Here is a 57671-nt window from a genome sequence, read left to right as displayed (position 1 = left end):
TATGCATACACGTAAAGCCCTGCTTATGAATATTCGGAATCAGCTCATGTAGAGGTGCATATGCTACGTCATGCGCTCTAATCCCTATCTGCATTCTCTAAATCTCCTTTAACTCATTCACCAGCTTATCTGCCAGTTTACTTATCGCTGATGCCTCTTCATCGGAAAGCGCTCTTACCCACTTATTTCTTTTGCTGATGTCCAATAAATTCCCATAGGTATCACATGGATTATATTCAGCAAAGAAGGCTTCGCTTTCCTCGCACTCAGCTTCCTTCCATTCGCTAAACCTCAGCGAATTTACGGATTTATCGTATACGCAGTTTAAAAATGCTGCTTTTCCAGTCGGCCTCCAGGGTCTTCCAAGAAAAACCGTTCCCTCCATGGCATCGCCTTCGCCTAAGATCTCACAGTTTCTAAAAACAAATCCAAGGTCTCCTAAGTTTTCAGAGGGTGCGGTAATATATCCGTTAATCTCTTTTTTCCTGTCTATGACGATGATCCTGCAATCGTCAAAAACCGCATCTGCACCGCCAAAAATGAAATCAACATCTCCGCTTATGGTGCAGTTTTTATAGTACTGTCTCGTATTCCTGCGAGGAGACAGCATCCTTGGTCCAAAGAATCCGCCGGGGATTCTTTCTTCCTTTGGAAGAGGTGCAAGAAAAAGCGTATCCTGCCTTGACCTTAGTCTTACGTTTTTCATCACCACTTCATCTGCATCCGCGTACACAGCAAGGGACTGACCTGCGTCATCTCCGCTTCCTGCGACATTTTCAATTGTCATATCCGATACTTCAATGTGCTCTCCTCCAAGAAAAACCGTCTGGCTTCTGAAGGTCCCGCACTTTGTACCGTCATCTAAGACCTTATAAGCGCCGTCATCAAAGCTGATAACGGTCTTATCCATCCCCTGCCCCTTAAGGCAGAGATTACTTTTTTCTATAAAAAGCTTCTCGCGGTACACACCTTCCATGATCAGTATTGTTGCCTTCTCTTTGTAGGGCACGGCACAAACCGCCTCTCCTATGGTGTGATAATCTCCGCTTTCTCCGACTGTTATCGTGAGCATTTTACTTACGCTCCATCACGTGAATTTCAGATTTACGATATCGTAAATGCCTGTATCTTCGATGTCAGCCTTGGTGTCAGCTGAACCCTTTATCGAAACATCCCTTATTACAAGGCTTCTTACATTCCTGACAAAAATGCCTTTGCCACTCATTTTTTCAAGGCCATCCATCATTACAGGAACTTCAGGAGTTCTGTCCTTTACAGGTTTAAACTCTGCCTTGATATTTTCAAAAATTATCTCCGCAACCTTGGATTCCGGAAGACCGTAAACCGCAAGGAGGCTAACGTCCACATCTTTGCATTCGATGTTCCTCGCTCTGATGGATCTGATAGAAGGAGTCATCTCGTTTACTTCCATCTCTTCCTTACTCTGGCAATATTCGCTGTGTCCGTCAGGATCGCAGAAGTAAAACATGTTTACTGTGAAAGGCATCCTTACGCCTCTCATTGAAATGTGCTCAAAAAGAATGTTTTTAACCACCGACTTTGTGCCTCTGCCACGTCTTGTCTTTATGCGAAGTCCTCTGTCAGTTGAATCAAAAATGCATCTGCTGACCTTCACATCACTGACGCCGCCCGAGCACTCACTTCCCACAGTCACACTTCCATGACCGCGATTAAGTCTGCAGTTTCTTACGACAACTCCCGATGTAGGCTTGTAGTGATTTTGCGCCATGTAATATTTTCCTGACTTGATTGCTATACAATCATCTCCCACGGAAATATTCACGCCTATGATATTTACATCAGTGCAGCTCTCGGGATCTATTCCGTCTGTATTCGGAGAGTCATCCGGATTCAAAATCTTCACTCCCAGAATTTTTATTCCATCGGAATAGTACGGATGAATCGCCCACGCCGGCGAGTTTACAGCAGTTATTCCCTGAAGCGTGATATTCTTACAGCCCTTCAAAAATACCAGGTTAGGTCTCCATGCTATCCTTTTCTTCTTGGGATCAACCCACCAGTCGCTGTTTCCGGCATTTCCATCTATCATGCCTCTTCCGAAGATGCTTACGTTCTCTACTTCAATTCCTGTGATAAGTGAAGCAAAACATGACAAAGGATTTCCTTCCCAGGTTCCAAGATTGTACTCTGACTTCTCATCAGTTGACAGCGTCATTCCGGATAATATCGGGTAGTGTGTCCTGTCGGGATCTCCCACAAGCACGGCCCCATCATCAAGCCAGATTCTCATATTACTTTTTAGGAAAACCGGACCTGTCAGGTATGTTCCCCGTCTGAAATATACTGTCCCATTAACCGGACAGGAACTAATTGCCGCCTGAATTGCAGCAGTATCATTTTTTATTCCATCGCCTGCTGCCCCGAAATCCTTTACATCAAAAAGTACGGATTCCGGCTTGGTCACTACCTTGTCCGAGGAATCAAAATTGTCGGCATCGATAAGCTTTATCTCGTATTCCTTGTCAGGCAAAAGTCCGTCAACACAGATGACATTTTGCTTTGAAGAGCCAAACTTTTCTCCGTTCACAAAAATGTGAACCTCTTCCTTCATTTCAAAAGCATCTGCATTCTGAAGTTCAATTGTTATGTTCCTTGGTTGAACATCAATGATCTTAAATTCCACTTAATACTCCTTTTTTCTCGAGGCCCAATAGCTCGGTGTATGCCATAAGTAGTGGCGCCGTTCCCTTAGCGTCATTCTCGACTACAGGTTCCCCAAAATAATATTCAAGCGAACCATCTCTGTGCTGTGCTCCTCCTAAACCTGCAACCAGGCATATTCCACCGAGCCTCGGAAGCCCCTCTTCATTCTTGGAGAGATATTTATCTGTAATTCCGTAAAAGATATCTTCAGCAACTTTTGCAAATCTTTCAGGAAGGAATTTTAATCTCACTCCCTTTAGAAGTGCGTAGGCAACCAGTGCAGAACCGGAGGTTTCAAGGTAGTTGCCTTCCTCCTTACCTTTATTGATAACCTGATAAAACATCTTCGAATCACTATCCATGTATTTCAAAATACTGTCAGCAAGCTCTTTTAGGGTGTTCTGAAGAGTTCTGTACTCGTAGTAGGTCTCTTCGCCCATGGCTTCAGCCGTATCAACAAGTGCCGCCATATACCAGCCCGTTGCCCTCAACCAGAAATTGGGGCTACAGCCAGTTGTCTTATCTGCCCAGTACATTTCTCTCGACTCATCGTATCCGTGATAGTAAAGTCCTGTTTCCCCATCTCTCATCAGTCTCTTAACATTCTCAAACTGCTTGAAGGAATCAAGACATCCGTTTCTCTTGCAATATCTCTTTTCATATTCCATGTAAAAAGGCTGTGCCATGTAAAGTCCATCAAGCCAGACCTGGTTCGGATAAATCTTCTTGTGCCAGAAGTTTCCTTCCTTTGTTCTTGGCATTGTCTCAAGCTGGCTCCTTACAGTGTCCATTGCCTTTCTGTATTTCTCTTTTCCTGTGAGATCATAGAGTGCAAAAAGGTTGCAGGCCGGTCTCACATTATCAAGATTGTATTCAAATACATCATAGGTCTTAATTGTTCCATCCTCATTTACATAGTAGGAAACAAAGCTGTCAGCAAAATCCAGATACTTCTTCTCACCTGTGAGCTCATGAAGCCTTAAAAGTGCTGTGATCATGCATCCATCGATGTAATTCCATTTATTTTCTTTTCCGCTTCTGACCTTCTCAATATTCCACATCGGGCGCTCGGCATCTGAGTTATCCATCAGATACTGCACATATTCTGTCAGAAGTTTTCTGGTTTCTTCCTTAGTCATGCAAAGCTTTCCTCCATATAATAGAAATAGCCCTTGTTTCCGATCAGTTCCTCGTAGGAACCCTGCTCCACAACCCGGCCGTTATTAAGAACTATTATCCTGTCGGCTTTTCTTACTGTCGCAAGCTTATGTGCAACAATAAAGGTTGTTCTCTCATTCGACATGCTATCAAGAGCACTTGAAACCTCCCTCTCTGATATTGCATCAAGTGCGGAAGTTGCCTCATCAAGAATGATCACCTTCGGATTTCTTATGAGTGCTCTTGCGATTGAAATTCTCTGCTTCTGTCCGCCTGATAGTCTGTCTCCATGCTCCCCGACTTTTGTATCCACTCCGTCAGGAAGCTTTTCAATAACTCCTAAAAGTCCTGATTCCTTCAATACTCTTTCAAATACTTCCTCCGAAACATTGTCTGTTCCATAGAGGATGTTATCCCTTACGCTTCCCGAAAACAGCGCTGTATTCTGGGGAACAACCGCCAGGAATCTTCTATAGCTTCTTAGGTCTATCTCATCCAAAGGTTTATCATCCACTAATATCCTGCCCTCAGTCGGCATCATGAAGCCTATAATCATGTTAAGGATTGTGGACTTGCCGCCTCCGGATTCCCCGACAAACGCTATGGTCTGTCCCTCTTTTACTTCAAAATCAAGATTATCTACAGCATTCTTCTCGTTTCCGGGATATGAATACTTAACATGCTCGAATCTGTAGCGGCCCTTAAGGTCGTCCAGCTTCTGCTTACCTTCGTTGTCCTCAACATCCTCCACGGATAAGATCTCGCCTACGCTGTTTACCGACTCAAGACCCTTGGAAATCGTAGGCAGAAGGTTTAGCATGCTTGTAACCTGTCCCACTATTGTTGTGAAATAGCTCTGATACAGAACCACATCACCGGTGGGAATCTTTTTATTAAGTGCAAGAAAAGCAGTAAATGTCAGACACAATACCTGGAACAGTTGGAAAAACGCCCAACTGACCGCTCCAAAATTGGTCTGCACCATATCAAGCTGATAGCCCTCAGCGGCTATCTGATACATCTGCTCGTCCATCCTGCTGATTTCATTTCCCTCAAGAGCATGTGCTCTCGTGACAGGAATCAGCTCTATCATCTCGGAGACCTTAGCGGAAGTGGATTCAACCTCCTTCCTGAATCTCCTGTTGTGTTCTTTTATCGGCTTTTTAAAAATATAAACAAGTACAGCTGCCAGCGGCACCATCAAAAGAAAAAACACAAATACCACTCTGCTTCTGGACACCGTTACAACAAGTGCTACCGCAACGTTGATAATGATGTTCATAAAGTTCACGAAAATCTGATCCGACAGAGTCTCTATAGCCTCTACATCTCTTATGATCTTCGACTGTATTCTTCCCGATTGTATGTCCTTTTCAGATAGAATGGACATGGTCTGCACCTTATGAACAAGTGCGCTCCTAAGTCCCGCCTCAACTTTTCTCACTGCAGATGCTCTAAAGTGCATATGCAGGTAATTTATCGGAACATTTAATATCAAAAGAAACGCCACAATGCTAACATTCAGGATTATAAGTCCTGCCGCGTCCGTAACTCCCTGCGTGACATAATTTATGATGTTCGCTGTCACGATGGGCATTATCCACACAGGAGAATGCTTTATTGCGTAGAACAAAACCGCGAGCAGGAAGTTGTGATAAAACCCTTTATAAAATGAAATCAGTGCTACAAGTGGTCTGTCCTTATGTTTCAGATAAAGTTCTTCAAATCTGTTTCGATCAATTTCGCTTTTAATATTCATCAGCTACACCTTCATCCAAAAGGTTGCTCTCATAAACAGTATCAAGTTCTTTTAAAACTTCCTCATCCACCAGGGATGCGAAGGGTTCTCCAACCTTGATCAGTTCCCTTGCCACAAGCTCTCCGAACTTTATCGCACCTTCATATTTAAGATGCGTATCATCGGTTGAAAGCCCCTGTGGAAGCCAGGAAACCTCTCCCGGCCTGATATACATAAAGTATTTTTTTGTTGCCTCGTCGCCTTCTTTTTCAAGTAGTTCTCTACTCATCTTGAACAGATCAACTATCGGAACATCGTATTTCTCAGCAGCCTTGAAATATGCTCTTACATATGGCAAATGCTGAGACTCCTCAAGATGTATGCGATCCTTCGCGAATTTTCTTCTCTCAAGAGGTGTGATGAAAAGCGGAATCGCTCCCTTTTTCCTTGCCACTTCAGCATATTTTCCAAGATTCTCAATGAATTCTCCATCCGGGTCGGTATACCTGTCAGGATCCGATTTTTTCTCATCATTGTGACCAAACTGAATGAAAAGGTAGTTCCCTTCGGATATCTCTTTTTCTATCAGATCAAGTCTTCCCTGATCTATAAAGCTCTTGGTGCTCCTTCCGTTTATCGCGTGATCGTAGATGACAACATCCGACTTGGTATATCTGTCAAATGCCTGCGCGATGCCGGTCTGCGGATATTTGTGAGCCTTATTGCATGTATTTGTAGAATCTCCTGCCCAAAAAATAGTTCTCATTTTTCCTCCGGATACGAAGTGTTAAAAACGCCGAAGCTCTTTTTAATGGAGCCCCGGCATTTGATGTTTCCTTACTCCTTGACAGCTCCGATATTTACGCCCTTTACAAAATACTTTTGCAGGAAAGGATAGAGCACCATGAAAGGTAATATCGCGCAAACAATAGCTGCATAATAAAGTGTGTTTTGCGAAACGTTATATGAAGTTGTAGGAGTATCTCCATCCATGACCATAACTCTCAGTATGTACTGGAAGTTAACCTGATCACGATTTGTGATGTAGATCTGTACTGTTGAATAATCATTCCATACAGTAACCGCAAACATAAGACCGATGGATGCAAGAGCTGCCTTTGAAAGGGGCAGAACTATCTTGAAGAAGATTCCCATAGGAGTACATCCGTCAATTTTTGCTGCTTCAAAAAGTGAGCCCGGAATTCCTTCAAAGAAGTTTCTCATAAGTACCAGGTTGTAGACATTCATTCCGTGCTTTACGACAAGAATCCACATGCTGTTTACAAGATGAAGCTTCTTCATTACCAGATATTCAGGGATAAGTCCGCCCTGGAAGATCATGGTGAACAGAAGGAAATATGCCAGAATATCTCTTCCGGGAAGATCGTACTGTGCAAGTACATATCCGCCGAGAGTTGAAAGTACAAGTCCTAAAAGTGTTCCACAAATTGTTGTTATAACTGAATTCATGAAAGGCCTGTACAGTTTTGCAGTGTGAATGATGGTTCTGTATCCATCCAGTGTAGGCTGGGTGGGCCAGGGAAGGAATTTGTACACACCTACCGCGTTGAATGAATCAACAACAACCTTCCAAATAGGGATAATTATAATAAGTCCAATACATATAAATACAAGATAATTGATCACATCGAAGAGGCCGGTTTTTCTCTTGCGACCAACCGCATATTCTTTTGCCTTTGCCATTGTGTACCTCCTCAGATGATTCCGCGTCCGCGGATTTTCTTACTTGCCCTGTTACAAACTACTACTAAGAAGCACCCTACCAGGGACTTGAACAAACCTACGGCAGTTGTATATCCGTAATTGGGTATAGCTGTCAGGAATGTCTTTCTGTAAATGTAGGTGGATATTACGTCCGAAACCGTAAATACTCTGTTGTTGTACATTACAAATACTGACTCAAAAAGGTTAAGAACCTTTGCAAGGTTGAGGATCAGTACAATGATGATAGTGTTTGCAAGCTCAGGTAATGTAACGAACCATATCTTCTGAAGTCTTGTAGCACCATCGATGTCCGCTGCTTCATACAGCTCGGGGTTGATACCTGCCAGAGTAGCCAGGAAGATAATTGTTCCCCATCCGGTTTCCTTCCATATATTTACTATGTAGTAAACCGTTCTCCACAGCTTCGTATCATGCATGAAATCAATACTCTCTGTGATCCATCCCCAGCTTTTCAGGGTCTCATTGATGAAACCTGTTGATGATGTGGACAAAAACAGTGTGAATACAGCAGCTGCAACAGTCCATGACATAAAGTGCGGAAGATAAATAACAGTCTGCAGCACCTTTTTAGCAAAAAGATTGGCCATCTCATTGATAAATACTGAGACAATAACTGCAGTAAATGTTGTTATCAGGAGCTTCGATATCGAAAGCACCAATGTATTAGTAAAGGCTGCCCAGAATTCCGGATCTGAGAACATTTTTTCAAAATGTTTAAAGCCAACAAATTCAATTTTCTTAAGTGTGTAATCGTAAAATGAATACCTGATGCCTAGCATCGGCCAATAAGATATGATCAACACGTAGATGAAAATCGGAAGAAACATGAGGTAAAAGCCTCTGTTATTCCATATTCGTGTTTTTAAAGGTTTCTTTTTTATAACCTGCCCAGTCGATGTAACTTTTTGTGTCTTACCCATTTAATACCGCCTCGTCAACAAAAACTTTTGTGTCTTACCAGTAAACACTAAATATACCTGTGCTTTTCCCTAAATCGTCAGATATATTTACATGTCTACTTATAGTATGTATGGGCACCCTTAAGGGATGCCCATACAATTCAGAAAAACATATTTTTTATGGTAGCATGGTAGCAAAAATGTTATTCAGCTGCGTTGAGCTCATCAAGAATGCTTGCGATTGTGTCGCCCCACTTGCTCTGATACTCAGCGATAGCGTCCTCAGGTGTCTTCTGACCTGCAACAACCTCGTTTACAAGTGTTGTCTTATCTGTAGCAAGATCAGCCTCGATCTCTGTGAGTGTCTCTGTAGATGCAACTGCAGGAGCATCTACACAGTTCTCTGTGAAGAACTTGTTGCCTTCGTCTACAAGAGGATCTGAATCAGCATATCCATTTGTAAGAGGTGCGATAACAAGTACGGGATCGATGAGGTTCTTCTTCCATACAGAGTTAGGATCGTTGGGAGCCTGCATAAGGTGGAACTCACCATCAGCGTACTCATAATCCTTCTTCTTTTCAGGATCATCAGGGTTAGTTGTGAAGGACTCAGCCTTTGTTGACCAGTGAACGTCCTCAGCACCGTATGTCCAGAGTGTCTGAACCTTGTCGCCATCAAGCATTGTCTCAAGGAGTGTATCGAAGATAGCCTGCTCACGTGAGTTGTCGCCGTCGCCATCATCTGTGATTACCCATACAGGAGCCTCACGGTTGAGGTAGCCACCCCATGTATCCTTGATCTCCTTGATCGGAGGAAGCTCTACAAGTCTGTCATCGCCAAGATCTGTGTCAACTTCGTTCTTGTCAAGGTTGTCTGTAAGTGTTCTGAGCCATGTTCCTGCCCAGTATGTGAATACACCTTCTGATGTAGCCTGGTCATTTGAGAACCACTTCTCACGAGCTGTCTTTGTGGAAGCTTCCTCTGTATCCTTATCGATAACGCCATCTGCATAACCCTGTGCAAGTCTTACAAGTGCATCGATTGTATCCTGCTCCTGGAATCCGTCAATCCACTTACCATCCTTCTCATAGATAGCCGGATATGCGCCCTGCCAGAACTCAGGCATGTAGTTTGTATAAGGTGCTTCATCTAACTTTGCAAATCCTGCTGCGATAACGCCGGTCTTACCATCCTTTGTAAAGGCCTTAAGCATGTTGTAGTAGTCATCGAAAGTCTTGATGCTGTCAGCAGTGATTCCTGCTTCGTCGAGCCATGACTGCTTTACATAGGTTACACATCCGTTACCATATGTAGGAGCAAATCCGTACTGCTCACCGTTTGAAAGCTTTAAGTTCTCATTGATGAGAGGAAGTGTGATTCTTGACTGGAACTCTGCATTGTTGAATGCATCCGCCATGTTCCAGAGAATTCCTGTTGTCTGATACTGCTTGAGCATTGTTGCGCTCATGATCAGAGCATCGGGATACTGTCCGTCACCGGGTGTTCCTGTTGTAAGAAGCTGTGCTACGTTATCCTTGTAGCCTGAGTGCTCAGGCTGGTTGATGTGAAGCTTAACTTCATGTCCAAGCTTCTCAGCAATAGCTGCTTCCCACTGCTCTACGAAAGCGTCCTGTCCGTTGTCGACATTTGCTGTAAGTGTTCCGTCTACTGTAATGTAGAGATCCTCAAGCTGGTAATCTGATGTAGCCTCAGCTGTCTCTTCTGCAGCCTCTGCTGTCTCCTCTGTTGTCTCAGCTGTCTCTTCTGTTGTAGCAGCTGTCTGTGTTGTTTCTGCTGTATCAGGTGATGCTGTTGTATCTGATTTCTTATCAGCTCCCCCACAAGCTGAAAGAGATACAACCATTGTTGTTGAAAGCAGAATGGAAAGTAATTTCTTTTTCATATGTTCCTCCTATACCCTTCCTTCTTTTGTTACAGGTGTTCAATAACCTGTCGATGTAGTGTATTATATCTGATGATTCTGCACAAAAAAATTCATAACTTGTTTATAATCTTGCAAATCTTGCTATAAAAGAAACTTTTTGCAGTTTTTGCGGTTTTGTAATAAAATGGGAACACTATGAAAAAGAATTTAACAACCCAATACGACGATCGACAATATATGGAGTCGCTCGACTTTGAGCTGTACTACTACCATGATACGAAGCCATCTCCGCGAACCGGCCTCCACACTCATAAATACTATGAGTTCTATTTTTTCCTTGAGGGCCATGCGGAAGCTCAGGTTCAGCACGAGCACTATATGCTGAAATACGGTGATATACTTATTGTTCCGCCATCAGTTACACACGGCATATTTGTTCGGGACTTCGACATACCTTACAGACGTTTTGATCTGTGGATAAGCAAGGCCGCCTTTGATTCACTTAGGCACCAGGGTGATGAATTTGGATATGCAGTAAACATGGCTATTAAGGAGTCACGCCATGTTATCCACACGGACAGAATCACCTTCAATTCAGTTCTATCCAAGCTTTTTTACATAATTGAGGAGCATAAGAGTGCAAGATTTGGCAGGGACTGGCAGCTTAAGCTGAGTGTTTCCGACCTTATCCTTACCGTGAACAGGCTTGCATTTGAGCAATTCAATGACAGAAAGATTACACAGGATGTGCTCTATCAAAACATCTGCGATTACATCGAGAGAAATATCGACGAGGACCTATCTCTAGACAGCATTGCAAATCACTTTTTCCTAAGTAAGTTCTATATTTCCCATGTTTTCAAAGATAATATAGGTATATCGCTCCACAAATATGTTATGAAAAAGAGACTACAGCTCTGCCGTGATGCAATCCTAAGCGGTGAGTCCATGTCTCAGGCCTGCAACAATTACGGCTTCGACGATTATTCTAATTTCTACAGAGCATTTAAGAAGGAATTTGGAATATCCCCGAGAGACCTGGCTAAATCAGCAAAGCTCAACATTACTGACGCCGGGGTTTCCAGTGCCGAGAAAGTGGCGGACAAAGACGAGTCCTGAGTGGGGGTATAAGTCTGGCGAGGGCTGAGGATTGTTGTGAATTTTAGGCATGGCGTTGGTTGATGGCTATAATGATTTTTTTGCATGCGTTGGCTGATGGCTATAATGAATTTTTTTGCATGCGTTGGCTGATGGCTATAATGAATTTTTTTGCATGCGTTGGCTGATGGCTAGTATAAGAGTTTTCAGTAAAATGTGCGGCCGCAATTACTTTTTGAAGGTAATTGCGGCCGCTTTTTTATCCTGCTTTATACTTTTGGGAAGTTTTTCTGCTTCTTCCCGCGGCCGCATCTGTTCTTTTTCTCCTCTTGCGGCCGCGGTTTTTATCTTGTTTTATGCTCTTTGGAAGCTTTTCCTACTTCTTCCCGCGGCCGCATCTGCTCTTTTTCTCCTCTTGCGGCCGCGGTTTTCGATTTTCTTATTAGATTTTGTATGATCTACTTGCCTTTTCCACTTTTCTTTGCCTTTAAGAAGTAATTTTGCATATTATATGCCCCTTATGTATAGTCAAGACTACTTGCCTTTCTCAACATTTTCACCCCTCGTATAGTAATGTCAGCCATTATGCACAGCCAAACCTACTTACCTTTCTAAATATTTTGCCCTTCGACTAGTAATATCAGCCTTATGCCCCTAAGCGAAACTAACATGCAGGCCCGCGGTCCGAAATCAAATAACACCGGTGCTGGGCAATGCTCGGCGCCGGTGCAATTTATACGAAATAATCATTAAACTATTAAAAACTCTTATTTTTCAAATTCCATGCAAAAAGCGTAACACTTCTTAGTATGCTGTCACTACATCATCCATAGCATCCAGCGAATTTCCATATGCCATCTGTACGCTTCCTTCCATATTGAACCTCAGCATGTAATAGGCATCAAAGCTGGGGAAAACCTTATGAAAGGTAATCGTAGAATCTGTGTAGCTCATAACATCGAGATCTGAAATAGTGTCGCCCATAGTTACCCAGACAGTCCAGGTGCTTCCTTCCGGCGCATAGTCACAAGTCGATGACTTCTCAACTCCAATACAGGAGCCGCGTTCATTAAATACCCACTGACCTTCAAACTTCTGAAATACCTCATCAAGACTTAAATCAACATCAGCATAGCTTTCTTCAACCTCTGAAGGAATCTTGAAGCTCTCTCCCTTTGCTGCAGCAAGCTCAGATGCAAGATAATATACGCGCTTTCTTGTATATCTGCAGGCTGTTCCATTCTCAAGCTGCGGTTGAAGCGTGCCGCCTAAAGCTTCCTCTCCTGCTGCCTTGACGCCTGCTTCCTTCCGCTTGATCCATGCACGCTGATCTGCAAGGAGCTGCGCCTTCTTCTCAGGAGTTACCGCTTCAACCAACCTGCTCCAAATAGAATTAAGCTCATCATCCCACAGGGTGTACATCTCATAAGTCGTTATATTTGCTGGCTGCTGTGGCATACTTGCCCAGTCAAGATTTTCATATTCCTGATACTTAGCCTCAACTTCGGCGATTTCTTTCTGTATAGAACCTTCACTGGCAATAGTCACGTTATCTCCTGTAGCAGAAGTACCATTACCTTTTGATTCCGCATCTCCTGCATTAGAAGAAGCATTAGCCTTTGATTCAGAATCCCCTGCATTAGATGTACCACCTTCAGCATCTTTATTTTCTCCTGCACCGGAACCACTGCTATCCCCGCCATTTTCAGGGATAAGTGTAAACTCCAATGACTCACCGTCCGCGATTGCATCGGTAACACCTATGGCCTTAAGCTGATCATCCTTTACCTTATTGAACTCATCCATGGATACGAAATTGTATTCCTTGAAGCAATCGATGACATCCTTATACTTGCTGTCTGTATAAAGGTTCGGAACATCCATAGCCTCATAGGTATCACTATCAGTAACCTCATAGGTATAGTACTCAGGTCCGGGATCATTATCCGCTTCATACTCATGAAGACGAAGTGAATAAACACTTATATTTCCATCCAATGCCGACAAATCATATTCATCATGTTCCTTAAAATAGGCAAAAGACTCTAAATCATACTCAAGCTCTTCATAGTAACCAAAGTGATATTTTCCATCAGGATCTATGTATGCTCTATCCCATCCGTGATTTGAAGCTCCGTTACTTCCATCCCCGCATATAAATCCATACTCGTTGATTGCAGTATAGCTTCTGTCCCATGTTGTGAAGGCATAGACCACCTGCAGTTTTTCATTTAGCTCCTTGATGATCATAGTCAGCTCACTCCCGGCTCCGACAAATGATCCGCCAATACGAAGTGCCAGCTCACTCTTCCCATCAGCTCCGCAGTCAAGATATGAATACTCAGCAAATGAGACCGAACCATCTTCGTACTCATCAGGAAAATTCTCATCAAGAGTTTGCTTCAGCTCTTCTACTGTATACTCCCTATTAGAAGGAATCTGCATTATTATCTCATCGACATAGGAAGGATACTCAGCATCCTTAAATACATTATTCATGTAATAATCAAAGCTGATTCCGGCACGGCCAGCGATAAACTCTTCATATAATTTGTTTGAAGAATCATCGCCCTGCCCTGCTACGCCATCAGCATTCTGCGCATTTTCTCCGGTATCCTCTAATTCATCTAATTCTGCTTCAGCCTCGACATTTTCAGCTTTATTTGTATCATCATTTGCTGTTTCTGAATCCTTCTCTTCAAAAATGCCTTCTTTAGGGACTTTATCTGCCTGCGTTTTAGAACCACATCCTATAGCGATTACTGAAATTCCTATAGCCAATAGTAACGTCTTATATTTTTTCACTTTAACACCCTCCAACCACATACCGGCATGAATACTTACCTCCTGCAAAACTTTAAAACACAACAACATTCCATTCGCTTTCATATACACGTATATTTTTATTCTACAACTTTACTGCCGTTTTGTATTCCACAGTGAAAGTCTTACAAGGAAAAGCGTACCTCTCACGCAAAGCTCTGTGCACATGGCAATCCATGCTCCCTTGAGGCCATACCTTGCTCCAAGAAAATAGGCAAGCGGTATTCTCACCACCCACACACTAAGGAGATTTAATACACTTGAAAGAAGCGTCTCTCCGGCACCTCTGAAAACACCGGCAGCTACAATTGATGCTCCATACAAGGGCTCGGCGAATGCCTCTATCCTGAGTATCTGAGTTCCAAGTCTCCTTATTTCCTCATCAGGTGAAAGGATTCCTATCATATACGGTGCAAAGACCCACATAAGAGCTCCGCTTATTCCCATGATAAGCATTCCGAGAGTTACCGCCATCCATCCAAGTCTTTTTCCAAGGTCTTTTCGTCTGGCTCCGATGCACTGTCCAACTATCGTTGTCGCAGCTACACCTATACCAAATCCTGGCATATAGCAGAGACTCTCAGCTGTTATGGAAAATGAGTTTGCAGCGACGGAAACGGTTCCGAAGGGTGAAACTATCCTCGTAAAAGCCACATAGGCAAAGCCCATGATTATGTTATCTATCGCTACAGGGACTGCTATCTTAAGTGCTGTTGGAAGCTCATTGGATGCAAACCTTTTCATTCCAACCGGATTCTTCTCATTCCTTCCTATAAGGCTAAGCACAGGAGACTTAACAAGCAGTATATACATCATCGCTGCAGCAATGATCACAAATGAAAATGCCGTACCAAGGGCTGCACCCATAACACCGTATCTTGGAATAAGGAGTGCATTAAAGAAAACATCGAGGGCGCACATGATCACGTTCAGTATACTTGGCACCCTGATATTTCCACTGGACTGAATCATTCCCTGTGATGCAAAAAGCATCTCTCTTGCCGGAATTGAAAGCGCATATATAAGGAAATATGCTGATGCATCCTTTCTTATAGCTGCTTCTCCGCCCATCCATATTGGAAGCTTCGGACTTACCAAGACTCCTGCTGCCATGATGACTAAGCTAAATAGAAAACAGCAAACAAGCCCCCACTTAACAATCACTCTGGCGCCTTCCCCATCCTTTGCTCCAATCCTGTGTGCCACACACACGGAAAAGCCCATGGCTGCAGCGGTAATTATGCCTCCGATAAGCCATGTTGTACTCGACACAAGTCCAATCGAAGCAGATGCGTTTGCACCTAGATGCCCAACCATAGATGCGTCAATGTACTGCATTATTATTGATGAAATCTGCGCAAGTATCGCAGGAAAACTTAGTTTCAATATAAGAAGAACTTCTTGTTTTTTAGTTAATTTCTGGCCATTTCTTATGGCTGCTAACGGATCACTCATTATTCACTCCCGGGAAAAATTGTACAGTGAATTATAACACAGCAATTTACTATTTCCATAACAATATAAAAGCGGAGGACCTAATCCTCCGCGTCTCCACATAAGTCTTGGAATTGATTTACTTATTGGTCTGATAAAAGTGGCTCTATCATACCTCTTTTTCCTTATTACTTAGCTTACAAAGCTCATCATAATAAGCTTTATAACGATAGGCTGTCCTGCGGCTTATTCTCCCCTCCGCAACAATCTCCATGATTGTCTTTCCGTCCTCAAACTGTATGACAAAATCGTTATAGGATTCCGTCCACTTAGCATCATGCTTCTGCCTGCCCGCGAACTTCTTTCCTTTGTACTCATCAAGTCTAGCCCTAAGCTCGGCATTCTCTTTTTCAAGATCATCTATTCGTTTCATTGCTTCTTCAAAATTTGTGATCATAAATGACTCCTGCATTATAGTGATTCCAATGTAAAAGCGAAGAGATTAAACCTCCAATTTTGCAGTATTCATAGCCATTAATTCTTTAATTACTTCCGGCTTTAAATTGCCTTCTTCAATTAAATCCTGATAGATTTCTTCATCAGTAACCCCATGTTTCCTGAATGCTTTTATACGATTAACAGTTTCTTCTCTTCTAACTAAATCTGTCACTTGTTCTGTCACTTGTTCTGTCACTTGTTCTGTCACTCGCAAAGTCACTTGCTCAGTCAGTTCTCTGTCATGTCGCATCTCTCTATCCCATCTCTGCATAAAAGTCTTGGTTACCTCCGCGTCTTTCTTAACACCATCTACAATACTTTTAAGCTCTGAAATATAGCTCTCAGGAGTTTCTGTTATTTCTCCTGTCACTATGAATTTTACCAATTCTTGGACCATTTTTCCATGCGATTCTTCACCTGGAATATTGTAATTACCACCTGCATAAAGAAAAATTCCTAATCTGCCATCGTCATATTGAATCTCAGGATGACTCGTGATTATTGTTCTTGTTTCATAATACATATCACCGGCCAGAAATGGATCATATGACAATACTGTTATTGAAATAAAATTTGGAAGCTTATCATACGATTCACCTTCCTTCAAGACTCGGGAATCCACTATTGATGAATAGTACCTAAAGCGCTTAGGAATATCGTTTCTATCTGCCTCCCTGTCCTCCATCTCAACATCAAATACCGTTGCAGCAGTAACCGCTCCATTAGAAGCATTTCCTACATATGCATCAAGCCTGATTCCATGTTTACCCTTATCAATTCCCCCGAAAACCTTCTGTGATTCTACATCATCTACAACAACTTCATATCCAAGCACGGCACTTATTATTATGCTCGCAACTCTTTTGGCCCTCTCATCATTCTCCATGATACGATCAAAAAGAAAATTATTGACCATATTCATATCCTGGATCCTGCTCCGCGCCTCCTCAAAAGTTATTGATGTGATTTCATTATTAGTCTGACTCAAATTACCTTTATACCTCATTTCCTTTATTTCACAATATACAAAACTCACCGGATAAGGTTATATCAATCCTCATGTGCCATATACTTTGTGACACAATACTAGCACTCCAAAACATTTATGTCAATTATTTATTGGCACCATAAATTTCTTATTAAACAAAAAAGAGGCAACTTATGTTACCTCTTCTTCACCTAAACATCCTAGAAAATTACTATATTATTATTTATTAAATGTACAAATCTGTTCCGTTGGTACCACTTTTACCTGATATTTAGTCGTAAAAAAGAATGATTTTTTAATATATGAGAGATTTTTATTTATTGGTACCCTTAAAAAGCTATTTTTGTAGTACCAATGAATGAAAAAGAGTCATTATAGTAAAAACAGTAAAGATTTTAGCCATAATTTGACGTCAAAATAACTCCAAAATAGTACCAATTAATAAAAATAGCCGTTCTAATAATGAAGCTCCCCTCGTGTGATAAAACTGTGATAAGGTGACTGCTACTATTACATTATCGAAAGACACAAAACCAAGTAACAAACATAAATGAAATAATTAGTGGATTCCAAGGGAGATTAAAAGATGAAATCAAACGTTATCAAAGGTATCGTAATCGGAGCATTTGCAGCAGTTCTTATCGCATCTATAGCAGTATGCGGAAGAATATATGAGACACACAATAATAAAGTTGCTTTAGTTGTAACCGAAGAGAGCAACAATGATGGCGTTTACAGTGCAGTTGAGGATTACTTTGATCTTCGTGGAAGAGTCTAAAACCTGACTATCCGGATTTAGTTGAAGAAGGCAATTTAAAGCCGGAAGTAATTAAAGAAGGCAATTTAAAGCCGGAAGTAGTTAAAGAAGGCAGTTTAAATCCGGAAGCAATTAAAGAATTACTGGATATTGACGTAGTAAAGGCGGAGGTTTGATTCCTCCGCCTTTCACATTGTTATATTTTCAAATCGAAAATTCAAGTTTTCATCACTTCTTAAAGAAAATCTGCAGTGCATGGTACATGTGAAGCTGCCAAGCCTTCATGTCATGCACGCCTCCAGGAACAATGAAGAAATCGTAGTTCTTGCCCTGCTCGAGATACTTGCTCTCTGCAACAGCTCTGCCCATGATGTCCTTGTGCTCCTCAAATGCGATGTCAGCGTCGCCGTTAGCGCAGAACATGTAGTCAAGCTCGTAGCCGTTCTTGTAGCCATTTTCAAGAGTCTCACAGATTCTCTTAACTTCCTTGTCGTGATCTCCGAAGGGACCGCAGCAGCCGGAGAACGGTCCATACCATGAAAACAGGTCGAAGTTATTGTAAAAAGCAGCCCTGTAGGTTGTCATGGAACCAAGTGAAAGTCCGGCAAAAGCTCTGTGGGAGCGAGTTTTTATAAGGTTCTCCTCTGAAACATCACCCTCAGCAAAAGTGGAATACTTGCTCTCGATAGCAGGAATGAGGTCCTTTCTGAGCTCGTGTCTGAAATTCTCGCAGCGTCCTTCATCCTTGGTGTGCTTGTCATCATCACCATGATAGAAAGTAGGTGTAACGACAATGCAGGGCTCGCAGAGATTTTTCTCAAACATATTATCCAGGATTGTCACTGTATCCGGGAACATCTGAAGCCACCACTCCTCAGTGAATCCGCCTCCGTGAAGAAGATAGAGCACGTTGTATTTTACTGACTTGTCATAGCCATAGGGCCGGTAAACCCATGCGCCCTTATGAAGCGGCTTATTCTCCTCATCGTAGGTAAATGTGTCATACTCAAAGCGCTCCACAGTTCCCTTTTTATCTGTCTCCTGCAGCATTTCCGCAGGCATCTCAAAAACGTAATCCATAAAAAATAATCCTCCTTAGTACATAGCTCCGGTCATAAAAAGCACTGCAAACTTAGCTTTTTTATGGTCAAAACACGATTTTTTCTATACCCAGAGGATTATTATAGCAACTTTGTTTACATAATTCTTTCAGAAAAATGCTAAATAATGATCATATATTGTTATTATTAAGACTCCCGGTTTCAATTCCTATCAGGACTACCAACATAATGCGGAAGTCTCGTCATAGCAACAAATGTCACCACCACTCCGGCCGCGCAGACAAGGCTCCCCGTAAGAAGCATCACTTTTATGTTCCAGTTATCCAGAATAACTCCGCTTACAAGATTTGAAAAAACGCCGCCAATCGTAATCGCACTTGCATACTATATCATTCCACGAGCTCCGCATCCATAAGAGTGCAGTATTTTGCGCCATTTTCTTCATATATTTCAAAGGTTCCCCTGACTGCCACATCGTTTGTGGAATCCGCGGGATACTCACCGTCGGAAAGCTGAAACTCTATCCCCTGGGCACAGCAGGCAGTCGCATCCTGAATTATGCAGGCATAGTAGTCCTTCCCTGTGGAATCATCATGGAAATGGTCGTAGAGTCCCTCCATTTTCACAGTTTTGCCTACATAGTCCTCGGGATAATACATCATCTGGAAAACTTCGGAATACACCATTGTAGCTGAAAGCGCAGTCAGATCCACATCTACGGAAGGGTCCGCCTGCGTATCATTTTCTGAAGAATTAGTCGCAGATATATCCGCCTGAGTTGTAGAATCTTCTGATGCAACAGCAGTTAATTCACTATCATCTGCTATACTAGCCTGAGTTGCAGTATCTGAGCTGTTTTCAACAATATTATCAGCATCCGTTTTTGTAACATCATCTGATGCACCTTCCAAAATGCTATTAACATCAATTTGCTCAGGTGTTGCAACTGTTTTTACTGAATCACTCTTCCCGCAGCCAAAAATCGGCAAACACACGAGTCCAAAAACGATCAAAATTCTTACCGGTTTTTTTAAAGAAATAGTCTCACCATCAAACCCTTTTCCACTTTTCATATCAGCACCCCTTTCATGACTGAGCCCATAATATAGCACCCTGCAAAGACCACAGCCTGCACGGCAACTATTGTTGAGCCCACAGGAGTCCCTGCAACAATTGAAATAAGAATCCCCACAAGTGCACTGGTAACAGACAATAAAGCAGCAAAAACAGTTACCTTTTTAAAGCTACCAAAAATCCTCAGTGCCGAGAGCGCAGGAAAAATTATGAGCGCTGATATAAGAAGAGAGCCCACAAGATTCATGGCAAGCACGATTATAACCGCAATCACGATTGCTATCAGTAGATTGTAGGCCTCCACCTTAGTGCCCACAGCTCTTGCAAAACTCTCATCAAAGGTCACCGCAAACAGCCTGTTATAAAAGAGAATGAAGAGGCAGACAACCAGTAATGAAAGCACCACGCAAAGCCACACCTCCGGCAGTGTCAGCGTCAAAATAGAGGTCGATCCAAAAAGCGTCGAGCACACATCTCCCGTGAGATTCGCACTGGTCCCAAAAACATTCATCATAAGATATCCAAAGGCCAGCGCCGCAACTGATATCACGGCAATCGCCGCATCACCCTTTATCTTCGTATTCTGTCCGGTTCTAAGGAGCAAAATCGCACATATTATTGTCACCGGTAAAACCAGCACCATTTTATTTGTCATATTTAAAATGCTGGCTATGGCAACGCCTCCAAAGGCCACGTGCGATAAGCCGTCACCTATAAATGAAAAGCGCTTTAATACAAGCGTCACTCCAAGAAGGGATGAGCACAGAGCTATAAGCGTCCCCACAATAAGCGCATATCTCACGAAGGGATATTGCATATACATGATTATCTTTTCAGCAAAAGATGCCTGCATACATATTATTCTCAGATTATCCACAGATAGCCATCTCCTTTCGCTTTTCAAATGAAACCTCATCCCCAAAATGAAGAATGTGGCTCGCGTACTTTTTCACCTCGCGAACATCGTGTGAAATCATAACGATGGCCATACCTTCGCGGTTAAGCATCTTTATCAGTTCATACATCTTAATCGTTGCATCAGGATCAAGACCCGAAACCGGCTCGTCAAGAAACAGAATCTTATCCGCTGCAAGAAGGGCTCTTGCCAGGAGGACTCTCTGCTGCTGCCCTCCCGAAAGCTCCCTGTAGCACCGCCCTGCAAGGTCAGAGATTCCCATTTTCTCCATGCTTATCCGGGCTCTCTCCTTCTCCCTTGCATTATAAAAAGGCCTAAATCCCATACCTGCCTGTGCGCCGGACAAAACAATCTCCTTTACAGACGCAGGGAAATCCCTCTGAATCATCGTCTGCTGCGGAAGATATCCCACCTCGGTTTTCTTTAATCCATCACCGAAAATGATCTCTCCTCCTAGCTTCTCTGAAAGCCCAAGAAGTGTCTTCATCAAAGTGGATTTTCCCGAACCGTTTTCTCCCGTTATACAAAGGTAATCTCCCGCATTCACCTCAAAATTCAGGTCCTTTGCAACAACACCGGAGTCATATCCGATAGCAAGATTTTTTACAGTTAGCAGTGCCATACTATTTCCTTTCAAATTCCAAATTCAAATCCCATAAAGCTTGTAATTTCAAAAAACATTTTAAGTAAGCAGCTTAGTTTTTCTTCATATAGTGCTTTCAAACCGGAACTTTTACTTATCAGCAAATTAGTTCACAGCTCCAAGTGCCTCACTGAGAACCTCAAGGTTGTCCTTCATGATCTGCAGGTAGCTTGCGCCGCCTGCCACATCCTTTGAGGTTGTGCTCTGCATTGAATCCATGGTAAGAATCTGCTGATCCTTGGTTTTTGTGTTCTGAACGATTGTGTCAGCAATCTTGTGATCTGCACCCTCGATGGTAAGTACGCTCTTAAGCCCAAGTGCATCAACCTTATCAGCAAGAAAAACAATTGTTTCAAAACTTGCCTCTGTCTCTGCGGAGCATCCTACAAATGCTGCATAGTAATCGAGATCGTAATCATCTGTCAGATATCTGAAGGGGAATCTGTCTCCGAAAAGAACAGTCTTAACGTCCGCCTCTGAAACCACCTTTTCATATTCCGCATCCAGTGCCTCAAGCTCCTTCACGTAAGAAGCCGCATTCTCAATGTAAACATCGCTGTTGTCAGGATCCAGAGCTTCAAGCTCAGCAGCAATCTCACTAGCGATTATCTCCGTATTCTTAAGAGAGAGCCATACATGCTCGTCGTACTCGATTTCCTCCTCTTCTGAATCCTCTGCATCTTCGGCGTTTTCAGACTCAGCATCGGACGCTTCTCCGTCTTCCTCTTCTTCGCCTTCCATGCCCTCAACGAGCTCCTCTTCCTTAACCTTGTCGCCCAGAACCTCAAGGAGATTTATGACCTTCATGTTGTCGTTGACCTTCTCCTTAAGTGCATCCTCAACCCATTCATCAGACTCGCCGCCAACATATATGAACATGTCACAATCAGCAATGTTCATGATATCCTCTGCAGTAGGCTGATAGCTGTGAAGGTCCACTCCGTTATCAAGAAGCATGAAAACATCGGCATCATCCTTTTTATCCCCAAGAATCTGACATACCCAGTCATACTCAGGAAAAATAGTGGTAACGATCTTTAACCTGCTGCCCTCACTATTTTCTTTGGCCTGTACATTTCCGCACGCAGAAAAAACAAGCAATGATGCCATTGCAAACGCAGTTACAGATATAAATTTTTTCATATTAACTTTTCCTCCAAATATGATTATTAAGCCTTATTCTCTCTACACAAAGCATAAAAGCTGCAAAAACTTATGAATGTGCATAGTAAGGCCGTAAATTTTGACATGACAAAAAAAGGTACAAAAACAGCTTCTCTACCTTAATTGTTCAGTCTCACCATATTTGAAACGGGTGTGGAAAAAATGCGAAATACACCGGAATCAGACACTCCGGCAATAAGATAGAAAACAACCATAACAGCCACTGCAAGCGGCACAATTCCGCTTCCCAGCTGGTTAAGGTTATTCTCACACTGCTGAAGTACCGCACATATAGGGCACTCATCTCCATCACAGTCATGCTGTGATTCGGATGCTACAAAGACTGCGGAAAAAAGCACGACAACAAGCATTGCCATACCGAGCATGGCAATCATAGTTTCTATCATGCTATTTCTTTTCCCAAGAAATCTTCTAATATCCAACTACGGTTTCCTCCAAAATTGGCTTCATTATATTACCATGTCGCCAATTCTGTCAACGAAACACTATTTTTCTAAAACTTCTCATACCCGAAAAGACACTAAGCCTTGGTCTCTTTTGGATATATTCTAATATCATTGTCACCGGGGCACCGAACAGGCTTATTTCTTACTTTCTATGCCGAAATTACAAAATCTGCCTATGTTTATATGTGTGATTTTGGAATGTTCTGAGGCACGAAAGTAAGAAATAAGCCTGTTCGGTGCCCCGGTGACATTGATATGGAAATTTTATATTTTATCCAAGCGCAACATCCAGCGCCATCATAAGTGTAAATCCAAGTGAAAACATAAGAACTCCGATGTTTGAATGTTCGCCCTCTGACATCTCGGGAATCAGCTCCTCGACAACGACGTACATCATCGCGCCGGCGGCGAAGCTGAGAAGATAAGGCATCGCAGGTACGATTAGTCCTGAGGCAAAAATTGTAAGAAGTGCACCGATTGGTTCCACGGCACCTGACAAAACACCGTCAAGGAAAGCCCTGAACTTGGTCTTTCCATTGGCGTGAAGCGGCATAGAAATAATCGCTCCCTCGGGGAAGTTCTGAATGGCAATACCAATGGACAACGCCAGCGCTCCGCCCGCGGACACATAAGAATTGCCTGACAAGAAGCCGGCATATACAACACCAACTGCCATTCCCTCGGGAATGTTATGAAGTGCAACGGCAAGAACCATCATGGTTGTTCGCTGCAGTTTTGACTTAGGACCCTCAGCCTTCTCCGCATTCATGTGCAAATGCGGTATTACGCTATCCAGTAACAGCAGGAATAAAATTCCAAGCCAGAAGCCCACAGCAACGGGTAAAAATGAAAGCTTTCCCATGCCCTCTGCCTGATCAAGAGCCGGCACAATAAGACTCCAGATCGAAGCCGCCACCATGACTCCGCTGGCAAAGCCTGTCAGCGCTCGCTGCACCTGCGTATCAAGTTCCCTTTTCATGAACATAACTAAGGCCGAGCCAAGAGCGGTTCCTACAAACGGTATTAAAATTCCAATAACAGTATCCATATTCATAAGCAAATTACCTCTATAATAGATTTTCTCTGACTATATTCCTATTTCAACTGATAAAATATCTCAAAAATAATACCTTTTTTTGATATATTTTATCATTTAAATTGATTGAACACAATATAATACATTGATATATGTTAGCATTTGCTAACACTAATTGCAAATCATTTCACAAAATATTCTTGAATTTACCCTCACATATATGCTTTAATGTTAGGTGTTTAAAAAAACGTTTTCCGCAAGTGTTGGAGCGGAATTTCAAGGTAATTGTTTAGTCTTTTTTAAACAGATTACCTAAACAGTTTTTCCAATCTGTTTTTACAGAATTTGAAAGCACTTAATCAATCTATTTTTATAGAAGGAGGGCATAATTATGCCGGCGTGGTTAAAAGATGCAGTATTTTATGAGATATATCCCCAATCCTTTAATGATACCAACGGGGACGGTATCGGCGATATCGAAGGTATCATTGAAAAGCTCGATTATGTGAAGGGGCTTGGTTGTAATGCAATATGGCTCAACCCCCTCTTCGATTCACCCTTCAAGGATGCGGGCTATGATGTGCGTGATTACAAGAAGGTAGCGCCTAGGTACGGAACAAACGACGACCTTGTAAGACTCTTCGAAGAGGCCCACAAGAAGGGCATAAAGATCCTTTTAGATCTGGTTCCCGGTCACACCTCAGAGGAGCATGAGTGGTTTAAGAAAAGCTGTGAAGCTGACAGAAACGAATTCTCTGACCGCTATATCTGGACTAACGGCGCTTTTTGCGGTATCGGTGGTCACCCCTATATCGGAGGTGAAGCTGAGCGCGACGGCTGTTACATGCTGAATTTCTTCAAGTGCCAGCCCGCCCTTAATTACGGCGTTCTTAATATCACTGAAAAATGGCAGCTTCCCGTCGATCACCCTTCCTGCATAGCAACCAGAGAAGCTCTTAAGGATATCATGCGCTTCTGGCTTGATAAGGGCTGTGACGGTTTCAGAGTGGATATGGCTGATTCTCTTGTAAAAGAGGATGATGATGTCAAAAGTGCAACCGGAGCAATCTGGACCAATATCAGAGAGATGATGGATAATGACTATCCGGAGGCAGCACTTATTTCCGAGTGGTGTAACCCCGAGTGCGCGCTTAAATATGGTTTCCACGCTGACTTCTATCTCGATCACCATGGAAACGGCTACAATGTTCTCGTAAGAGACTGCGAGACGGAAGGCGGTGATCACAGCTATTTCAAGAAGGATGGCGGCGATGGTCCTCAGCGCTTCCTTGCAGACTACCTTCCCAAATACGAAGGTTCCAAAGAATACGGCTACATCAGCTTTATCACCTGTAACCACGACACTCCCAGAGTTACCAGAGCTTTGGACATCTCAGAGATTAAGCTTGCCTACGCATTTTTCTTTACAATGCCCGGAGTTCCCTTCCTTTATTACGGAGACGAAATCGGGATGCGTTATCTGTCTGAGGTTCGCACCAAGGAAGGAGGCTTTGGAAGAACCGGCTCACGCTCACCCATGCAGTGGGATAAAAACGAGAAAAACTTTGGCTTCTCAGACGCACCTGCAGATAAACTCTACATTCCACAGGATAGCTCCGCAGATGCACCAAGCCTTTCCGAAGCCGAGAAGGACCCTGATTCAATCCTCCACACCGTAAGAAGCCTTATCGCACTTCGTCATGGGCATGAGGACCTTCAGGCGGATGCTGATTTCGATGTAGTCTATGAAAGAAAGGACGAGCGCGTCCTTGTTTACAGACGAGGCAATCTCCTTCTTGCTGTAAATCCTTCCGCAGAGGAGGTTCGGATTCCCTCAGACGATCTTTATGGTGACATTGTAAACACAGTTACAGGTACTCTCATCTTTGGTATAGGAAAATCCGAAAAGACCACAGATGAGCTGATAATCGGTCCACAATCCTTCGGAGTATGGGCATGATGAATTATTAAGCAGACGCAATATTCCTATCACGCTACACATAATCCGGAATATAACCCCAACAAAAAAACCAGGCTCAAAAGCCTGGTTTTTAACTATTCTAAATAATTCAAATCTCTCACTGCTGCTTCTTTGCGTGATATTCTTCAAATTTCTTCGCAGTAGGGCAATCGGCTGAGCCGCATCCGCAGCCTGATGAGGAGCATCCTATGCACTCTCCCTGCTTCTTCTTGCGAAAGATATATCTGACATCAAGCACTACAAGTGCAGCAATAACGATAACTATAATAATACTTGGTAACATACTTATCACTTCCTAAAAATCATTTTGAGAATGATTCTCATTTGTCCCTAGTATATGATTGCATTTACCAAATGTCAAGTTATTCTATTGTAAGGATATCAACAAATCCTGTTACCTCGAAAATCTCGCTGATCTCTTCGCTGACATTCTTGATAACCATGCTACCCTGCTTATTCATAATCTTCTGTGCAGAAAGAAGTACTCTTAAACCAGCTGATGAAATGTACTCAAGCCCCTGGAAATCGAACACAAGCTTCTCAACACCATCAAGGGTCTTGATCTCGTCGTCAAGCTGAGGTGCTGTTGTTGTATCAAGTCTTCCTGTTAATGCCATCACCAATTCGCTTCCATTTGTTGCCTTGTTGATTGTCATATTACTTTTCTCCCTTCATTATAAGAAACTCATAAATAATGACCGATTATATTTTTGTCACTAATTTATATCATTATACAACATAATATACACTAAAATGCATACCTTATTTTGAGAAATATTTATAAAATCTACTTTTTCCTGCTGATTCGTTTTTTTCCGGGCGAGATTGCATCCTGAGGACAAACCAGTACGCACAGATGACATCCCACACATTTACTTCCATCAAGCTTCGGTCTTCTGTTTGCAAAGCTGATTGCCTGATGGCCTCCATCATTACAGGATATTACGCATCTTCCGCAGCCAATGCACTTTTCCTCATCAAATTTCGGAAAAAGGATTGTATCGCGTTCAAGTACGTCAGTAGTATCACTCACGGAGTCAAGTCCCGCTCCCACGATGTCCTTTACTGATTTAATTCCCATCTGAGCAAGATAATAATTAAGTCCGTCCTTCAGCTCATCAATAATCCTGTAACCATACTGCATTACAGCTGTGGTTATCTGAATCGAGCCTGCTCCCATCAGGATGAACTCCAGCGCATCTCTCCAGGTCTCGATGCCACCCATTCCGCTGATATGTGCACCTTTGCATTTCGGATTCTGACCAATCTCTGAAATGAATCTTAAGGCTATTGGCTTTACGGCATTTCCGCTGTAGCCTCCGATTGCCGATTTTCCCTTGACTGCAGGAGCTGATACATAGGTATAGGGGCTTACTCCTATAATGCTCTTAATAGTATTTATGGCTGCAATTCCGTCTGCCCCTCCGCGAATCGCGGCTTCTGCCGCAGGACTCATGGTCGCAACGTTTGGTGTGAGCTTTGCAAGTACAGGTAGTTTTGTCCCCCTCTTTGCTGCAGCGGTGAACCTCTCAACCAGCTCCGGAACCTGTCCTATATCAGAGCCCAGGCCATCCTCCTGCATGTTAGGGCATGAAAAATTCAGCTCTATTGCATCTGCGCCATTTTCCTCACACTGCCTTGCCAGAGATTCCCACTCTTCCTCATTCTGTCCCATGATAGACGCAAGAATGAACTTGGTGGGATATTTTTCCTTGAGCCTCCTGAAAATCTCCATATTCTCAGCAACGCTATGGTCAGAAAGCTGTTCAATATTTTTAAAGCCTATTATGCTGCCGCTATCTCCCTCGATAGCCGAAAATCTGGGGGATGCCTCATGAATGTCGAGCGAGCATATTGTTTTAAAGCATGCACCCGCCCAGCCGGCCTCAAAGGCCCTTGCACACATATCATACGTGGATGCAACAACGGATGATGACAGTAAAAAAGGATTCTCAAGCGGTATTCCGCAGAGATCGCACTTAAGCCTGTCATCATCTTCAGGTATATCAATCTCAGCCTCAGGTGTCACCTTTTTATTCAAAGTTGACATGATCCTCTGAATCGGAACTCTGCCGCGGCTTATACATGCAGCTTCGCAGTGAGCATCACACTTTGCACAGATATTACTCTCAGGAATCTCCAGAGCAGCTATATCCTGATTGTCAAACCAGATTCTAAAAAGCGCCTTCCCGGGATCCATTTTTTTACAGGCTTTGGTACAGGGAGGATCCTGGCAAAGCACACATGATACCATATCTCTTCTTTTAACGATGTTTTCAAGTATCATAGGCTTCTCTCCTAAACTATAAAATCACAATGTTGACATTACTGTTTTCCATTTCTTCCTGAACACGATCCTTTATTTTCGTGGCTATCTGCCTGACCTCTCTATACTCCATATCCTCCTTGAACACAAGCTCGATATCAATGTATTTCTCCTGTCCGGTTATCCTGCTCTTAACCTCTCCGAGCTCCTCATAACTGTCAAAAAACTCATTAAGAACCTTTATAATCTTAAGCTGACTCTCCTCATCAAGAGTTCTGTCAATAAGCTCCTCAACCGACTCCCTCAGATGATGCAAAACTATTAGCGAGAAAGGAATCACCATGAGAAGACATACGATCGGTGAAAAGTATCCGATCCAATCAGAGTCCTGAAATTTCAAAGAGATAACAAGTGTTACAATAGCAGCTCCGTCAAATGCAAACTCCTTCCAGGCACTCACAAAAGCTGTGTGAAACATCTTACTACTACTGTTTTCCAAAAGCTTTTTCTGTCGCCACATAATGAATGCATCGATTATAAAGCCTATAATACTCAGAATTAAGGCAAATTTTAGAGCTTCAGATTTCTCACTTCCTGTAAAAAGCTCCTTTATCGAAACAAATGTAACGCAGAACAATCCGGCAAGATCTGAAAGCTCGCAGGCAAGGGCAGTGATAGCCTCCACCTTTCCGGAACCATAATTGAACTTGTACTTCAGATTCGCATTAAGCTTTTTCGAAAGCACATAAAGAATTACGCCGGGGATAAGAATACTTGCAGTTTCAGCAAACTCTAGCCATACAACCACAGATCCGCTCGCCAGCGCGGCAAGTAGTGATGTGAAAAAAACAGGAAATCTCCACACCACCAAAATAAATGATATTTTCTGTTGTTTTTCCAGTTCTATGCTCTTATCTGTATCCATATTTCCCACCAATAGCATTTTTTTAATTATACTACCTGCCACCTTTAGAAAACTGTATTACGTTAATATTTTATTTTTATTTTATATTCTACAAATATCCTTAATAGCTCTGCTTCCACAAAAAGAAGCTGCGCTTTTCGCGCAGCTCCTTTCCTCTCCTCCAAGGTGCTTAGAATAATCTCTTTAAATTAGTTTACGTGAACCATCATAGCAGCTGTTCTGCCACCCTTGGTTGCGTAAATACGTGTTGATCCATGTCCGGTTGCTCTGATAAAGCCGTTGCCTGTTACGGATGCGATTCCATCATTATCTGTGCCCCAGATTACGCTTCCGCGGTCTTTATCTTCGCCTGAGCAGAATACCCATGCCTGATATCCCTGATCGAGATCAAGAGTAAGAGACGCTCTGTCGAGCCAAATCTTGTCGATCTTATACTTCTTACTGGTTCCGCTTGCTCCGGTAACTGCTACGTGGATAGTTGTTTTGTAGTTACCCTTCTTTTCCTTTACCTGAATCTGGGCATCACCCTTTTTCTTACCGATGATAACGCCGGTATTTGTAACGGAAATAGCTTTGCCCTTTACCTTATAGGTCACAGCTGTTTTCCCAAGTGTCTTGCCATTCTTTGTAACCTTGAGCTGAAGCTTCTTGCCAACTTTTACTGTAAGATCCTGCTCTGCACTGCTCTTAGTGATCGCAACGGAAATCTTACCTGCAGCTACTGCTTTTGTAGGAACAGCAACTAAGCAAAGTGCTGCCATCATAACTACTGCCATCGTTGATGCTATAAACCTTCTAAAACAATCTCTCTTTCCCATAAGAATTGATCTCCTTTCACAAAAACTATCAAAAAAGCAAATAATCTTGTGTTGTCCCCCCTAAGGCTATTATTAGCACTTTTCAACATGCAAGTAAACACGAGGAGCCTCTTATTTACTAACATTTAAGAATTCGTTTATCTCACCTTCAAATATTAAAAATCACGCCACCTGACATTAGAATTTGAGTTTCCTATTAGGCCAAAAATTATATAAAAAACCGGGTATAGTATTTTCTACTATACCCGGCATGATAGTTAACACACCTATTAAATGGTTTAAAATCCGGCCATAACAGCCACGATTAGTGCACTGGTCATCACTGTTGCGACGAATGCACTGGTCATTACCACCGCAATTACCATACTAAAATTCTTTGTTATCATTTTCTATCTCACCCTCATAAGATATTTAACAATTGTTATTAAATTACTTTTTCTTTGCGATGAATGTATCGCCCTTGCGATAATATACTACATAGTTGGAGCTTGATCTGTTGATTCCGCCGCTGGCATTTGTTCTGTAGCCGCATACATATACGTAGTATTCCTTGTTCTTGCTGAACTTCTTGCCGTTGAACTTAGCACAAGTTGCCTTTGTTGTGGTCTTGTTGGTGATCTTCTTAACTCTCTTGTAGCCGTTGTTCTTCTTTGTGCTTACATAGATCTCGTAGCCCTGAGCTTCGTTAACCTTTTCCCACTTAACACTGAGCTTGCCGCCCTTTGTTACAGAAACAGCAAATCCATCATCTGTCTCCTGGATTACAGGCTGTGCGAATGTTGTGAATGTATCAGAGAACTCACCATACTTCTTGGAGTTGTTGTCAAGAATTACATATGCGCGGATGATAACCTTGTAGTATCTAACATCCTTCATGTCAAGCTCAATACTCTTAGTATTGATATCTGTGATATCCTTGCTGGCCTGATCGCCGTCATCATCTGTATAAACTACCTGGAATCCGGATGCATTTCCGTCATAATCCCATGCAACCTTAACCTTACCCTTTGTTGACCATGATTCCTGGCGAACATTTGTGGGCTTTGCAAGGTTTGTGGCAACCATGTTTGTTGCTATGATAGTGTTTGTGCTATCTGTTACAACAATATAATACTTTGTGCCGCCCTTAAGATTTTCGATCTTATAGGAATTAGTTGTGATGCCTGTTGCATTAGGAGTAGTCTTTGCTGTATCAGCATTCTCATTCCATCCAATGCTGTAAGGTTGTGTACCACCTGTCCAGGAAACATCCATGCTGTTTGCAGTAACATTGGTTACTGTAGCTGCACCTGCTGCTCTTGTCTTAAGTGCAGGTACCATGATGAGGCTAAGCATCATTGCCATAGCCATTGACAGTGACAAATACTTCAGTATTTTTTTCATTTACTTTCTCCCCCTCTTTGAGAAAATTTTTTTGTTATATTGTTATTTTATCTTATAAAATTCAATTAATATAGTACTTTATTGCTCATAAATACAATTTTTGTTGCTAATTTGATTTATTTTTCATATGGAAACTCAAGTGAATCAATAATTGACGCTAGATCGTCACTGACTTCTATGTTCCGCTCTTCATCATCACCCTGATGATGACCGGTTAACTCAAATATGAGAGCTCCGTCCATATAGTCTCTGGCAATTGCTGTCATGTAAGCCCCTGAGCCCTCGGTATCAACAGTACTTGATGCCCAGTATCCTTTTACGTCCTCAGTTCCCGGAAAAATACTCTCCGTATAAGTTATGTCCGTTCCGTAGGAATCGCCCAGAGTCTTTATGGCATCTTCTGCCTTATCCTCTGCGGTGTAAGTAACGGTTATCACGTTTGTTCCTGCTGACTCTCCTGTATAAACAAAGGTTGTCACAGGGCCACCGCCGTTTACTTCAAACTTGTCAGGATCATACTTAACTCTCCAGCCATTTGCATCCTCATATGTTAAGTCCTCTCCATCAGCTGCTTCTTCCTTAGCGCTTTCCTCGCTCAGTGTCTTTACATAACCGGCGTCGGCAGAAGCTAAAGAATTTGCTTCTTCATTCCCCTCCGGCTCTGCATCAAGTGCTGTCTCGCTCTCAGAAATATCTGTCTCTACAGAACCCTCTACAGTGCCTTCCTTACTTCCGCATCCTGCAACAACTGTAAGTCCCATTGCTACAGCGAGTGCTAAAACAGTTCTACTTTTAACATACCTATAATTCATAACTATTTCCCCCTCAAGAAATTTGTTATTTATTTGACTTTGTCAGATTAACACTCTGTGTCCTACAAAACGTCCACACAAATATTTTTATTTTTGAAAAAGTCATTTTTTTTATTATTTTCTATCCGAAAGGTATCCTTCCGTCTCACAGGCCCAGGAGTATGAGCTCATGTATTCTCCGCGAAAACTGTCGATTGCCTCCTCGTCATTATTAAGAAAACGATACAGATCGCAATCGAATTTTTCAGGAACAACTCGCATAAGTCCCTTTTCAGATTCGAAAATATCACCTACTCCGTATTCATCCAGAGTGTCCTTAAGACTTCTTATTATCGTATCAAGATACTTCTGTTTAGCCCTGTCGTAGTCGTCATCCTCCCAGAGAATGTAGAAGATGTCCTTCCTTGATACAAACTGTCCTCTGCGGTCCACAAGACAGGCTATAAGCTCTTTTGCCTTATTTCGCTTGAAAATTACAGGCTTCCCATCCACAAGAATATTAAAATATCCGAAGGTCTCCACCTTTATCCTTGAAGAATTCTCATTAGTTGTATTACTGCTGCCCGCACCGGATTCTGATGACTCCAGTGCATATTGAAGTTCTGAAAGAAGCTTATCATAGCCTATTGGCTTTAAAAGATAGCCTGTTGCGTGCATTGCATAGGCATCTATTGCATACTCGGAATAACCTGTCAAAAAGATGATCTTAATATCAGGGCATCTTTGCTTAATATTTGTGGCAAGCTCCAGACCGCCCATATCAGGCATATCTATATCAAGAAGCGCAAGGTCAGCCTTTTTACTATCAAGATATTCAAGGGCCTCCACAGGCTCCATGAAGGATTCCACATCATCAAAAATATTCGTTTTTTTAACCAGAGACACAGTCCTCTGAAGGATAAGCGCCTCATCATCAACACATATTGCTCTCATAAACTTTCCTTTAACCCGGTATTACTATAGTTATGGAAGTACCCTCTCCAACAACACTCTCAATGTTGAAGGTACCTCCGGTCATACTGATAATTCGATCGCGGACATTGCGGACTCCGATATGATCACCGTTTTTGGTGTCTTCGATCATCTTGTCCACATCAAAGCCCTTTCCGTTGTCACGGATAGCGATCACGTGATTATTGCCATCACGATAGGTATTTACCGATACCCATCCATGCTTTTTACCTCTTACACCATGACGTATGGCATTTTCAACCATAGGCTGGATTGTAAGCGGCGGAAGAAGAAAATCATCATCTTCAATGTCATAATCAATTCTGATAGTCGGGAAACGTACCTCCTCAATATCAGAATATGCCTTTGTGTGCTCAATCTCCTTGGACACAGGAATCAGAGACTCCTGATTAAGGGAGCTGATATTCTGTCTTAAATACAATGCAAACTCTTCAATGACCTTTGATGCTCTCTCCGGATCAGTCTCGGTAAGAGCCTGAATTGTGGACAAGGCATTAAATAAAAAGTGCGGCTGTATCTGGGAAATCATTATTTTAATTCTCTGCTCAGCCTTAAGTGCCGCCTCATGCTCCCTTACAAACTGCAGATGCATCCATATATAAAAGAACACTGTGCTCTCGGCCATAGCCACTGTCAAAAAAGAAATGTGAGGACTAAAGCCAAGGTCTAAGTCAAGCAGCACCGCAATAACCACCAAAACCGAGATCAGGACAGGGACGCTGCTTTCCTCTCTCTTTATTCCCCGATATCTCATGATAGATCCCACAACAAGCCACAGAATCAGAATAAAGCTTGCTATGAACGGCACATATCCAAGAGGTCCTCTGTGCCATGACCCTTCCGGGCTAAATACGAATACCCATGGTTTAAAAAATGCCGTCAGGCAGACAAGTGCATTTATAATTAAGATTGCCCAAAGGATTTTTGTGCCCCTTCTGCTTCCGCTCAGCTTTATAAATAAATATAAGGTGACCGTCCGCAGTATATAGCCAGCTATTGTCATGGTTGTATCCCATAGCGCTATATGATTTTTCAAAAGTACGGTCATATACCTTTCGGTAATCTGTGGTTCAATCATTAAAAAAAGAACAATTACTACTATAAGATAGACCCTTAGCTTATTTAGCTTTTTTACATATGGATCTACAAAGACCGCCAGCGCCACTCCTGCCAGCTGCATTATCAGCGCCAGGTTCAGCGCCATTATTGTTTGTGCATTAGGATTACTCATTTTTCATCTATTTCCCGTCTAAGCGTAAGCGGCTAATGTTCACTGCGCTTACATTCGTTTCCGTTTTTATATCATCTCTCAATTATTACGATGATACCTTAACATTTCGTGTCCTACAAATGGTCGACATGAAAAAACCACCCCAAAAAACTATAGTCTACATAAAAACTGCCCTCAAAAATGGGGGCAGTTTCGCTATGCTTAATATTATATTCACGATTCAAGCTCGTAAAGAATCGTCATATCTATTTTATTACCTTTAACACCGACATGTACATCTTTGGCGAGGTTAGCGATGATGGATTTCTCCAGTTCATCGGAGAGATCCTCCTCATCTTCCTCATCATCTTCTTCCGGAAGGCTGTCTTTGTAATCGGAGAGGGACCACATTACCGAAGGCTCAACGCCATCAAGACCGCCATATATACCCATTAAATTGACGCTTGCTGCAGAACCGCTGTCCTGACTAAGCTTCATAACTTCACAATAGGTAAGAATACCGTTTTCAATGACGTCACCGATCTTGCCCATGATACCTACAGCTGCTGTGTTGGACTTATCAGAAGAAATATCGATGAGTTCTCTTTTCATCGGAGCATTCATGTTGGCATTAGCCGCTACCTTTAGACTACACTCCTGCCCTTTTTTTTCAAACCATATCTCCGCTCTATACTCAACCGCCAGAGCTTTTAGCATTGCCATTGTCTCTTCGAATAGGAGCTTTAGACGAAGGGCATCTTTTTGTGTGACGAAGAGCTCACTGATGACCCTGTCAGCCTCCTCAAAAGCTTTGCTCTCAATACTCCTGTCGCCTCCGATTATGATATAGGAACCATCATCTTTAGCATTAGCTGCAGACATCTCAAGATTAGCTATCTTAATGTGATCTGACTGAATAGTGCTCATATCCCCCTCCTACATCTAAAATTTAGACTAGTGTTGCGATTCGTCCTAAATCACTGCACTAGTCTAATTATACCAAATTTAATTGAAAACAGTACTTGTTTATAAATTCTTTATAAAATAAAATTTTCAGGCGATAGCGCTGCCGGTACCTACCGTTTTCATTTCCTATAGCTGAGAGATGATTTTTCTTATGCCCATAAACATTTATTGTGCGCGCGAAGAAAACCAGTTTTTTTCGTAGCGCGCTATAAACAATGAATGTATGGGCATTAGAAAAATCTCTCGAAGATAACGGAAGTGAAAACGGTAGATACCGGCAGCGCTATCGCCTGAAAATCACTCAAACATGTTGCAAAATCACACATATAACCGGAGGCAGATTTTGGAATTTCGGCATAGGAAGTAAGAAGTAAGCCTGTCCGGTGTCCACAGAGTCATAGATATTGGAAAAAGCCAGAAGAGACTGAGGTTCTTCTGGCTTTCGGGTATGGAAAGTTTTATTTAATTATCTCTCGGAAAGAGGAGTGTAATCGAATCTTACGTAGCCTGCTGCGAACTCATCTGTTGATGACTTGAAAGCAGCTTCATCGATCTGCTCGTATTCCTGTCCGTCATAGCTTCTGTACCAGGGATTCTTTTCATCTGTATAGCCATCGTATTTATAGCCAACCTGGTAAACAAGCTCTGTGTCATTGTTCATAAGAGCAAGTAAGTCTGTTCCGGACTCATCTGCGCCACCTGACCACTCATTTACAAGGAAATCATTATCATAGTTGAAATATCTGTTTCTTGCTGTACCTGAGATAACATGAGCAGGAGCTCCGTCTACCATGGTATATACGTCATAAACGACACCCTTGAAGTCACCGTCTGCGATCTCACCAAGGAAAAGCTCATCAATGCCGTCGCAGTTAATATCTGCATATGCATAACCGATAGCAGAAAGCTTGTCATCAGCAGCTGCAGTAACCTCTACGAACTGAGGGCTCATATCTTCAGCTTCATACTTGTTAGCATCCCAGTCCTCATTTACAGCAGTTACATACTTCTCAAGGACATCACCATAGAGGTCTGCACCCTTCATGCCTGCACCTTCATTGTAGTCGTAGCCGTTGATACCGATAATGCTTGCGATGATAGCGTCAACGGAGTCATTAACTTTCTTGAAATTCTCAGGCATCTCTTCGATGTTGTAATCCCACTGAATCTCTGTTGCACTGCCGCGAATCATTTCGCAAGTATTGTTGTTCTTGTCGGAAAGCTCACCGATCTTTACATAAGGACCGCCGGCATATTCCTTCGGTACCGGTACTGCCCACAAGCTTACGATAAGACCGCCAAAGCCTGCATCCTTTGATTCTTTATCATAAATGTCGATTCTGTCATCGCTCGTTTCAACTGTAGCCAGATCAGCGATGTTATCGGGAATGGTAATCTCAAAATATTTTGTTGAAAATACATTGGAAAAATCAGGAGTATCAGACTTTGCTGTATCGTCTTCAACGATGTCTTCAGTAGCCTGCTCAGCAGCAACGGTGTCATCAGCGGACTGTTCCGTAAAAGTTGTAGTAGCTCCGCAGCCTGCCAAAGATAATGCCATAATACCTGTCAGAATGATAGAAAGTGTTTTTGTTTTCATTTTTAATTCTCCCCTCGAAAATGTTTTTATAATTTTGTCTGTTCGCAAGTACAAAATTATCATGTGATATATCACAGAACTATCACACATCAGTAATATATATCACTTTTTTAAAATGTAGTCCATTTGTATGACATAAATTGCGAACTTTTAAAAATCCTCATCCTCCAGTTCGTAGCTAATTTCGTCCAGCTCTGCATGATAGAATTCAGACCAGCTGTACTGATTCATAAAGTCGCCGGTATAGCGGTATTTTGAATCCTTCTTTTTTTCAAGCCAGTCATAGAGATCACACTCTATTCTGTCCTTTGCTATTGCAAGGCTTCCCCTCTGCTTAAGGATAATTCCCTCAAGCTTTAGCTTTTTAAAGGTATTCTGAAGATCCTGACGCAGATTACATAGGTATGAAAGCTTCTTCTCAGGATCACCGTCATCCTCCCAGAGGTTAGCGATGATCTCACCGTTAGAAGTCTGAGCACCCTTATTGCTTACGAGAAGAGCGACTATTTCCTTAGTCCTCTTATACTTAAACTCCACGGGCTCTCCATCCACAAAAAGCTCAAAGTTACCGAAGGTCTGGGCGAAAACTCTCTTATAATTCTTGCGCATCTCCGGATATCTTAAGATATCCAGTTCATTCTTCAATAGAGATTCCGAGCCAGGCTTTTTTACAAAACCGCTTGCATGAAGCTTCATTGCTTCGTAGGCATAATCGGTGTTCTCAGTAACATATATTAAATTGATATAGGGATTTAATTCTGATAGATATTTTCCAAGATCAATACCGGAAAGCTCCGGCATTTCCACATCAAGAAAGGCCACATCAATTTCTTCCTCGCGGGCCTTAGCCAGCGCTGAAAGAGAGCTGTCGAAGAAATAGCATGTAGCATCAGGTTTTACCTTGGTAAGGGCTTTCTCAATCTTTTTTAAGGAGGTTTTATCGTCATCGACCGCAATTATCGTCATTTTGCACCTCCCTCAAAGGATACAGACTTAACCTTCTGGTTCTCTCTCTGCTCCTTCGTCATATGAAGAGGATCCGCCTCGCCAACAACCAGCGTATCACCGTCATTAAGTGCCGCGTCGTGAAGAGGACCGGCGTTCATATCCGAAAGTACAAGCGCCGCAAATCTGTCGTAATTGTCATCGTCGATTACAGGAAAATGGTACTTCATTCTGTACCAGTGCTGCGGGTCGTAACCGGCTCCTCCGATATAGAGTCTGTCGGCTGTATCTGCAACCTCATCCACTCCTGCCTTTGCGCCGGGTTCAAGGTTTGCTTCCTCGCAGAACAAAACGGCGTAGGCCTTGAGGATTCTGTCTCTCACAGTCTCCTCACTGCCATCACTGTTCGTTCTCCCTGTAGGAAGGTCCATTACCTGATAGTAAAATTCCTGAGCTTCGTCGCTCTCATCAAAGCGCACGATCGCATCATAAAAATCTTTAGGATTAATGTCCTTAGCTATTGCTGCCATATTATTCCCCCTCTAAAAACTTTTTCTTGTTATCTCTTACTCCATGTTCTGGGTGAAAGAAGAATGAGCATCGGAAGGAGCTCAAGTCTTCCTGCCAACATATCAAACATAAGCACAAGCTTTGAAAAATCCGAATAAGCACTGAAGTTCCCGGTAGGACCAACCATACTAAGACCGGGTCCTATGTTGTTCAGCGTTGCGGCAACCGCCGTGAAGTTAGTCTCATAATCAAACTCATCAAATGAAATAAGAAGCGTTGAGATAATGAAAATCACAACATACATACTAAGATATGCCGACACTGACTTAACAACAGTTGTATCTATCGGATGTCCATCCATATAGACCTTCTTAACCGACTTGGGATGAACGATGTAAATAAGTTCATTTTTCAAAGCTCTTATAAGAATTATAAACCTTGAGAGCTTAAATCCACCACCGGTGGAACCGGCACAAGCACCAAGCAGCATGAGCAGTGCAAGAAGCGTCTTACAGAGCTGCGGCCACTGGTTAAAGTCAAGAGTCGCAAATCCGGTAGTTGTCATAACAGATGCCACTGTAAAAAGCGAATGATGGAATGATTCAAAGGGTGTAGCCGTGATTCCATCTGAATAGATCATTACTGCTATAAGTGTGGCTGATGCAAACATGAGTCCCAGATAAAGCTTAACCTCGTCGCTGGAAATCGCATCCTTCGGACGGAATGTGATCAGGTAGTAATACACACTGAAGTTGATTCCGCAGAGGATCATGAAAATAATGATAACAATCTGTGATGCAGTGGAAAAGTCGTTGGCTCCGGCATTTGTTATTCCGAATCCTCCGGTTCCTACCGTCGCAAATGAAGTGGTGAGCGCCTCATAAAGGTTAAGTCCCGTAATAAGTAAAAGAACGACCTCAGCAACCGTGATTCCAATGTAAATAAGATAAAGAATCTTGGCTGTATCGCGAACCCTAGGTACAAATTTTCCTACAGAAGGGCCCGGGCTCTCTGCTCTCATCAGATGCATGCTATATCCGCCGGACATAGGCATGATCGCAAGGATGAATACAAGTACTCCCATTCCTCCGATCCAGTGAGTAAATGTGCGCCAGAACTGAACGCTGTAAAACATCTCTACACTTGTGAGGATTGTGGATCCTGTGGTCGTAAGTCCTGAAATGGTTTCAAACAGTGCATCCACATAGCTTCGTGTGACACCGGACAGTACAAAGGGAAGAGCTCCCACCATACTGATGAGTATCCAGGTAAGGGCCGTTGTTACGAAGCCCTCTCTGGCATAAATAGCGAAATTCTTAGGTTTAAAATGTGCACCCACAGAGCCCACGGCAAGGCAGCCCATGATGAGCAGGAAAAACATGCGTGCACATCCATACTCTTTATAAATGATAGCTACCAAAAGCGGTAGTACCATAAGAATTCCTGTTATCTGAAGAACTCTTGAAAGCAGATAACGGATCATTTTATAATTCATAATCAATCTCCCGAAAGCACTTATTATTTAATTCTGTGTGCTCTCAATTATTTTTTCGAATCAAGGATATCGGAAATATCCTGAAGTCCAAGCTGGCTGGTGATGATGATTACCGTATCACCTGCTTCGATCACACTGGAACCTGTAGGAGAAATGATTTCTCCCTTTCGGTTAATAAGTGCCACAAGAACTCCTTTTTTCAGATTCATCTGCGCCAAAGGCTTGCCGATGACAGGAGCATTTTCACTTACAAAGAACTCCAGAGCCTCAACCTTGCCATCATTCATCTTATAAAGCGCTTCTATGTTGTTGCTGCCCATGGAATTACTCATTCCACGTACATATTGCACGATTCTCTGGGCTGTAATGTTCTTGGGATAGATGATACTTCCTATCTGAAGGGAGCCTATGATCTCGCCATAATTTACCCTGTGAACCTTGGTAATAAGCTTAGCCTTGGGGTTAACGCTCTTAACATACATGGAGAGCATGATGTTCTCTTCATCAAGGTTAGTCATTGCCACGAAGGACTCTGTGCCAATAAGCCCCTCCTCCATAAGGGCATCCTTATCTGTTCCGTCAGCATTGATGATGAGCGCCTGGGGCACCAGATCTGAGAGCTTCTTACATCTCTCAAGGTTCTTTTCGAATATTTTTACATCAATACCGAAAGAAATAAGCTGCTGGGCAAGATAATAAGATGTTGAACCGCCACCGATGATCATCGCGGAGTGAACTCTTGCCGTCGGCATTCCGATTTTTCTGAAAAACTCTGCAATACTTCTGGAGGCTCCGACAATTGTAAGCTCATCGCCTGCTCTAAGCACGAAATCACCGTTGGGGATGAAAACCTCATCCGCACGGGAAACAACCGCAATAAGGACCTTACTTCTGATCTCTGACTGTATTGTTTTCAGAGACTTGTCGCAGATTCTGGAATCCTCGTTAACACTCATGTGCACGATCTCGGCACGGCCTCTTGCGAAGGTCTCTATCTTTGTAGCTGCTGGGAATTTAAGAAGCCTTGCAGCTTCAGCGGCAGATAATTCCTCGGGATTAACAACAAGTGAAAGTCCCAGTTCTTCTTTAATAAAATTAATTTCTCTTTTATAAATTGGATTTTTAACACGAGCAATTGTGCTACAATGACCGGCCTTCCTCGCAATAAGACAGCACAGGAGATTCAGTTCATCATTTCCCGTAACTGCTATCATCAGGTCAGCATATTCTATACCGGCATCCTTCATGACAAGGTAACTTGCACCGTTACCTATGATTCCCATAACATCGAAGTTGTTGACAACACTCTGAATGACATCACGCTTTTCCTCAATAACCGTAACATCATGGCCTTCGCCACTGAGCTGTTCTGTCAGGGCTGCTCCAACATTACCGCAGCCTACAATAATAATTTGCATACTTTCCTCCAAATTACAATTTTGCGGCCTAGGCATAGTACCGCAAAATAAAATAATCGTATACATAATACCACAAATTTAATGTGCGGAGAACTTAGGCACTCTCAATTTTGGTAATAAAGCATTTATGGTTTTTTAAGAGTAATTTATATGCGATTCATTGTTTTTTCGTGCCTTAATAACTATACTTTCCTTAAGATTGATGGGGGTGTTCCGTTAACACTAGATGATTTTTTAAAGGTGTATTTTGATGAAAGATTTTCTCTATAGATTTTTTCAGGGAAGATATGGCGCATACGGAACCGACAGACTAACCAAGACCTGTCTTATTTTTGCAGTTATCTTTCTTATTTTATCGTTTATAGCCCCTATGGGTTTAGTATTTTATTACATTACTATTGCTTTACTCATTTACAGTTATTTTCGTCTTTTTTCAAAAAATATTCCGAGACGTTATCGAGAAAATGAGGCCTTTGTAAAGTTTACAGACAAGATTAGGAATTTTTTCAGGAAGCCTTAGAAAAACATGCTGAAGTATTTAGTGGTCTATGCAAGTGAAACAGGAAATACAAAACAGATAGCTGATGAAATTTTCTATGCACTTCCTTCCGACTCCAAAGAAGAGATCAATGTAAGAAGCTGGAACGGAAGACATGATGCCGAGACTTATTTTATTGGCTATTGGGTTAACCGTGGCACCTGTTCTCTTGAAATCATAGACCTTATTACTTCTTTGCACAGAAAAAATGTTGCCTTCTTCGGTACCTGCGGAATGGGCAACGATCCGGATTATTATAAATCAGTTGAATCGATGGCAACGGTGTGGCTGCCAGATGACAATAGATATTTGGGTTCTTATTTTTGCCAGGGAAGTATGCCGGTAACCATACGTGATCGCTATGAGGCACTTCGGCCAAAGCTTGGTGACAGCGCCGTAGATCGAATGATTGCAATTTTCGATGAGGGACAGCGGCATCCGGACAAAAAAGATTTGCTTAGAGCCAACGTCTTCACCGATACAGCCATCCGCAAGATACCTACCGCAAATGATTACTCTAAAATTATGGATATATTCTAAGTATGAATATACGCCCCGGTAAATATATATTTACATCCCGCTCTCGTTACGCTTCGCGTATAATCGAGCGGGGATGCACATATATATTTGCCGGGGCGTTTGTTTTAGCCTTTAGGTAAGACATGGATTGTGGAGATGCTCTCGTTTATCACATCTTCGAAATCGTCATCGTCTGCTCTTGAATAGACGATTGTGTAGACTTTGTTCTTAGACAGTACAATGGCACTTATCTGATGTATTGTCTGGGAGCCTTCGGGTGTGAAGGATGTTTTTATAAGGTATCCAGGGAAGCCGTCAAAATCCTTATTCTCAAAGCTCTCCAAGGTAAAGCCTATGTTGGCGCCGTAAAGGGCCTCATAGTTTTCCTTCTGGATGGTCTCATACATTTCTCCGGTCAGCTCGTCGTATTTAAATTCAACATTTCCGGCGTCAGGTGATTCGCCTGCTGCCTTCTGAGCGTTAGTCAGAACCCTGTCCTGCGGCAATTTTGAAACAGAATAGCTGATATTAGCCGATTCCAATGGATAGTATTCATTTAAATATACGCCCGGTTCATCCTCTGAAGCATGGAAGCCTTCAGGAACTATAAAAGAACAACTAAGGGATTCCGGAAGCTTCTTCATTCCACCGTTTTTTGATTCTTCAACGGAGCCCTCATCAGAAGCCTCCTCACCCTCAACGATTTTTTCCAAAGCAGCGCCTGCGCCGGCAGAAGCAAGCCCGTGGATGCGTCCTCCCAGAAAAGCAGTTATTGTAATTACGCAGATTAAAGATATAAGTTTCTTTACTCGCAATCCATTATCTCCTTACAAAAATAATTCAGGTAAATATCCATCCATAAATGTAACACAGCGGCGGGTGATTGTCCCGCCGCTGTTAGTAAATTCTGAAAAATCAAAATTATTCGTTACTGTTTAAACCTTACAGTAACAATTATTCTACAGAATCGATAAGCTCAAGTGTGTGCTCAGCGTTCATCTTCTTGCATATCTCTACGAACTTCTCAAGAGGTACGTTCTGAATCTGCTTGTTAGAGCCACGAACGTTGATGGAAACAGTATTCTCAGCTGCCTCCTTGTCACCAAGAACGATGATGTAAGGATCCTTGTAGTTCTTGAACTTCTTGATCTTCTCCTTCATGTTGTTGTCTGAGTAATCAGCCTCAACATCAATACCATTCTCAAAGAGAAGATCTGCTACCTTCTTAGCATACTCATTGTGCTCAACACGGATCGGAACAACACCAACCTGGTAAGGGCTGAGCCAGAACGGGAATGCACCCTTGAAGTTCTCGATGATGATACCGATGAATCTCTCCAGGGAACCATAGATAGCTCTGTGGATAACAACAGGCATCTCAAGACTTCCATCCTGAGCCTGGTATGTAAGACCAAAGTTGTGAGGAAGCTGATAGTCAAGCTGTACCGTACCGCACTGCCACTCTCTTCCAAGGGCATCCTTGATCTGAAGGTCAATCTTGGGGCCATAGAAAGCACCATCACCTTCGTTGATCTCATAGCCACCCTCGCCATATTTCTTATCAAGAATGCTCTTAATAGCAGCCTCTGCTCTGTTCCAAACCTCGATATCACCCATGAAATCATCCGGGCGTGTAGAAAACTCAGCTCTGTAGGTAACACCGAATGTCTTATAAATCTCGTCTGCGATTGAGATGATATCTGCAATCTCATCCTGGATCTGTGACTCCATTACGAATGTATGGTCATCATCCTGTCTGAACTCCTGTACACGGAAAAGTCCGTTCATCTGTCCTGACTTCTCTTTTCTGTGAAGTACATCGTACTCACTGTAACGAATAGGAAGCTCTTTATAAGAGTGAACTGTTCTCTTGTATGTCATCATGGCATTAGGGCAGTTCATAGGCTTAGCACCCATTGTATCAAGTGCTTCTCTGTTGTAAATAACAGAGCCTCTCTCGATCTTAACGGGAGCCTTAGCTGCATCCTCATCCATGCTCTCTGCTACATCCGGAATAGTTGTGTCAGCCTGAACATGACCTGCAATTCCGGGTACGATGAACATGTTGTTGATGTAGTGAGCCCAGTGACCACTGATGAGCCACAGCTTCTTGTTATCAATAAGGGGAGCTGCGATCTCTGTATAACCGTGTCTCTCCTGAATATCTCTTGAGAACTTAAGGAGCTTCTGGTACATTCTCCATCCTCTCGGAAGCCAGTAAGGCATTCCGGGAGCAGTCTCATCGAACATGAAAAGATCAAGCTGAGCACCGATCTTCTTGTGATCGCGCTCCAATGCTTCCTGAATCATCTTGAGGTGAGCCTTAAGCTCATCCTTTGAAGGGAATGCATAGAGATAGATTCTGGTCATTGAATCTCTCTTCTCATCGCCTCTCCAGTAAGCGCCTGATACTGCCTTTATTTTATATGAAACATTCATCAGCTCCTGAGAGTTCTCAACGTGAGGTCCACGGCACAGATCGATGAAATCATCACCTGTGTTATAAGTAGTGATTGTCTCACCCTCGGGAAGGTCCTGAATAAGCTCTGTCTTGAACTTCTGATCCTTGAAAATTTCAAGAGCCTCTTCCTTGGAAACCTCTTTTCTTGTCCAGTCCTCTCTTCTCTTGATGATCTCACGCATCTTATCCTCGATGGTCTTGAAATCATCCTCAGTAACAGCCTTGGGCAAAACGAAATCATAGTAGCAACCGTCTGCCACCTGCGGACCAATTGCATACTGTGTCTCTGCACCGTAAAGCTCGATTACGGCCTTTGCCAGGATGTGTGCCAATGAATGGCGATACACTTCTTTGAATTCTTCTTTTGTCATAATTTTTCTCCTTCTCCATGCCAACCGGGCACAGTTGTTTATTTTTTTAACCCTCATCCGCCCTTCGGGCACCTTCCCCCCAGAGGGGGAAGGCTTTTATTATATGCCTACCCCTGGGAGCAGACAATTATTTAATGCCTTCCCCTTGGGGGGCGCACGACGTCCGGGGGACGTCGGTTCTGCGCGAACCGAAGCGGAGCGAAGACGGTGTCAGCGAAGCTGACGGATGAGGGGCCTCTTCCTTAGTTCTTGCCTTTACCGTGGCACTTCTTATACTTCTTGCCACTTCCGCACGGGCAGGGATCGTTAGGATAAATCTTATTCTCCTTACGAACAGTCTGTGAAGCCTTCTGCTCCTTGTAAAGCTCCTTCTGCTTCTCCTCTGAGAAGATCTCGTTCCACTCCTCAAGGCCATAGAGCCAGTCAGCACCTGCTGCTACCATGTTCTTGTAAAGAAGCTCTTTATCGAAACCGAGCTGAACCTCTGTATCCTCTTCCATCTCTTCAATGGGGTTCTCTTCCTTAAGTGAATCATTGATTCCATCAAGGAAACCTGTCATTGTCATTATGTCTACGCTATATTTCTCAGCAAGCTCCTTAACAGTTCCCTTAACTACCTCATCGGGATTCTTAAGAAGGATTGCATAGATGTCCTTTTCCTTCTGAAAATAATCTGTCCATAGTTTCTGCAGCTGTGCCTTATCAGCTTTCTCTGAATAAGCCATATCACGCCACTGTTGTAATAATGCCATAATGTAACCTCACTTCCAATGTTTGTATTTCGAAATGTTATTGCGAACTCGTCACAATCTTACATATTATAGTATTTTTTCGCTCTAATGTAAATCATAGTTACTATCGCCACAGAAGGCGCAATAACTGACAAGACATTAAGCTATTCCTAAGTTGTGGGTTTTTTCCAAGTATGATATAGTAAATTCGATTTATATTGGGGGTTTTATATGGCAGACATAAATAAACCAAAAAAACACAGACATAAGCGCCACTACACTTTTATGATCATTTCAGGTGATTCCGATGGCAGCAGTGGTAGCTTTCATCTGGGCCACGTAGCCGCACAGGTTCTTGCATTTTCTTTATTCGCAATCGTTGTTGCAGCAATATGCTTTTTTATCCACTCTGCGATAACAGTATCTTCACTTAAGAAGTACACTGCACAGCAGGATTTGAAAATTGCGGAACTTGATGAAATCAACAAGACACTTACTCAGGAAAATTCAGAACTTGAAAATGAAGTCTCACAGCTTAGTCAGGCACTCAATCAGAAGGTAGAAGCTGAGGCACAGTCCGCAGCCGAGGAGGAACAACTTAGTATCCCTTCACTTCTTCCCATCTCAGGAACAGCTTCCATGGAAAATTCCTACGACGATCCCAACTCAACAGAAATAGAGCTTAAGGCTGAAAATGCCGATGATGAAGATGGCGAGGAAGAAAACTCCGAGGCAGAAATTGATACAACCGGGCTTGATCCTATCCTTATTCTCACAACAGAAGCCAATTCAACTATAGTTGCTTCCGGAGCAGGTACAGTAGCCTCTGTGACAGCAGATGTAAAATATGGCAATTGTATAACAATCGATCACGGCAACGGATATGTAACAATTTACAGGAATGCAGGTGAAAGCCTCGTTCACGAAGGTGACACGGTATCAAAAGGCACAACTCTTTTTGTTGTTGGCGAAAACAACACTAAGCTCGGATATCAGATCAAGAAAGACGGCGCATTTATAAATCCCGAAGACATGGTTGAAATCAACGGATAACAGCGTCAAAAAACAGGAGGCATACAATGGCACTTTTTAGTAATGGAAAATCCGAAGGTTCTATCGATGTCGCAGCTGAACCGATAACCACTTTTATCGCTGCAGGCGCAACACTCGACGGTCCCTTCACAGCCAAGGAGAGCACCAGAGTAGACGGCATTATCAATGGCAACGTAACAATTGGCGGATCGCTTATTATCGGTCAGGAGGCCAAAATCGTCGGAACAGTCACTGCCGCAAACCTCTTCCTTGCAGGCGAGATTCAGGGGAACGTAAGCGTACCCCAGGGCAAGGTTGAAATCAGTGATACAGGCAAGCTTATTGGCGATCTTGCAGCAAAGACCCTTGTTATCGACGAGAATGCGATTTTCCAGGGAAAATGTCAGATGACTACTGAGAAGACATCAGCAGAACTGGCAAAGGAAAGAGCTCAGGCAAACTAAAAGCTTATATAGCTTAAGAAAATAAATAAAAAAAGAGAACTATTCCTGTGTGATATGATTCACCAGAAATAGTTCTCTCATTTTTTTTGCAAAATCCCGTTAAAAAAGCTTAGCCCGATTATAGGCTCCTGCATTATGCCTGCTCTTTCATCTTGGAAAATACAAGTGCGTAACCGTCATCTCCATAGTTGAGAGATCTGTTTACTCTACTGATAGTGGCTGTAGATGCGCCTGTCTTCTCTGCTATCTCCAGATAAGTCTTATGCTTCCTGAGCATAGCTGCAACTTCAAATCTCTGTGATAATGACATAAGCTCATTTACTGTACATAAGTCCTCGAAAAAACTATAGCACTCTTCCTTATCATCAAGTGATAAGATCGCCTCAAAAAGGTGATCCACCGCTTCAGTTCTTATCTTTTTGTTCATGCTACCCTCCATGTGTTTAATATGTAATCCCCTGTTGCTACATATAAGAGCAACCTAAAAAATATATCACTTTATAAGTTGAAACACAATTTACTTTATATCGATAATTTACTTCACTGCTTGCATATTTTAACACACTAAACAATTAAAGTAAAGCAATGCCATCCAACTGTTGTAAATTGTGATTTTTTTCGCGAATATTTTAATAATTCCTTTACTTTTAGCCTCCCCTGTGATATCCTAATTATGTTGTTTTAATACAACATATCGTCAATTGATTTACGCTTTTGACGATAAGAACTATTTTTTTATTTTTTAGTGGAGGTAAGCTATGAACAAGGGTACAGTTAAGTGGTTCAACAACCAGAAGGGTTACGGCTTCATTTCTGATGAGGCAGGCAATGATGTATTCGTACATTATTCAGGACTCAACATGGAGGGCTTCAAGTCTCTTGACGAGGGCGCTGCAGTTGATTACGATGTAATCCAGGGCGAAAAAGGACCGCAGGCCGTTAACGTAAACAAGCTTTGATTAACGACCAAACATTTTAATCAAGACTACAATGTGCCTTATTCTTAATATATAGAATCAGCAAGTGTACAAATGATTAATCATAGAACCCATCCGGTTATCCGGATGGGTTTTTTGAGTCTGCTCTGTTCGGTTATTCTCTCCCATCTACTTTAGATAAATTTTATACCCACTTAATTGTTATCACAATTTCATAAATGTTATTATTTATCATGTACAATTAAATATTTTTCCAATTATGTTCGGAAAAAACATTTATGAGGAGGAATTTAAACTATGGGAAGACCAACCAGAAATATGTCACTCCTGTATTCACTTTTGATAGCAATTGGTGGAGCCGTTATCGCGACAGGTATAATCGTTGAACTTTTCACCATTAACAGCTCTATCGCTACGACAAAGGAGCAAACCGTAGCATATAGAGAGCGTCTACTTACCGATATCAAGACAGAGCTGAAAAATGAAACTCAGGAAGCCATGAGTGTCTGCGAAATTATGAATGCCAGATATCAGGCAGGTGAAATGACGCAGGAAGAGGCCATGAAAGAGGCTGCCGACATTATCAGAGACTTAAAATACAATGATGGCTCCGGCTACTTCTGGGTAGATACTTCAAAGGGTATAAACGTGGTTCTTCTCGGAAGAGATACAGAGGGTCAGTCCAGATGGGATTCCGTTGACCCTAACGGAACCAAATTCATCCAGGAAATGATCAAGAACGGTATGCAGGATGGCGGCGGATATACAGAGCTTATGTTCGCAAAGCCCAATGAGACAGAGCCGCTGCCCAAGATCAATTACACAGCTTATTACCAGCCTTTTGACTGGGTAATGGGTACAGGTGTATGGGTTGACCACATTGATGCTCTGGAGGCCGAATATACACAAGCAGCAAACATAGCATTAAACAAGAGTATACTCAAATCACTCATGATCCTTATCGTTATGTCCATCCTAGGACTGATTGTAGCATTTTACATCGGAAAAAGAATCACAAAGCCTATTATTCTTATCTCCAATGAAATGGATAAGATGTCAAACAGTGATTTCAGCGACAACGAAGATATGAAGCAGATTCGTCCGCTCGCAAAAAGCAGAAACGAGATCGGTACAATCGCCGAATCGCTTGATACTCTTCATCGCAATATTCGCGAGCTTATGGAAAAGATCTCCGACACTACAGCATATGTTGCATCAGCCTCCGAGGAGCTTTCAGCAAGTGCATCACAGTCCGCTGAAGCCAGTGAGATGGTTGCTAATTCCTGTACAACAGTTGCAGGCTCCTGCACAAGCCAGATCACAGCCGTTGAAGGCGCAAGTGATGAGACTCAGATATTTATAAGCAACATGCAGGAATTCCAGAATGCTATCGTAACTTCCAACGACATGATTTCCGCAACAAACGAAGCTGCAAGCAAGGGTGCAGCCGATATGAACCGTGCAACCACAATGATGGATACCATCAAGGAATCTGTTGAAACTACCGCTGCTATGGTTGAAGGCCTTGGCGATAAGTTAAAGAACATTGACTCCTTCGTTGATACGATCGCAGAGATTGCAAGCCAGACCAACCTCCTATCCCTCAATGCCAGCATCGAGGCTGCAAGAGCCGGTGAAATGGGTAAGGGATTTGCGGTTGTAGCAAGTGAGATCAGCAAACTGGCTGATCAGTCAAACGAAGCAGCCAGCAAGATCACAGAACTTATAAGCGATATTACCGCAAGTTCAGAACAGGCTGTTGAGTCCATGCGTGAAGGTGCCCAGAGCGTTGTAGAAGGTTCTGAAGTAGTTAATGAGGCAGGTAATACCTTCAACGAGATCGTTAACCGTGTACACTCCGTATCTGAGCAGAGTGCCCGCATGAGTGAAATTGTGGACCAGCTTTCAGGCGGAACACAGACCATCGCTGACAACATCCAGAAGATCGAGCAGATGAGTGTAAGCGTTGCAGATGAGACCCAGAACGTATCCGCTGCTTCTCAGCAGCAGACAGCCTCAACACATGAGGTTGCGGAAGCTTCCGACAAGCTTGCCGCAAACGCTCAGGAGCTTCAGGATTTCGTATCCAGATTCTCATTCTAATTTAATTAAAAAATCTTTTCTCCAAATAAAAAAACAGATCCGTGGAATATTCAAAACCATGGATCTGTTTTATTATGTTCATTCAGGAGCTGTATCAGCCTTTTTTGAATACAAATTTGGCATTCTTTGCTCCGGCCTTTTTAAACATCTTTACAAGCTTATCGTACTTCTTTTTATCCTTACAGGTAATTGTTATCTTGCAGCCCTTCTTAATTCCCTTGAAGCTTCCGCTTCCTACAGACTTAAGATTATTGGCTTTAATAGTGATTTTCTTAAGGTTCTTACATCCCTTAAATGCACCGCTTGCTATCTTCTCGAGATTGGATCCGAGATTTACTGATGTAAGATTCTTACAGTTCTTGTAGGCATTTGCTTCAATTGCTGTAACCTTAAATACCTGTCCGTTGTATTCTACAGTACTTCCGATTGAAACCTTCTTTACGCTCTTATCGGTTTCTTTGGCTACTGTAGCATTTCCGGAAGCATTTACCTGAACATCTACATTGCCTGCTGTGATCTTGCCATCAGGAGGAAGTACATCCTCTGTATTTTGAGTAGGAGTTTCCTCAGTTGTATTTATCGGAGTATTATCAGTGGTACTGTCCTGATTCTGGCTGGGCTGTACGGCAGGTGTGCTCTGCTCTTCAGCGGCTGCAGGATCGGTTGCAGGAGTGTTCTGACCTTCCTCTGTGCTTGGATTGGTTACAGGTGTAGTCGGTGTAGTCTGTTCCTCTTCAGTGCTTGGATTGGTTACAGAAGGATTCTGACTCTCTTCTGTATTCGGATCTGTTGTTCCACCTTGTGTATCTGGATCATTTGCAGGAGGATTCTGACCCTCATCTATATTCGGATCTGTTGTTCCACCTTGTGTATCTGGATCATTTGCAGGAGGATTCTGACCCTCATCTGTATTCGGATCTGTTGTTCCGCCTTGCGTATCTGGATCATTTGCCGGTGGAGTCTGGTCAGCATCTGTATTCGGATCTGTCGTTCCGCCTTGTGTATCTGGATCATTTGCAGGAGGATTCTGACCCTCATCTGTATTCGGATCTGTTGTTCCACCTTGCGTATCTGGATCATTTGCCGGAGGGTTCTGACCAACATCTGTATTCGGATCTGTTGTTCCGCCTTGCGTATCTGGATCATTTGCCGGAGGATTCTGACCTCCGTCTGTATTCGGATCTGTCGTTCCGCCTTGTGTATCTGGATCATTTGCCGGAGGGTTCTGACCAGCATCTGTATTCGGATCTGTTGTTCCACCTTGCGTATCTGGATCATTTGCCGGAGGATTCTGACCCTCATCTGTATTCGGATCTGTTGTTCCGCCTTGCGTATCTGGATCATTTGCCGGTGGATTCTGGTCTCCGCCTGTGCTTGGCGTAGTCTGTTCCTGAGTCTGGGCAGCCTGTACCGTAACAACAAATTCAGCGGAATCTATAAGTCGCTCCACTCCATTGTCTTTCAGATATACATAAAGCCTTGTTGTATAATCTCCTACCGGAGTGCTACCTGTATTAGAGATCTGCATAGGATTGCCTGTTGCGTAGCTAAAAGGTACATCTCCTATCCATTCCCATTTCCATTCAATATTGTCTTTAAGCTCCTGATAATGCCCTTTTCCATCATCATCCATAAGATCAAAGACAAGCTCCATGTCCTCTCCCTGCTTTATGATTCCACCTGGAAAAGTCGGCCTAAACTCAATTTCATATGAAAGTGCTTCATTCTGATTCTCATCATTTGAAGGTACCTGATAGTCGGTAGCTGAAAGAGCCAATTCCTTTGCTGTATATAAGCTTCTGGTATTGGAGTCATAGAAATAGCCTACTCCCAGTGTATAATTATGGTATTGAGATGAAGCTTGTATCTCAGTTAAGCCTGTCAAAAACAGCTTGTACGGATATCCGACACTTCCTGTGTCATTATTGGTGACATCAACAAGATAATATTTTCCGTCATCCATTCTTACATGATTCCACATGTGTCCGCCGGAACCTGAAGAACCTAATAATTCTCCTGTAATCGTATAGCATTCAATCAGATTACTGCTAAAGGTACTTCCGTCGCAGAGGTATTTAAATGCCTTTGAATAACCCTCACATACAACATTTGTTGTCGGATCGCCATCAAACACATATATCATCTGCCAGGGATTGCCATATGGTATTTTGTTCTTTGCTGCATAATCGTTGTACTCGTTGAGCTCACATATGGCATCGTTGTAGGCCTTAAGCTTTTCATAATCACTCTTTGATGCATTTGCAGCGATTATACTGTTAGCGTTATTTGCGGCACTCACAACAGCTTTACATTTGTTTGTATCAACCGAAAATGTTCCTTCCTGACCGCTTACGCTGTAATTTGCAGAAACGCACAAAGAAATTTCTATATCAACCTCTTCATAAATGTGGATATAGGAGTATGAATAGTCGTAACTAAAAGGAACACCACTCGAATATGAAAAACGGTTGCCAAACCAGTAAAACTCATAGGGATTATCGGTAACCACTGCGCCAACTATCAAGCTTGGATCATAAGGAACAAGATTGCAAAGTGCAGTATTAGCTGCGTCAGTAAGTTCCTTGTTAGAACCAAAAAGAGTACTTACTCCAAGATCAGCAGCCGTGTACCTATCCTTCCACTCAGAGCCAAGAAGCTCCTTAACATTTATGGTAACTGTAACCTCACTTGAACTTCTATTACCATTTGCAATTTCGGTCGCAGCCTTTTTTACCTCATCATACAACTCTACATTAAGGCCTCTTAGAGAAGTTCTTCTGTTGCTGTTTCTGACTCTGGGAGAATTTTTAGATTTTGCGCCTTTAAGCATAAAGCCTTCCAACGCTTCTTCTTCGCTGATTTTTGATGCAACCGTAGATGATTCATTCTCAGATGTGATAACATATTCACCGGAATCAGTAGCTGCTTTTGCGACAGCCTTCCCATTTCCGGTAACTGAGAACGCCGTTATCACCAAAGCACCTAATAATGCAGCTCGACTTAATGAAAATTTGTGCATTTCCTTTTACCCTCCAAGAAACATGTGAAAAAACAATATGTTTTCTGTAATCATATTTTAAAGCCATGTATACACAATATAACTCTTTTATGATTGTATTTCAACTCTTTATTTTTCCTTGGAAAGCAATAAAAAGAGCAGCCTCAAATGGCCGCCCTTCCTGAAAACTCATTATTTTTTACATTCTGCAATTATATCGTCAATCGCCATGTTCCCGCCAAAAATATCAAGTGCACTTCCGACGGTAACATCAAGTTTGCCGCCTCCAAAGCTTCTTAGCTCCTTAAGATCATCGAAGCTATGAACTCCGCCGGCATAGGTGATAGGAATTTTTCCCCAGTCTCCCAAAATAGAAGCAACCTCTGTTTCTATGCCTGACTGTTTTCCTTCAACATCAACAGCGTGAACCAGGAATTCATCGCAGTAATCAGAGAACTCATTCAGCGTATTCTCGTTTACCTCGACACCTGTCATCTTCTGCCATCTGTCAGTCACTATGTAATACCTGCCATCCTGCTCCCTACAGCTAAGGTCAAGGACCAGGTGCTCTTTTCCAACTTCAGCGCGAAGCTTCCTTAGATTCTCGTAATTAACTTCACCATTCTTAAAGACATAGCTTGTGACGATTACATGTGAAGCGCCTGAATCAAGGAATCTCCAGGCATTCTCAGCGGTTATTCCACCTCCGACCTGAAGATATCCCGGGGTCTCCTTTAACGCCAAAATCGCCTGATTCACCGATGCTTCATAGTACGGGCTGTCTGCTGCGTTTAGCACAATAATGTGTCCGCCCCGAAGCCCTTTTTCTTTATATAGTCGTGCAAAAAAAGCAGCATCCTGTTCCGATACAAAGTTCTCCTCTGCAGAATCACCTTTGTCTCTAAGGCTGCTGCCCACAATCTGCTTAACCTGTCCATTATGTATGTCTATACAGGGTCTAAGTCTCATGTGTATTCCTCAATTGTTTATTTTGGTATAACACAAATTGCTCCGTTACAAAGCAGCTCTCTCAATTCTACGTTATATCACGTCGCTCATGTCATACATTCCTGCAGGCTTTCCTGCGAGGAATTTTGCAGCTTCAATAGCACCCTTTGCAAAAACGCTTCTGGAATATGCTCTGTGTGAAAGAGTGATGACTTCATCAGTTCCTGCAAAGATAACATCATGATCTCCCACGATAGTACCGCCACGTACTGCGGAAATACCGATCTCTTTCTTAGGACGCTTCTCGCGTCTTGTGCTTCTGTCGTAGACATATTCGCACTTCTCGGAAAGAGAATCATTTACTGAATCAGCGAGCGCAAGTGCTGTTCCACTGGGTGCATCAAGCTTCTGATTGTGATGCTTCTCGACAATCTCAATATCAAAGCCCGCAGCATCAAGAACAGGTGAAATCTCCTTAAGAACCTTCATAAGGGTATTGATTCCAACTGACATATTAGCAGACTTAAGAATTGCGATTTTTTCAGATGTAGCCTTCACATTAGAGAGCTGTTCATCGGAAAGGCCTGTGGTGCAAAGTACCACGGGAAGTGACTTTTCACTGCAAACCTTAAGTAGATTGTCGACTGCGGACGCGTTTGAGAAGTCAATTACCACATCAGCAGCAACATCACATTTTTCTATAGAATCAAAAACAGGGAAGCTATAGGTGCTCTCGCCATAAGCGTCAACACCTGCAACAATCTCCACGTTTTCATCTGCATTCACAAGATCGGCAATAACGTGACCCATTCTGCCGTTACAGCCATGCATAATTACTTTAATCATACGTCTCCAATCCCCTCATCCGTCAGCTTCGCTGACACCTTCTCCCCCAAGGAGAAGGCTTTTGCCAATCAATCCTGCCAGATAAGGATCTAAATTCATATTTAATCTTCACTTACCAAGAAACTTCTTAAGCTCTCTCTCAAGAACCACTCTGTGCTCCTCTGTGATAGTTGTAAGAGGAAGACGGAGCGGGCCTGCCTTGAAGCCTATCATCTCAAGAGCTGCCTTAACAGGGATAGGATTAACCTCACTGAAAAGTGCATCAACAAGCGGAAGTGCATCGAGCTGAATCTTCCTTGCAGCTGCGAAATCGCCTTCCAGGGCCTTCTGACACATCTCATGAGTCTGAGCCGGTGCTACGTTTGACAATACAGAGATAACACCAAGTCCGCCAAGTGACATGATCGGTACTACAAGTCCATCCTCACCTGAATAAAGATCAACGCATCCATCTGCAAGCTGCATCATCTTAGAGGTCTGAGCAAGGTTGCCTGTTGCATCCTTGATACCAACGATGTTATCAACCTCTTTGCACATTCGAACCACTGTCTCGGGCTGAATGTTGCAGCCTGTACGGCTGGGCACATTATAAAGTATGATCGGAATATCAACCGCCTTGGCAACCGCTGTAAAGTGCTGCACAAGACCTTCCTGAGTTGCCTTGTTGTAATAAGGTGTTACGGAAAGGATCGCATCAGCTCCTGCCTTAGCTGCATCGATTGAAAGGTCAACAGCTGTCTTGGTGCAGTTAGAGCCTGCTCCTGCAATTACGGGCACTCTCTTGTTTACATATTCAATACAGAATCTGGAAACCTCCATGTGCTCCTCTTCTGTCATGGTAGCGCTCTCACCTGTTGTGCCGCACACAATGATGGCGTCTGTTCCATTCTCAATCTGAAAATCGATCAGTCTCTTGAACTCATCGTAATTAACCGATCCATCTTCATAAAACGGTGTTGCGATTGCAACTCCTGCTCCCTTAAATACTGCCATAATAGCTGTCTCCTTTTCATTACTGCCGGAAAATATCCCGAATAAGTATTATACCAAATGCGATAGATCATGAGAACTTTTTTATGCTATATCCTTTAATGCATTGAAAAAGCTAACTCCCATCGCACAGAGAGTTAGCTTCAAAAATCAACATTGATCAAATTAGCACGATAGCTCCCCATCTTGCGATGACAGTCATACAGCTCTTAACTGTATGCCCAGGTCTAAATTCTACAGGAGAATTCATCCTTCGGCGTATTGTCCTTTCGGGGTTCCTCTCCTGCGCCTGTCGCATCAGAATCCGTACTGATAAAATACGCAACCTCTATCTACGTTATTCAAATCTTGCTACAAATAATAACACTAGCGCGGTACAGTGTCAACGTGCTAAATAATTATTTCATCCCCTCCCAGAATCTATCACGCTCCGTAAACGCCACTGTATCCTGCTCGGAGATCTCAGCCTTAGGCTTTCTCTCCTTAGTACCGGTCTGCTCCATCTGAAGCTCATCATCTGAGGGAGTCTTATATACGCCTTCGCGCTCCCCGAAAATCTTATCTATAATCGTCATGTCAATTACCTCCTATGCTTTAGAATCTCAATAACACATCTTCATATAGATAAATCTTCACTCTATTTTTTGCACATATTTATTATACCAAAAATCTCACTCGTAAACCACTTTATTTCTACCTGACTCCTTTGCGGCATATAGCCTGTCATCCGCGGAATTTACGAGTTTTTCAGAGGTCATCCCCTTTTTATAAGTTGCTGCTCCTATGGAAATTGTAAACTTTACAATCATCCCACCACTTTTAAGTGATAATCCTTCAATCTGCTTTCTAATGTTCTCGAGCAAATCAACAAATTCAGCATATGTCACATTTTCAGGTGCAATGAGTAAAAATTCCTCTCCGCCCCATCTTCCATATAAAAGACCTGTATCGGAATTTTTATGAAAAACATCTGCAAGGGCTTTTAATGCCTCATCCCCAAGCTCATGTTCAGCAAGCCAAGCATGAAGCAAAAAAAATAATCGAGTAGGAGGAATTTCTCTTAATTGAGAAATTCCGACCTCTCACACCACCGTGCGTACCGTTCGGTACACGGCGGTTCAATCAACTTAACAAGTAACACACCTTTTGGTGTAGTAGTCTACCATAGAGATTAGTCCGAATGAGGCTAATCTCTTATTGCTTATAGCTTGGGATATATCAGATGCATGACAGACTCTTGCATATCCTTTTGAATATGCGGTTCTCCATGCAGCCCATTTAGGAACTCCAAGTTTTATAAGATTCTTTGCTCTATTCTGCGGAGTTTTCCAGTGCTTCCAAATGCACATACGAAGTCTGA

Annotated in this window: 53 protein-coding genes, 1 pseudogene and 1 riboswitch (1 of these 55 running past the window's edge); of the genes and pseudogenes, 8 read left to right on the top strand and 46 right to left on the bottom strand. The window is 42.6% G+C overall.

Annotated elements, in window-relative coordinates; translation table 11 throughout:
- The 9 genes from G586_RS0113205 to G586_RS0113165 all read right to left on the bottom strand — a co-directional run.
- Positions 1 to 94, bottom strand: the start of a protein-coding gene (locus G586_RS0113205) for a sugar phosphate isomerase/epimerase family protein (RefSeq protein WP_026528138.1). 749 nt of this gene lie to the left of the window's left edge; 94 of the gene's 843 nt are visible here — the first part of the coding sequence; it begins with the start codon at positions 92 to 94; the stop codon falls past the left edge of the window.
- A 3-nt stretch (positions 95 to 97) separates the two neighbouring features.
- Entirely contained in the window at positions 98 to 1072 is a 975-nt protein-coding gene (locus G586_RS0113200; RefSeq protein ID WP_026528137.1) for a pectinesterase family protein, read from the bottom strand.
- 15 nt (positions 1073 to 1087) lie between these two features.
- A complete protein-coding gene (locus G586_RS0113195) occupies positions 1088 to 2665 on the bottom strand; it encodes a glycoside hydrolase family 28 protein (RefSeq protein WP_026528136.1) in 1578 nt (525 codons plus the stop codon).
- Positions 2655 to 3824, bottom strand: a complete 1170-nt coding sequence (locus G586_RS0113190) for a glycoside hydrolase family 88/105 protein (RefSeq protein ID WP_026528135.1) — start codon at positions 3822 to 3824, stop codon at positions 2655 to 2657. The genes G586_RS0113195 and G586_RS0113190 overlap by 11 nt, the downstream gene beginning before the upstream one ends.
- Positions 3821 to 5602 (bottom strand): ABC transporter ATP-binding protein, encoded by a 1782-nt coding sequence (locus G586_RS0113185; protein WP_035773306.1) that lies wholly within the window; start codon positions 5600 to 5602, stop codon positions 3821 to 3823. The genes G586_RS0113190 and G586_RS0113185 overlap by 4 nt, the downstream gene beginning before the upstream one ends.
- Positions 5592 to 6347, bottom strand: coding sequence for a rhamnogalacturonan acetylesterase (locus G586_RS0113180; RefSeq protein ID WP_026528133.1), 756 nt, complete (start codon positions 6345 to 6347; stop codon positions 5592 to 5594). The genes G586_RS0113185 and G586_RS0113180 overlap by 11 nt, the downstream gene beginning before the upstream one ends.
- Positions 6348 to 6418: 71 nt before the next feature.
- Complete coding sequence (locus G586_RS0113175; RefSeq protein WP_026528132.1) at positions 6419 to 7285, bottom strand: carbohydrate ABC transporter permease; 867 nt, start codon at positions 7283 to 7285, stop codon at positions 6419 to 6421.
- A gap of 11 nt (positions 7286 to 7296) precedes the next feature.
- Positions 7297 to 8247 (bottom strand): ABC transporter permease, encoded by a 951-nt coding sequence (locus G586_RS0113170; RefSeq protein ID WP_026528131.1) that lies wholly within the window; start codon positions 8245 to 8247, stop codon positions 7297 to 7299.
- Between the two features lie 182 nt (positions 8248 to 8429).
- A complete protein-coding gene (locus tag G586_RS0113165; RefSeq protein WP_026528130.1) occupies positions 8430 to 10130 on the bottom strand; it encodes a hypothetical protein in 1701 nt (566 codons plus the stop codon).
- Positions 10131 to 10307: 177 nt separating this feature from the next.
- Between G586_RS0113165 and G586_RS0113160 the strand changes: the two genes are divergently transcribed.
- Positions 10308 to 11231, top strand: coding sequence for a helix-turn-helix domain-containing protein (locus G586_RS0113160; RefSeq protein ID WP_026528129.1), 924 nt, complete (start codon positions 10308 to 10310; stop codon positions 11229 to 11231).
- Between the two features lie 783 nt (positions 11232 to 12014).
- On the opposite strand, the gene G586_RS26180 is transcribed toward G586_RS0113160, so the two are convergent.
- From G586_RS26180 to G586_RS0113135, 4 genes are all read right to left on the bottom strand, one after another.
- Positions 12015 to 14015 carry a lysozyme inhibitor LprI family protein gene (locus tag G586_RS26180; RefSeq protein WP_196811606.1) on the bottom strand — a complete coding sequence of 667 codons (2001 nt, stop codon included), beginning with the start codon at positions 14013 to 14015 and terminating at the stop codon, positions 12015 to 12017.
- A gap of 111 nt (positions 14016 to 14126) precedes the next feature.
- A complete protein-coding gene (locus tag G586_RS0113145) occupies positions 14127 to 15488 on the bottom strand; it encodes an MATE family efflux transporter (protein ID WP_026528127.1) in 1362 nt (453 codons plus the stop codon).
- 148 nt (positions 15489 to 15636) lie between these two features.
- Positions 15637 to 15924: a resolvase gene (locus G586_RS0113140; protein ID WP_242832021.1), complete on the bottom strand. Its 288-nt coding sequence runs from the start codon at positions 15922 to 15924 to the stop codon at positions 15637 to 15639.
- Between the two features lie 45 nt (positions 15925 to 15969).
- On the bottom strand, positions 15970 to 16851 hold the full coding sequence (locus tag G586_RS0113135) for a hypothetical protein (protein WP_196811605.1): 882 nt from the start codon (positions 16849 to 16851) through the stop codon (positions 15970 to 15972).
- A 688-nt stretch (positions 16852 to 17539) separates the two neighbouring features.
- Between G586_RS0113135 and G586_RS0113130 the strand changes: the two genes are divergently transcribed.
- On the top strand, positions 17540 to 17731 hold the full coding sequence (locus tag G586_RS0113130; RefSeq protein ID WP_026528124.1) for a hypothetical protein: 192 nt from the start codon (positions 17540 to 17542) through the stop codon (positions 17729 to 17731).
- 207 nt (positions 17732 to 17938) lie between these two features.
- Here the strand turns inward: G586_RS0113130 and G586_RS23085 are convergent, their stop codons facing one another.
- The 7 genes from G586_RS23085 to G586_RS0113095 form a co-directional block, all read right to left on the bottom strand.
- Complete coding sequence (locus tag G586_RS23085) at positions 17939 to 18790, bottom strand: alpha/beta hydrolase (protein WP_026528123.1); 852 nt, start codon at positions 18788 to 18790, stop codon at positions 17939 to 17941.
- Positions 18791 to 19160: 370 nt separating this feature from the next.
- Positions 19161 to 19844, bottom strand: coding sequence for a hypothetical protein (locus G586_RS25070; RefSeq protein ID WP_051204794.1), 684 nt, complete (start codon positions 19842 to 19844; stop codon positions 19161 to 19163).
- Entirely contained in the window at positions 19841 to 20698 is an 858-nt protein-coding gene (locus G586_RS0113115; protein ID WP_035773337.1) for a metal ABC transporter permease, read from the bottom strand. The genes G586_RS25070 and G586_RS0113115 overlap by 4 nt, the downstream gene beginning before the upstream one ends.
- A 16-nt stretch (positions 20699 to 20714) precedes the next feature.
- Positions 20715 to 21383, bottom strand: a complete 669-nt coding sequence (locus tag G586_RS23075) for a metal ABC transporter ATP-binding protein (protein WP_035773304.1) — start codon at positions 21381 to 21383, stop codon at positions 20715 to 20717.
- A gap of 126 nt (positions 21384 to 21509) precedes the next feature.
- A complete protein-coding gene (locus G586_RS0113105) occupies positions 21510 to 22547 on the bottom strand; it encodes a metal ABC transporter substrate-binding protein (RefSeq protein WP_026528121.1) in 1038 nt (345 codons plus the stop codon).
- Positions 22548 to 22687: 140 nt separating this feature from the next.
- The gene (locus G586_RS0113100; protein ID WP_026528120.1) at positions 22688 to 23011 is read right to left on the bottom strand and encodes a hypothetical protein; all 324 of its coding nucleotides are present in this window, start codon (positions 23009 to 23011) and stop codon (positions 22688 to 22690) included.
- A gap of 295 nt (positions 23012 to 23306) precedes the next feature.
- The gene (locus tag G586_RS0113095) at positions 23307 to 24089 is read right to left on the bottom strand and encodes a ZIP family metal transporter (RefSeq protein WP_026528119.1); all 783 of its coding nucleotides are present in this window, start codon (positions 24087 to 24089) and stop codon (positions 23307 to 23309) included.
- A gap of 373 nt (positions 24090 to 24462) precedes the next feature.
- Between G586_RS0113095 and G586_RS0113090 the strand changes: the two genes are divergently transcribed.
- Positions 24463 to 26031, top strand: a complete 1569-nt coding sequence (locus G586_RS0113090; RefSeq protein WP_026528118.1) for an alpha-amylase family glycosyl hydrolase — start codon at positions 24463 to 24465, stop codon at positions 26029 to 26031.
- A 118-nt stretch (positions 26032 to 26149) separates the two neighbouring features.
- Here G586_RS0113090 and G586_RS23070 read toward each other — a convergent pair whose 3' ends face one another.
- From G586_RS23070 to trkA, 15 genes are all read right to left on the bottom strand, one after another.
- The gene (locus tag G586_RS23070; protein WP_035773302.1) at positions 26150 to 26335 is read right to left on the bottom strand and encodes a FeoB-associated Cys-rich membrane protein; all 186 of its coding nucleotides are present in this window, start codon (positions 26333 to 26335) and stop codon (positions 26150 to 26152) included.
- Positions 26336 to 26414: 79 nt separating this feature from the next.
- Positions 26415 to 26708 (bottom strand): STAS domain-containing protein, encoded by a 294-nt coding sequence (locus tag G586_RS0113080; protein ID WP_026528117.1) that lies wholly within the window; start codon positions 26706 to 26708, stop codon positions 26415 to 26417.
- Between the two features lie 131 nt (positions 26709 to 26839).
- The gene (gene preA / locus G586_RS0113075) at positions 26840 to 28339 is read right to left on the bottom strand and encodes an NAD-dependent dihydropyrimidine dehydrogenase subunit PreA (RefSeq protein WP_051204793.1); all 1500 of its coding nucleotides are present in this window, start codon (positions 28337 to 28339) and stop codon (positions 26840 to 26842) included.
- Positions 28340 to 28355: 16 nt separating this feature from the next.
- Entirely contained in the window at positions 28356 to 29243 is an 888-nt protein-coding gene (locus G586_RS0113070) for a cation transporter (RefSeq protein ID WP_026528115.1), read from the bottom strand.
- A 188-nt stretch (positions 29244 to 29431) separates the two neighbouring features.
- Positions 29432 to 30061, bottom strand: coding sequence for a hypothetical protein (locus G586_RS0113065; RefSeq protein WP_026528114.1), 630 nt, complete (start codon positions 30059 to 30061; stop codon positions 29432 to 29434).
- Between the two features lie 429 nt (positions 30062 to 30490).
- Positions 30491 to 31444, bottom strand: a complete 954-nt coding sequence (locus G586_RS0113055) for a fibronectin type III domain-containing protein (protein WP_026528113.1) — start codon at positions 31442 to 31444, stop codon at positions 30491 to 30493.
- A 116-nt stretch (positions 31445 to 31560) separates the two neighbouring features.
- Positions 31561 to 32256: a hypothetical protein gene (locus G586_RS0113050; RefSeq protein ID WP_026528112.1), complete on the bottom strand. Its 696-nt coding sequence runs from the start codon at positions 32254 to 32256 to the stop codon at positions 31561 to 31563.
- Between the two features lie 114 nt (positions 32257 to 32370).
- Positions 32371 to 33189: a response regulator gene (locus G586_RS0113045; RefSeq protein WP_026528111.1), complete on the bottom strand. Its 819-nt coding sequence runs from the start codon at positions 33187 to 33189 to the stop codon at positions 32371 to 32373.
- Positions 33190 to 33199: 10 nt separating this feature from the next.
- Entirely contained in the window at positions 33200 to 34459 is a 1260-nt protein-coding gene (locus G586_RS0113040; RefSeq protein ID WP_026528110.1) for a sensor histidine kinase, read from the bottom strand.
- Between the two features lie 213 nt (positions 34460 to 34672).
- Entirely contained in the window at positions 34673 to 35365 is a 693-nt protein-coding gene (locus G586_RS0113035) for a hypothetical protein (RefSeq protein WP_026528109.1), read from the bottom strand.
- Between the two features lie 505 nt (positions 35366 to 35870).
- Entirely contained in the window at positions 35871 to 37004 is a 1134-nt protein-coding gene (locus G586_RS0113030) for a hypothetical protein (RefSeq protein ID WP_026528108.1), read from the bottom strand.
- Between the two features lie 150 nt (positions 37005 to 37154).
- Positions 37155 to 37970: a response regulator gene (locus tag G586_RS23065; RefSeq protein WP_051204792.1), complete on the bottom strand. Its 816-nt coding sequence runs from the start codon at positions 37968 to 37970 to the stop codon at positions 37155 to 37157.
- Positions 37967 to 38479, bottom strand: coding sequence for a hypothetical protein (locus G586_RS0113020; RefSeq protein WP_026528107.1), 513 nt, complete (start codon positions 38477 to 38479; stop codon positions 37967 to 37969). Before G586_RS0113020 ends, G586_RS23065 begins: the two co-directional genes overlap by 4 nt.
- A gap of 29 nt (positions 38480 to 38508) precedes the next feature.
- Positions 38509 to 39954 carry a TrkH family potassium uptake protein gene (locus tag G586_RS0113015; RefSeq protein WP_026528106.1) on the bottom strand — a complete coding sequence of 482 codons (1446 nt, stop codon included), beginning with the start codon at positions 39952 to 39954 and terminating at the stop codon, positions 38509 to 38511.
- 47 nt (positions 39955 to 40001) lie between these two features.
- Positions 40002 to 41372 (bottom strand): Trk system potassium transporter TrkA, encoded by a 1371-nt coding sequence (trkA, locus tag G586_RS0113010; protein ID WP_026528105.1) that lies wholly within the window; start codon positions 41370 to 41372, stop codon positions 40002 to 40004.
- A 526-nt stretch (positions 41373 to 41898) separates the two neighbouring features.
- Between trkA and bilS the strand changes: the two genes are divergently transcribed.
- On the top strand, positions 41899 to 42450 hold the full coding sequence (gene bilS / locus G586_RS23055; RefSeq protein WP_051204791.1) for a flavodoxin family protein BilS: 552 nt from the start codon (positions 41899 to 41901) through the stop codon (positions 42448 to 42450).
- Positions 42451 to 42554: 104 nt separating this feature from the next.
- Here bilS and G586_RS0112995 read toward each other — a convergent pair whose 3' ends face one another.
- The 3 genes from G586_RS0112995 to G586_RS0112985 all read right to left on the bottom strand — a co-directional run bounded on the left by G586_RS0112995 (position 42555) and on the right by G586_RS0112985 (position 46013).
- Positions 42555 to 43244: a hypothetical protein gene (locus G586_RS0112995; protein ID WP_026528104.1), complete on the bottom strand. Its 690-nt coding sequence runs from the start codon at positions 43242 to 43244 to the stop codon at positions 42555 to 42557.
- 139 nt (positions 43245 to 43383) lie between these two features.
- Positions 43384 to 45261, bottom strand: a complete 1878-nt coding sequence (locus G586_RS0112990) for a threonine--tRNA ligase (protein WP_026528103.1) — start codon at positions 45259 to 45261, stop codon at positions 43384 to 43386.
- Positions 45262 to 45503: 242 nt separating this feature from the next.
- Entirely contained in the window at positions 45504 to 46013 is a 510-nt protein-coding gene (locus tag G586_RS0112985; RefSeq protein ID WP_026528102.1) for an SEC-C metal-binding domain-containing protein, read from the bottom strand.
- A gap of 210 nt (positions 46014 to 46223) precedes the next feature.
- Here G586_RS0112985 and G586_RS0112980 point away from each other — a divergent pair, with 210 nt between their 5' ends.
- Positions 46224 to 47045 carry a murein hydrolase activator EnvC family protein gene (locus tag G586_RS0112980; RefSeq protein ID WP_026528101.1) on the top strand — a complete coding sequence of 274 codons (822 nt, stop codon included), beginning with the start codon at positions 46224 to 46226 and terminating at the stop codon, positions 47043 to 47045.
- A 26-nt stretch (positions 47046 to 47071) separates the two neighbouring features.
- Positions 47072 to 47488, top strand: coding sequence for a bactofilin family protein (locus G586_RS0112975; protein WP_026528100.1), 417 nt, complete (start codon positions 47072 to 47074; stop codon positions 47486 to 47488).
- A 133-nt stretch (positions 47489 to 47621) separates the two neighbouring features.
- On the opposite strand, the gene G586_RS0112970 is transcribed toward G586_RS0112975, so the two are convergent.
- Positions 47622 to 47915, bottom strand: coding sequence for a YerC/YecD family TrpR-related protein (locus tag G586_RS0112970; RefSeq protein WP_026528099.1), 294 nt, complete (start codon positions 47913 to 47915; stop codon positions 47622 to 47624).
- A gap of 331 nt (positions 47916 to 48246) precedes the next feature.
- Here G586_RS0112970 and G586_RS0112965 point away from each other — a divergent pair, with 331 nt between their 5' ends.
- Positions 48247 to 48447 (top strand): cold-shock protein, encoded by a 201-nt coding sequence (locus tag G586_RS0112965; RefSeq protein ID WP_022761586.1) that lies wholly within the window; start codon positions 48247 to 48249, stop codon positions 48445 to 48447.
- A gap of 276 nt (positions 48448 to 48723) precedes the next feature.
- The gene (locus tag G586_RS0112960; RefSeq protein WP_081674364.1) at positions 48724 to 50529 is read left to right on the top strand and encodes a methyl-accepting chemotaxis protein; all 1806 of its coding nucleotides are present in this window, start codon (positions 48724 to 48726) and stop codon (positions 50527 to 50529) included.
- Between the two features lie 94 nt (positions 50530 to 50623).
- Here the strand turns inward: G586_RS0112960 and G586_RS25065 are convergent, their stop codons facing one another.
- The 7 genes and pseudogenes from G586_RS25065 to G586_RS26800 all read right to left on the bottom strand — a co-directional run.
- Entirely contained in the window at positions 50624 to 53548 is a 2925-nt protein-coding gene (locus G586_RS25065; protein ID WP_051204790.1) for a leucine-rich repeat protein, read from the bottom strand.
- Positions 53549 to 53719: 171 nt separating this feature from the next.
- Positions 53720 to 54496: a phosphoribosylformimino-5-aminoimidazole carboxamide ribotide isomerase gene (gene hisA / locus G586_RS0112950; RefSeq protein WP_026528097.1), complete on the bottom strand. Its 777-nt coding sequence runs from the start codon at positions 54494 to 54496 to the stop codon at positions 53720 to 53722.
- A 72-nt stretch (positions 54497 to 54568) separates the two neighbouring features.
- The gene (gene dapB, locus G586_RS0112945; protein ID WP_026528096.1) at positions 54569 to 55321 is read right to left on the bottom strand and encodes a 4-hydroxy-tetrahydrodipicolinate reductase; all 753 of its coding nucleotides are present in this window, start codon (positions 55319 to 55321) and stop codon (positions 54569 to 54571) included.
- A 108-nt stretch (positions 55322 to 55429) separates the two neighbouring features.
- Positions 55430 to 56314: a 4-hydroxy-tetrahydrodipicolinate synthase gene (dapA, locus tag G586_RS0112935; protein WP_026528095.1), complete on the bottom strand. Its 885-nt coding sequence runs from the start codon at positions 56312 to 56314 to the stop codon at positions 55430 to 55432.
- Between the two features lie 163 nt (positions 56315 to 56477).
- Positions 56478 to 56650, bottom strand: a riboswitch (Lysine riboswitch).
- A gap of 59 nt (positions 56651 to 56709) precedes the next feature.
- The gene (locus G586_RS26175; RefSeq protein WP_155834160.1) at positions 56710 to 56886 is read right to left on the bottom strand and encodes a hypothetical protein; all 177 of its coding nucleotides are present in this window, start codon (positions 56884 to 56886) and stop codon (positions 56710 to 56712) included.
- Positions 56887 to 56982: 96 nt separating this feature from the next.
- Positions 56983 to 57342 carry a GGDEF domain-containing protein gene (locus tag G586_RS0112925; protein ID WP_026528094.1) on the bottom strand — a complete coding sequence of 120 codons (360 nt, stop codon included), beginning with the start codon at positions 57340 to 57342 and terminating at the stop codon, positions 56983 to 56985.
- Positions 57343 to 57438: 96 nt separating this feature from the next.
- Positions 57439 to 57671: pseudogene (locus tag G586_RS26800) on the bottom strand (group II intron reverse transcriptase/maturase); the annotation flags it as partial.

Source organism: Butyrivibrio sp. VCD2006 (assembly GCF_000423925.1).
Taxonomy (GTDB): Bacteria; Bacillota; Clostridia; order Lachnospirales; family Lachnospiraceae; genus Butyrivibrio.
This window is presented reverse-complemented; position numbering and strand designations above follow the sequence as displayed.

Excerpts from the sequence above, each read along its gene's own strand:
- G586_RS0113035 (WP_026528109.1), bottom strand. The coding sequence starts at position 35,365 with ATGAGCACTATTCAGTCAGATCACATTAAGATAGCTAATCTTGAGATG.
- G586_RS0113050 (WP_026528112.1), bottom strand. The coding sequence starts at position 32,256 with ATGAATTATAGGTATGTTAAAAGTAGAACTGTTTTAGCACTCGCTGTA.
- preA (WP_051204793.1), bottom strand. The coding sequence starts at position 28,339 with ATGATACTTGAAAACATCGTTAAAAGAAGAGATATGGTATCATGTGTG.
- G586_RS0113200 (WP_026528137.1), bottom strand. The coding sequence starts at position 1,072 with ATGCTCACGATAACAGTCGGAGAAAGCGGAGATTATCACACCATAGGA.
- dapA (WP_026528095.1), bottom strand. The coding sequence starts at position 56,314 with ATGGCAGTATTTAAGGGAGCAGGAGTTGCAATCGCAACACCGTTTTAT.
- G586_RS23070 (WP_035773302.1), bottom strand. The coding sequence starts at position 26,335 with ATGTTACCAAGTATTATTATAGTTATCGTTATTGCTGCACTTGTAGTG.
- G586_RS0113140 (WP_242832021.1), bottom strand. The coding sequence starts at position 15,924 with ATGATCACAAATTTTGAAGAAGCAATGAAACGAATAGATGATCTTGAA.
- G586_RS0112980 (WP_026528101.1), top strand. The coding sequence starts at position 46,224 with ATGGCAGACATAAATAAACCAAAAAAACACAGACATAAGCGCCACTAC.
- G586_RS0113090 (WP_026528118.1), top strand. The coding sequence starts at position 24,463 with ATGCCGGCGTGGTTAAAAGATGCAGTATTTTATGAGATATATCCCCAA.
- G586_RS25065 (WP_051204790.1), bottom strand. The coding sequence starts at position 53,548 with ATGCACAAATTTTCATTAAGTCGAGCTGCATTATTAGGTGCTTTGGTG.
- G586_RS26175 (WP_155834160.1), bottom strand. The coding sequence starts at position 56,886 with ATGACGATTATAGATAAGATTTTCGGGGAGCGCGAAGGCGTATATAAG.
- G586_RS0113115 (WP_035773337.1), bottom strand. The coding sequence starts at position 20,698 with ATGCAGGCATCTTTTGCTGAAAAGATAATCATGTATATGCAATATCCC.
- G586_RS0113160 (WP_026528129.1), top strand. The coding sequence starts at position 10,308 with ATGAAAAAGAATTTAACAACCCAATACGACGATCGACAATATATGGAG.
- G586_RS0113165 (WP_026528130.1), bottom strand. The coding sequence starts at position 10,130 with ATGAAAAAGAAATTACTTTCCATTCTGCTTTCAACAACAATGGTTGTA.
- G586_RS0112970 (WP_026528099.1), bottom strand. The coding sequence starts at position 47,915 with ATGAACAAAAAGATAAGAACTGAAGCGGTGGATCACCTTTTTGAGGCG.
- G586_RS0113095 (WP_026528119.1), bottom strand. The coding sequence starts at position 24,089 with ATGAATATGGATACTGTTATTGGAATTTTAATACCGTTTGTAGGAACC.
- dapB (WP_026528096.1), bottom strand. The coding sequence starts at position 55,321 with ATGATTAAAGTAATTATGCATGGCTGTAACGGCAGAATGGGTCACGTT.
- G586_RS25070 (WP_051204794.1), bottom strand. The coding sequence starts at position 19,844 with ATGAAAAGTGGAAAAGGGTTTGATGGTGAGACTATTTCTTTAAAAAAA.
- G586_RS0113070 (WP_026528115.1), bottom strand. The coding sequence starts at position 29,243 with ATGGATACAGATAAGAGCATAGAACTGGAAAAACAACAGAAAATATCA.
- G586_RS23065 (WP_051204792.1), bottom strand. The coding sequence starts at position 37,970 with ATGACGATAATTGCGGTCGATGACGATAAAACCTCCTTAAAAAAGATT.
- hisA (WP_026528097.1), bottom strand. The coding sequence starts at position 54,496 with ATGAGACTTAGACCCTGTATAGACATACATAATGGACAGGTTAAGCAG.
- G586_RS0113020 (WP_026528107.1), bottom strand. The coding sequence starts at position 38,479 with ATGGCAGCAATAGCTAAGGACATTAATCCTAAAGATTTTTATGATGCG.
- G586_RS0113105 (WP_026528121.1), bottom strand. The coding sequence starts at position 22,547 with ATGAAAAAATTTATATCTGTAACTGCGTTTGCAATGGCATCATTGCTT.
- G586_RS0113190 (WP_026528135.1), bottom strand. The coding sequence starts at position 3,824 with ATGACTAAGGAAGAAACCAGAAAACTTCTGACAGAATATGTGCAGTAT.
- G586_RS0113055 (WP_026528113.1), bottom strand. The coding sequence starts at position 31,444 with ATGAAAAAAATACTGAAGTATTTGTCACTGTCAATGGCTATGGCAATG.
- G586_RS0113080 (WP_026528117.1), bottom strand. The coding sequence starts at position 26,708 with ATGACAATCAACAAGGCAACAAATGGAAGCGAATTGGTGATGGCATTA.
- G586_RS0113130 (WP_026528124.1), top strand. The coding sequence starts at position 17,540 with ATGAAATCAAACGTTATCAAAGGTATCGTAATCGGAGCATTTGCAGCA.
- G586_RS0112990 (WP_026528103.1), bottom strand. The coding sequence starts at position 45,261 with ATGACAAAAGAAGAATTCAAAGAAGTGTATCGCCATTCATTGGCACAC.
- bilS (WP_051204791.1), top strand. The coding sequence starts at position 41,899 with ATGCTGAAGTATTTAGTGGTCTATGCAAGTGAAACAGGAAATACAAAA.
- G586_RS0113180 (WP_026528133.1), bottom strand. The coding sequence starts at position 6,347 with ATGAGAACTATTTTTTGGGCAGGAGATTCTACAAATACATGCAATAAG.
- G586_RS0112965 (WP_022761586.1), top strand. The coding sequence starts at position 48,247 with ATGAACAAGGGTACAGTTAAGTGGTTCAACAACCAGAAGGGTTACGGC.
- G586_RS23075 (WP_035773304.1), bottom strand. The coding sequence starts at position 21,383 with ATGGCACTGCTAACTGTAAAAAATCTTGCTATCGGATATGACTCCGGT.
- G586_RS0113170 (WP_026528131.1), bottom strand. The coding sequence starts at position 8,247 with ATGGGTAAGACACAAAAAGTTACATCGACTGGGCAGGTTATAAAAAAG.
- G586_RS0113040 (WP_026528110.1), bottom strand. The coding sequence starts at position 34,459 with ATGAGTAATCCTAATGCACAAACAATAATGGCGCTGAACCTGGCGCTG.
- G586_RS0113065 (WP_026528114.1), bottom strand. The coding sequence starts at position 30,061 with ATGGGAAAGAGAGATTGTTTTAGAAGGTTTATAGCATCAACGATGGCA.
- G586_RS0113135 (WP_196811605.1), bottom strand. The coding sequence starts at position 16,851 with ATGGAGAATGATGAGAGGGCCAAAAGAGTTGCGAGCATAATAATAAGT.
- G586_RS0113145 (WP_026528127.1), bottom strand. The coding sequence starts at position 15,488 with ATGAGTGATCCGTTAGCAGCCATAAGAAATGGCCAGAAATTAACTAAA.
- G586_RS0113175 (WP_026528132.1), bottom strand. The coding sequence starts at position 7,285 with ATGGCAAAGGCAAAAGAATATGCGGTTGGTCGCAAGAGAAAAACCGGC.
- G586_RS0113185 (WP_035773306.1), bottom strand. The coding sequence starts at position 5,602 with ATGAATATTAAAAGCGAAATTGATCGAAACAGATTTGAAGAACTTTAT.
- trkA (WP_026528105.1), bottom strand. The coding sequence starts at position 41,372 with ATGCAAATTATTATTGTAGGCTGCGGTAATGTTGGAGCAGCCCTGACA.
- G586_RS0112985 (WP_026528102.1), bottom strand. The coding sequence starts at position 46,013 with ATGGCATTATTACAACAGTGGCGTGATATGGCTTATTCAGAGAAAGCT.
- G586_RS0113030 (WP_026528108.1), bottom strand. The coding sequence starts at position 37,004 with ATGAAAACAAAAACACTTTCTATCATTCTGACAGGTATTATGGCATTA.
- G586_RS0113045 (WP_026528111.1), bottom strand. The coding sequence starts at position 33,189 with ATGAGAGCAATATGTGTTGATGATGAGGCGCTTATCCTTCAGAGGACT.
- G586_RS0112975 (WP_026528100.1), top strand. The coding sequence starts at position 47,072 with ATGGCACTTTTTAGTAATGGAAAATCCGAAGGTTCTATCGATGTCGCA.
- G586_RS23085 (WP_026528123.1), bottom strand. The coding sequence starts at position 18,790 with ATGGATTACGTTTTTGAGATGCCTGCGGAAATGCTGCAGGAGACAGAT.
- G586_RS0112960 (WP_081674364.1), top strand. The coding sequence starts at position 48,724 with ATGGGAAGACCAACCAGAAATATGTCACTCCTGTATTCACTTTTGATA.
- G586_RS0113015 (WP_026528106.1), bottom strand. The coding sequence starts at position 39,954 with ATGAATTATAAAATGATCCGTTATCTGCTTTCAAGAGTTCTTCAGATA.